Raw genomic sequence first — 44,562 nt, 5'->3', positions numbered from 1 at the left:
GCAAGACGGACGTGGAACCAGTTTTTGGATATCTGAAGGCCAATTTAGGTTTCACTCGCTTCTCCGTCAGGGGAAAACAACGCGTGAAACGGGAGCTCGGCTTCGCCCTCATGGCGGTGAACTTACGGAAGTTCATCGCCATGGGCCTCGGGAGAAGTGCAAAGAAGGGGTCCGGCCACCGAAAATCGGTGACCGGACCCCTCTTTTTATTGAAAAGCTTTAAAACCGGCTAGTTATGTCCCAGCCTCTATTTGTATTTATCGAGCAACGTTTGCGGGATATGGCAATAATCGTCCGGACAGCGTTCTAACCGGTCTTGATGCTCGTCCGCACTCCGTACGTAGTTCGTGAGCGGCAACACCTCGAGCGCAATCCGGTCGACATCACGCCGCCTGTGGATAAACGCACGGGCCGCATCCACATGCCGAAGATCCTCGCTATAGACACCGGTCCGATACTTCTCCCCGACGTCCTCGCCTTGACGATTGACGCTATACGGGTCGATGATCTCAAACAAGTAATCCATCAATTCATCCATCGTAACGACTTCTGGGTCAAACGTTGTTTTAACGCATTCGGCGTAGCCATCATAGTCCCCATCAAGCGTGTTCGTCGTCCCGTTCGCACGTCCAGCTTCCGTTTCAATGACACCAGGTAGCGTCTTGATGAACGCCTGGACGCCCCATAGGCAGCCACCTGCTATGTAGATTGTTTGCATCCGATCATCCCCTTTGAATTTTAGTAAATAAATCCCACAATTCGTAATAAATACGCTACGATAAAAGCAAATCTTTGATCAGTTCACAGATACGGGGGACCTCCTTTGAAAAAACTCATGTTGACCACATTTTGTACGATCACGCTCGTCTCAGGCGTCTACCACACGGCAACAGGAGAATCATTCGTCTCGATGAGCCAATCCGTTTCCGTTGATCAAAATGAGATCGAACGCTATTTGACGACAGAAGTGATGGAGCCAAACTTCGGCGGCGACGTATGGACGACGTATAAAATCCTCGACACGAATACAACGAAAAATGAGGTCTATGTTTGGGCGCTCATTCAAGAGTACATCCAAGAAGGAGACCGTTTTGAACAAGGCACGGGCATGTCGGTCCCACTTGTATTATACCTCGATGACAAAGACGAATCATTCACGATCCAAGGTCATCGGGTGCCTCGTGACGGTTCGTACTATCCGACCGATCTATGGACCATGTTCCCGGTCCACGTCCAAGTCGCGATTTCCCCACATCCGGATGGGACCGTCACCAAATTACATGCGCAAATGAAAGAAAAACTTTCACAAAGTCAGCAAGCGAAACACAGAAAGGGAGATTGAATTGAACATCACGAAACGCTCCATCCTTTTCTCGACCGCAATCCACCTCCTATACTTCGTCGGTACGTTCGGGATTGGCTTCATCCGAACACTCAACTATGAGCCAGACATAATCGCTGAGTCGAACAACGTCAAAACGCTTCAGAGCGAAGTAGCCATCGGCATGACTGGATCGCCATTCATCTACGTCTTCGGTCTCGCCATCGTTCTGGCGCTCGGAATGCTCACGGTTCAACGTATCCGTCAAACTCGTTAAACAGGGAATACATTCGCTACACTCGCTATAGATGCCAATGGAGAACCTTGAGACGCGGATGGCCTTCTTTAACGATTCCGAGAGCAACACGCATGCGTTGCTGAGTGAAGTTCATGCAAAGTAAAGTGAGTAAAAGATGGGTTACCGATATTCGGTGACCTGTCTTTTACTTTCGACTAGTTTTTAGCGACTTACTCAATCGCTCCTTTATCATTTTTTAGTCTGCTTGAATCATTTCAGCCAGTCTCACGACTTGAAGTTCCGTCTTCACTTCATTGATAGATGAGATCGTCCTCTTCGATCGCTCGGCCATTTCTTCGGGGAGATTTTTTAGACGCTCTCTTGAATCTGCAAGCTCTTTTTCAATTTGATCATACTTGTCCTGATCGATTTTGTTCTCGTTCTTTTCTTCTTTCCAAAATTGCAACGTCTCGATGGCTTTCCCGCTCGTGTTTTTGGCCTTTTGATAAGCAGAGATGGTATAGTTCGTTGCTACAATCACATCTGTAGATGATTCTAGGGCCTCCCTCGCTTCAATCGTTGAGGTTCGAACGTCTTCGATTTGATACACGAGTTCCGTATCCAATTCGTGCTCCATCTCTAAAAGTAATGCTGGATCATTCTCAGCTTGATAAGTCTCATACAATTGACTGACCCGTTCACGCGTCTCATCCATCTCTTGTTTGATACTCGATAAGTGATCTAATCGAAATAAAGCGGCGTCCACTTCATTTAACGTGCTGTTGGCAGAACTTAAATAAGAACTCACTTTTCCTAACATCGGACTGCTTATCACATTGTTGACTCCTGCAATAACGAACGTCGCTGAATCGATGTACTCCAACATCTCACGGACAGGTACCACATTTTTCTTTAACCAATCAATTTGTCGAACGAGTTGGGCTAAATCTTTATCGTATTCCTCTAACTCATGAATGATTTGTGGTATTTCTTTTTCAATAGTTGTGACAGACGTTTCCTGCATATCGTCGACGCGCGATTGCATTTCCGCTTGAGCAATAGACCTGTCTGCATCCCTATTTATATTGAAGTGGCTGACAAAGTACCCGACTGTGCCAGATACAATTACAGACGTAGCGATTGTGATTGGTATCAAATATGTTTGATAAAACGATGTTCGTCGGGTCGTTCGTTCTCTTTTCGATTCCATTGTGGAAGGCTCCTCTAATAGTACGATTTTTTATAAAAAATACCATTTTATGATGATTTTTATCTATATTTTAAATTTGAAACTAAATATCAACAATCCTTTTAAGATTGGATTCAATAAAAAAGAGACTAGATTGATGCTCTAGTCGCTGTCTGGAGATAACCTCATAAACAACTTTTACCTCGTATGTGGCTTTCACCAATTAGACGAACCGGTTTACGATGCCAGGTAATGTTACACTTTTAAAAAGACCATCTATGATGTTCTGGTAAACAGTCATCACATAGTAAATTCCCTTTAAAGGTCGCTCCATTCCCTAACTCTAACACCGGATCATTTTTTTCTCTGTCCGTTGTCCAGCGTCCACAAGCCGCACATTGTCCACAGTTCATCGACAGGGGGTCTAATAATACTGTGGAGCAACTCTGCCAATCCACATTCACTTCATTCGTGCCAATTTTGACTGCCTGATCATGGCATAACTCGTTCGTGACCTGATCAATCACTCCGAAATCTTTATGTATTTCCGCCTCCTCTACTTCCATCAAGAAAGCAACATTGATTAAAACGATTCTTTTCAAAAGCTCAATCTCCTTTCAATCCTTAATAAGACTACCATTCGTCAGCGAAGAAGATTCGCCTAAAAAAAACGTCAAAGACTAATGAATGCCTTTGACGCTTCAACCATCTTTTTATGTGGTCATTTGTGGTAAGGTTCATTCCGATTGATCCGATATGACCTACACATCTGCCGAGCTTCTTCAATTACCACGGTAGCTTCGAACCGCTTATTTCTTCTTCCCATAGTTTATGGAGCTCATTTAACACCTTCATCGACAACTCACCTTCTGATGCAGAAATATTGTGTTGCAGTTGTGCAATATTTCGCGCTCCAGGAATGGTGGTGGACACTTCTTCGAAAGAGAGAACATATTGGAGTGCCGCTTGTACCATCGAGCGTTCTTCTCCAAGAATGAGACGAACTTTTTCTACCAATCGAGCTCTTCTCTGAATTTCTTCTTCACTCCACCTGTCCCGAATCCCGCTAAATTTACTATGACGATCATACTTTCCAGTTAGCCAACCTGAATCGAGTGGAATCTTGGCAATGATTCCGACGCCTTGTTGGTATGCCAGCTTGATTGACTCGGCTGGTTCCTGATGAAACATATTGAACATGACCTCAATCACCTGACTGTCGGTATGCTTGATTAATTCGGTCACTTCTTTTCCCGTATCAACCGAAGCCCCATACGCTTTAATTTTCCCTTCAGCTTTTAGCTGTTCTAGTAACTCAAACTGCGGAGATTCACTAGTTAGCGTTGAGAACGGAGGATTATGTAGTAAGAGGCAGTCTAAATAATCGGTCTGTAATCTGCGTAAACTACTTTCGACAGATAAGCGTAACTGCTCTGGTTCAAAGTTCAGCTCTCCATTTGAATGATGGCCGCCCTTACTACTAATGACGACTTGATCTCGTTTTCCTCTAACGGCTTTTCCGATCAACTCTTCACTTTTCCCGGCTCCATAGTTTGGTGCCGTATCAAAAAACGTGCAATCTTCATCCATTGCTTGTTCCACTAAATGGATCGCTTCTTCATCCGTCATCTTGCCCCAGTCTTTTTCATTACCTAACTGCCATGCTCCAAAGCCGATCTCCGATACTTCAATCCCTGAATGTCCCAATGGTCGTTTTTTCATTTTTAACATAATTAAGCGAGAATTCTCCCACCTCTAAGCGTCTCGGGGCGAGGCCCAGCGTAGGTGGGAGATGAATCGCCCGTACATAAACCTTTTGGCCACCCCTGTGACAGATATGACGAACGGAAGTTCGTGATTCCGTCAGATTCCCCATCACCCGTCGCGGGTATCGGAATGAGAAGAGAATCATCCTACTATCTGGTGGAAGGGAGGGGCAGACATGCTGAAGGGCTACAAATACAGGCTCCACCCGACGGCGGCACAGGCCGAGTTCCTCGTCAGGACGATCGGCTGCGCCCGCTTCGTCTACAACAAGCTGCTCGAGGACCGCATCGCCCTCCACGAGGAGGCGAAGGCGAGCGGCGGGCCGAAGCGGAAGCCGCCGACGCCGGCCTCCTACAAGCCCCTGTTCCCGTTCCTCGCCGAGGCGGACAGCCTCGCGCTCGCGAACGCGAAGCTTCACCTCGACGCGGCGTTCGCGAAGTTCTTCGCCGGGACGGCCGGCTTCCCGGTGTTCAAGTCGAGACGGAAATCGCGCGCCTCCTACACGACGAACAACCAGCACGGCACGATCCGCATCGAGGGGGACCGGGTCCGGCTCCCGAAGGTCGGGTTCATCCGCTTCACACAGCACCGAATTTTCGACGGCGAGATCCGCTCGGCGACCGTGTCGATGACGAAGACGGGCAAGTTCTTCGTGTCGCTCCTCGTCGAGCAGCCCGACGAGCCCTGGGTCCCGGCCGAGCACAAGATCGGGATCGACCTCGGCCTCGGGCACTTCGCCGTCATGACGAACGACGCGCTCGTGACGGAGAAGGTCCCGAACCCGCGCAACCTGCGCGAGGCCGAGGAACGGCTGAGACGGGCGCAGCGCTCGCTCTCCCGCAAGAAGCCCGGCAGCCGGAACCGCGAGAAGGCGCGGCTCCTATTGGCCAAAAAGCATGAAAAGGTACGGAACCGCCGACATGACTTCCTCCACAAGCTGTCACGACGCATCGTCGACGAGAACCAAGTCGTCGTCGTCGAGACGCTGAAACCGAGGGAGATGATGCAGGACCGCCGCCTGGCGAGGTCGATCGGGGACGCCGGATGGGGCGAGTTCGTCCGCCAGCTCGCCTACAAATGCAGGTTCCACGGCCGCACACTGATCCAGGCCGACCCGTGGTTCGCCTCGACCCAGGTTTGTTCGGCCTGTGGCGAGAACGGCGGCAAGAAGGACCTGCACGTCCGCGAGTGGACATGCGCCGTATGCGGCACGCACCATGACCGCGACGTCAACGCGAGCCTCAACCTGTTGCGCCTCGCCGACTGAAACACTCCAGGGTAGGGACTGCCCGACGAGCTTGGTCCACAACCGTGGCTGGTCAAAGCACGGTCTTCCCAAGAAGCTCCCACTTCAAGTTGCGAAGCAAATAAGTGGTGAGTAGTTCACCCTTCCAACCTTTCTGTCTAGAAAGAGTTATCATCAAATGAGGGTTTTCAATTTATTATAGTGACTGATCCTTGGTGTTTCAATACACATAATTACTTCAGATAACTCCTAGCGACGGCTACGATGTCTATGAATTCACTCTAGCCTTTCTTCACGCTTAAGACGGTCACAGTTATCAATATGATCGCCATTCCACATAGTTGAACAACGTTGAGTGTTTCACTGAGGAGAAAAAATCCAAAAGAGGACGCAGTGACTGGCTCGACCATGGCAATAACAGAAGCTGAAGTTGGCGACGTTTTCTCCAAACCTACTACGTATAAAAAGAAGGATAAACCCGCACCAAAGATCCCTAATAGAATCATCCAGAACCAGTCTGGTGAGTAAATGACGGATACTGCTTCATTCAAATCTGTGAAGAACAACATGATGAACGTAAACGTAAGAAAAGCGATTGCCAAAATCCCTTGTGGTTCTCCATGCTTTGAAGCATATTTAAAACCAAAAATAAACAACGCATATGATAGTCCAGCGCCTAGGCCCGCTAGAAGTCCAATCGTTGTAACCTGATCAGAGCCGACATTGTAAACTTCCGTCAGCAAGACGACACCAACCATCACGAAAGCGATTGCTATGAATTTGAAGAGAGACGGTTTTTCCAGATGAAATATAAACGAGATAAGGAGAACAAAGATAGGTGCCGTGTACATCAAGGCCGCCGCTACGGCGACGCTTGATTCTGAGATGCTAACAAAGTAAAAAACAAAGTTTCCTACTATCCCAATGCCTGCTACGACGGCCCAAAGGCATAAACGCTTGTTTAACCGGACTGGTCGAAATGCAAACCAAATTAGAAGACATATTAACCCTACAGTTCCTCTGTAAAAAGAAACGACCAAAGGGTCCCAACCTTTATCCATTAAAAAACTGCCAAGTCCACCGGAGATACCCCATAAAATTGCCGATAAAGCCACTAACAACAGGCCCTTATTAAGCATATTATTACCTCCACATTCCTCATTTAATCTATGTGGAGGTAACTATACCTTTTAATCAAAAATTTATAACTTGATTTTGGTGCAGTTTACGACTAAATTCTCATTTATTTATGGTACGGTTCATTCCGATTGATCCGATACGCCCGGTAAATCTGCTCACACAAGACGAGCTTCATCAATTGATGCGGGAACGTCATCTTCGAGAACGAGATCGTATCGTCCGACCGTTTCATGACGTCGTCGGATAAGCCGAGCGACCCACCGATGACGAAGGCGATTTTGCTCTTGCCGTACGTTGCCAACTTGTCGAGCTCACGGGCGAATTCTTCACTCGTCCGCTGCTTGGCATCGATGGCGAGAGCGATGACGTGCGTGTCCGGACTGATTTTCGCCAAAATCCGCTCGCCTTCTTTTTGTTTTACTAGAAACATGTCGGCTTCACTCAAATGTTCGGGCGCTTTCTCGTCCGCAACCTCGATTTCATGCACTTTCGCGTATGCCGACAGACGCTTCGTGTACTCCGCAATTCCTAGTTTCAAATATTTTTCTTTTAATTTGCCGACCGTGATAATTGAAATATTCATCCAATTCTTCCTTTTTCCACAGTTTTTTCGGAGTTATCCATAGGGTTATCCACAGAGTTATCCACAAATCCACATGTTGACAATCATTTTTTGCTTGACACAACATATGTTGCGTCGGCTTCGCAGAACTCACATTTGACTTGTCCACTTGTGGATAGTTCTTCGAGTAACGGGTACTCCCCCGTCTCATCGACAATGATGTCTAAAGCGATTTCAACATGTTCCTTGCATACTTTTTTTTCCACAAATTTTCCTCCTTAAAAAAGAAGCGTCGCCGCTCCTTTACGTTGCTTCTGTTAATGTGGCCTCGGTCGTTTCTGCCTTGCCTCGCCGTGTATATTCGATGACGATGTTATCCCCGACCGCGGCGTCTCGGTACAAAGCGTCACGTAAATCGACGTAACGTTTAATCTCACGGTCGCCGATCTTCGTGATGACGTCCCCGACGCGAAGCCCCGCTTGTTCGGCCGGACTACCGGGTGTGATCGCTTCGACGAACACCCCGTCCTCTTTGTCAAAACTGATGCCGTATTCTTCCCGGACGTTGCCCGGGACGGCGATGACTTCTTGGATCGTGACGCCGAGCTGAGCCCGTGTCACCCGTCCGTCACGCTCGAGCATGTCGATGACCGGTAGCGCCACATTGACCGGGATCGAGAAGCCGACCCCTTCGACGCTCGCTTCGGCGATCTTCATCGAGTTGATGCCGACGAGCTCACCGCGGATGTTGATGAGTGCCCCGCCCGAGTTGCCGGGATTGATGGCGGCGTCGGTCTGGATGACTTCGGCGTTATAGTCCATGAGACCGTCCGCGTTCGTATCGACCGGCACGGTCCGTTCGACACCACTGACGATACCACGCGTGACCGAGTTTGAAAAGACGCCGAGCGGGTTGCCGATCGCCATCACCGTCTCGCCGGCCTGTAGCACCGTCGAATCGCCGAGCACGATCGGATTGACGTCGATATTCTCCGGAAGTTTCACGGAGGCGACCGCCAAGTCGTTGAGCGGGTCTTCTCCTAAAATCGTGGCCGGGGCGACTTGCCCGTCGGCGAAGGCGACGTTGATCTCGTCCGCTTCCTCGATGACATGGAAGTTCGTGACGATGTACGCCGTGTCCCCGTCGACTTTATAAACGACACCAGAGCCCGCACCGGCCTCCCATTGCGAGTCCGAGGTGAAGGCACGCTGGATGTTCGTGATGCTGACGACGGACGTCTTCGCGCCCGTGACGGCGGCCGTGATGTCCGACTCCGTGACGGTGACGGCTTGCTCGGTACGGACCAGCTCGTTTGTAACAAAACGAGAGGTCGGCGAATCCCAGAGCATCATCGCGAAAAAGAATAACGCCGCTCCTAAGAATCCGCCAACCCCTCCGAGTAATAACGGTTTTACATTCAGCCGTGGCTTATGGCGCACGTGTTCCTCTTGCTTCGGACGCCACTCGCTTCGGGATGGATAAGTCGATGGTGAATCGTTCATTGATGCTGCTTCGTGCTCTAAAGGTTCGACGTCTTGAGGTTCATACTCATGGTGTCTCTCTTCGTTCACGACGCGCCCCCCCTTCAGGACAGTGTTACCTGTCTTTTCCCAAGTTCGCTTATAAAGAAACGAGCGGACATGGGATTAATGGGTCGGTGTCATGCAATTTGATGCGTCCAAGATCGACGTCACGCATGCCGAGCGTCTGTGCGACGCTCATCTGCGCGAGTTCTTTCATATTGTTGTCTTTACTGAGGTGGGCCAAAAAGATCCGTTTCGTCCGCTCACCGATGACCTCGCTCATCGCGATGGCAGCGTCTTCGTTCGAGACGTGGCCATAGTCCCCGAGGATGCGCCGTTTGACGCTCCACGGGTACCGTCCCATCTGTAGCATCGAGACATCATGGTTCGACTCAAAGATGAAGTCGTCCGCGCCGCGGATAAGCCCTTTCATCCGGTCCGAGACGTACCCGGTATCGGTGATGTGGGCCAGCCGCTTGCCGTCATGGGCGAACTGATAAAACATCGGGTCGGCCGCATCGTGGCTGACGTTGAACGACTCGATCTCGATGTCCCCGAACTGTTTGACGTCACCGACCTCGAAATGAAACTTCAAGGCCGGGTCGATCTTCCCGATTTTGTCTTCCATCGCTGCCCACGTCTTCGTGTTCGCGTAGATCGGCAAGTTGTACTTCCGGGCGAGGATCCCGACTCCTTTAATATGGTCGGAGTGCTCATGTGTGACGAGCAGTGCGTCGATACCCTCGAACGACTGGCCGATGTCTGTGATGCGTTGCTGCATCGCCTTGCCGGTCAATCCGGCGTCGACGAGCAATTTCGCCCGGTCCGTCTCAATATAGAGCGCGTTACCGGTCGAACCGCTCGCGAGCACACTGTAGCGTAAAGTCACTCGATCACTCCTTTCAGTCTTCTAAATTAAATTCGACCCGCTCGACCGTCCCATCGATGGCGTTGACGAAATACACGTTGTCGTCGATGGCGATCGACCAGAGCGGCGGCATGATGATCAAGCTGCCGGAACTATCGAGCGGTAAGCTATAAAACCCGGTGTTGATGGCGCGCATCTCTTGGTTCGGCTGGAAGTACTTCCGGGCCGCGAGTTGCGAGATCGCCTCGCTCGCCGTCAAGACGAGGTCGTCTTGCGATTTCGACGACAAGTTCGTCAAATGGCGCTGCTTGTAGTCCGTCACTTCGTAGTTTTCATTCAATTGAAGCAATAACAGGGACGGACCGATATATGTCTCCGTGTCCGCCTCGATTTCCGGGTTCGAGAAAATCTTATTGTTTTCATACGTCTGAACGAACGCGAGTTGGCGCGTCTCTTGGTCAAACCGCCAGTAGGCGTACTCTGACCCGAACGGCACGTAATCGGTGACGAATGTCGACGCCGTCGTCCGCAAGTCGTTCTCGTCGAGCGGGACGGCTTGTTTGAGCTCGACTTCAAGCTGCATGTTGTCGAGCGTCGTCGCTAATTGTACTTCACGATTTTTCGTGATCATCGACGCCGACATCTGCTCAGACGAGCCGGTCAAATAACCAATATCCCGTCCCATCCGCGGCAACTTCGATGCGTCGACGTCACGTTGGTCCAAGATTTGGGCGATTGACGTGTTATCGCTCGTCACAACTTCGGTCGCCCACGTTTCCGTCAAGAGCTGGAACAACAAGTAGATGTTCAGCGCGAGGAAGGCGAAGATTAAAATCGTTTTCGCTTTACTCCAATCCACGGTACATCATCCTCTCTGTCCAATCTTCCGGCTTGTCGTAAGGGATCCATCTCCCGGCTTCACGGACGAACCAGTTCGGGGAGAACGTGACGTAACGACTCGCGTCTTCATTGTATTCGATCTCATAACCGAGACGAATCTCAGTCACGTTTTCGAACCGGTCTGCGTTGACGAGCGTATCGATGACGTCTTGCCCGTCTGCAAGCTGTGTCGTCCCGACCGAGATCAACCGGTCGATTTCGAGATGATGACGCGTGATGGACCGGACTTGTGCCCCGTCGTTTTCAACGCGCAGTGTGGATAAGTCGATCGCATCGTTGTTGATAAACGCATCACGTTGGCTAAAGACAGGGTGCCCTTTCACGTGAAACCGAAACACGGTCGTCTCAAAGCCTTTGTTCGCTGGTGTGATCGCATCGAAACGAAGGGACAGACCTTGACTCTCTGATGTCTCATCGACCCAGCCGCCATGAAAGTTGACGAAGTCGACGATCGTATCAAGCCCGATCGCCGACTCGCGCTCGGTGCTATTGCGTGACAAGTTGCGATAGCGGCTCGCGTTCAACGTCGCGTCATACTCGGCGACGCTGATCCCGTTCGTGAGTGCGCCGACCGAACTCGCCGGATCGACTTCTTGAACGTTCGGGTCCCCGGGGAAGAACGTATCGCGCATCCAATCAAGGCGTGCCGAGATTTGGATTTGTGAGACGTCATACGCGAACAGCTCGTTCATCTCAGGCCCGACGACCGGGATATAGTTGACCCGCTCGTCCGTGTACGTGACCCGTTGCATCGCGCGGTTCGAATCTTTTAAGAACAAACTGTTGACGTCCCCTTGTCCGGCTTTAGAGAGCCGGCCTTCCCACAGCGACTGATCGCTCATGATCGCCCGGACTTTCCAGACGTTGTCGTCCATGAAGATGAGCGCCCGTTGCGGTACTTTCCCTGACAAGCTGTAAGACCCGGGCAAAATGTAACTGAGCGTGTCCGCATAGTATGGTTCCGGTAAAATCAGTTCAACTGCCTCGTTGACACCGGCATACAAGCTCGGTACGTTTTTGGCGGCGAGCGGTTTAAACTCGTTCGCCTCGAACGCATCGCGAATGACCCGAGCGATTTGCTTCGGCGTGTTCTTCGTCGCAAAGACAGCGTTGTTCTCGTGGACGACCGTCTGGGTTGGCACGATAATTTGCCTCGCCTGACGTTGCAGCGACTCGTCCACCGTCGCCACTTGGGTCTCGGATTGGACCGATTGATACTTCGGATGGTAATCCCAAAGGATGACCGTTTGGACGATGGACGTGACGATCAAGGTAAGCAAGACGAGCGATTTCATCAGCTCTGGCTTCGCCCAGAAACGTTTTCGTCCCATCAGTCATTCACCTCCACGATCGTATCGAACGGGATGGTGAAGTAAATCGTCGTGCCACGTCCAAACTCGCTCTCAGCCCAAATGTCGCCACCGTGGGCTGAAACGACTTCCTTGGCAATCGACAGACCGAGTCCGGTCCCGCCGATATTTCGCGCTCGGGCCTTGTCGACCCGATAGAACCGTTCAAAGATTTTCTTCAAGTTCGACTTCGGAATCCCGACACCTTCATCTTTGATACCGATGACGAGACGTTTCGCCCGCAGCATCGTCCGGAACGTGATCGTCCCGCCTTCTGGCGAGAACTTGACCGCGTTCGTGATGATGTTGTCGATCACTTGCGTCATCTTATCTTGATCGGCGTGCACGTAGACGCGACGCTTCATGAGCTTCCGGCGGAACTGGATCGTTTCGCCTTTCGTCATCTCATGGCGCTCGATGATATCGTTGAAAAATTGGATGAAGTCAAACTTCACTTTTTGCATCGTATACTCTTTACTGTCCATCTTCGAGAGCTGGAGTAAATCGTTGACGAGACGAATCATCCGTTCGGTCTCGTTTTGAGTCGTCTCAAGGAACCGCGGTGCGAGCTCATCATCTTTGTACGCGCCTTCGGCGAGCACTTCGAGATAGCTCCGCATCGTCGTGAGCGGCGTCCGCAGCTCGTGGCTGACGTTGGCGACGAACTCACGGCGGTCTTGTTCGACTTGCTCTTGCTCGGTCACGTCGTGCAAGACGACGATGAGACCGGTGATCGGACCGCTATGCTTTTGAATTGGTGAGAAGTAGGCGCGGACGAGGAACAGTTCTTCGTCCGTACTGAGATCGATCAATTTCGCCGGCATCGTCCCGTCTTCCGGGATGACGATCTCATCATCAAACTCGAGCAGGCTCTGCAGATTCGCCCCCATCGCCTCTTCTTCGGCGACACCGATCATATCGCGGGCCTGGTCGTTCATGAGGATGACCCGGAGCGAACGATCGGTCGCGACAACACCGTCCGACATGTTCTCTAACACGCTCGTCAAGCGCCGTCGTTCCGCCTCGGTCGTCGCGTTCGCTTCCATCAGTTCATCGGTCAGTTCGTTAAAGGCGTAAGCGAGTTGCCCGACCTCATCGTCGGAATAGACTTTAACTTTCCGCGAGAAGTTCCCTTTTCGCATCTCGACGGCTTGACGACGCATGTCCGCAATCGGACGCGTGATCGTCCGTGACAGCAAAATTCCGAGGATGGACGTGATAATCAAGGCGATGAGCGTACCGGTCGCAAGGATCCTCGTCACTTGCTCCATCTGGTTGTAAATCGATTGCATCGACGCCTCGATATAAATCATCCCGGTCGTCGTCCCATCGACCTCGGATTTGATCGGGACGGCGACGACGCGCATCCGCTCGTTCGAGTCCTCATAGACGAGCGTCTCTTGCGCACCGCTTGTCGCGAACGATTTTTGAATGAATGAACTCGCCGTCCGTTGTCCGACGAGGCTTTGGTTGTTTTGGTTCGAAGTCGCCCGGACGACACTGTTCGTGTCGATAATTTGGACTTCGCGAATATCGTCAGCTAGCGTCGTGCTCTCCGTAAACTCAGACAGCAGTTGATCCAGTACCTGGTTCAACTGCTGATCAGTAGTCGAGTCACCGCCGTTCGATGCGATCCCTTCACTGACGTTGTAGCTCAGAAGGTTGGCCCGATCGACGAGCGACTGCGAGAAGTTGTTGATGTATTGTCGTTCGAGGGAGCGTACGAAGTACACTCCGATGACTTGCATCGCAACAAGGATGAGCAGCGCATAGATGACGACGAGCTTCCACTGGATAGATTTAAAGAAGTTCGTCCGTTTCATCGTTTAGTCTTCTTCTCCCGCTTTTAAATAGTACCCGACACCGCGGCGCGTAATAATATACGTCGGCGTGCTCGGGCTGTCTTCGACCTTCTCCCGCAAACGGCGGACCGTAACGTCGACCGTACGCACGTCTCCGAAGTAGTCGTAACCCCACACCGTCTGAAGCAAATGCTCGCGCGTCATCACTTGGCCGATGTTTTGGGCCAGGTAATGGATGAGCTCGAATTCACGGTGTGTCAGTTCAATCTTCTCTTCACGTTTCGTGACCATGTATGAATCCGGATGAATCGTCAAGTCACCGATCACGATATCGTTCGCGTTGGCGCCTTTCGCTTCGACAGCCGGTGCCGTCGCGTGACGACGCATGTTCGCTTTGACGCGGGCTAAGAGCTCGCGTGAGCTGAACGGCTTCGTGACGTAGTCGTCGGCGCCGAGTTCGAGGCCGAGTACTTTGTCGATCTCCGAGTCTTTCGCCGTCAACATGATGATCGGCATATCATACTTCTTACGCACTTCACGACACACTTCCATGCCGTCTTTGAGCGGGAGCATGATGTCGAGCAAGATCAAATCAGGTTTGACCTCCTCGACTTTCACGAGTGCCTCTTCCCCGTCATAAGCGACGTGGACGACATAGCCCTCTTTTTCAAGTTTAAACTTCAATATATCAGCGATTGGTTGTTCGTCATCTACCACTAAAATCGTACGATCCATTCAGTGAGTCCTCCTCTATCGTTAAACGTACACGTCCTATTGTAACTCTTTTTCAATGGGTTAGAAAGCGTGGTCCATTTCCACGGAAATGAAAAAAGAGCCGCGAGGGCTCTTAGTCTTATGCTTCGTAGATGTCACGCAAGATGACTGTCTGTTCACGCGCCGGTCCGACCGAGAACGTCAACAGTTCGATGCCCGTCAACGCTTCGATGCGCTTGACATAGCGCTGTGCGTTCACCGGCAAGTCTTCGAACTTGCGGACCCCTGTGATGTCTTCCGTCCAGCCCGGGAGCTCTTCAAACACCGGCTCACACTTCTCGAGGACGCGGAAGTTAGGCGGGTACTCATCGAGGAGCTTGCCTTCGTACTCGTACGCCGTACAAATTTTAAGCGTCTCAAGACCTGTCAACACGTCGATCGAGTTGAGGCATAGGTCAGTGATGCCGCTGACACGACGCGAGTGGCGGACGACGACCGAGTCGAACCAACCGACACGGCGCGGACGTCCTGTCGTCGTACCGTACTCCTTACCGACTTCACGGATCATGTGACCGATTTCGTCATCGAGCTGGGTCGGGAACGGGCCGTCTCCGACGCGCGACGTGTACGCTTTACAGACGCCGACGACGTGGTCGATCTTCGAAGGTCCGATTCCGGCACCGCTCGATACCCCGCCTGACGCCGCGTTCGACGATGTGACGAACGGGTACGTCCCGTGATCGATGTCTAACAGCACACCTTGTGCGCCTTCGAATAGGATTTTCTGTTCTTCGTCGAGCGCATCGTTCAACACGACCGATGTATCACACACGTACTTGGCAAACTGTTGGCCGTAAGCATAGTATTCTTCAAAGATATCATCGAACTCGACCGCGTCGACTTCATACATCTTGACGAACATCCGGTTTTTGATTGCGAGGACCGTCTTCAGTTTCTCGGCGAACACTTCCTTGTCGAGCAGGTCAGCGATCCGGATCCCGATCCGTGCCGCTTTGTCCATGTAACAAGGGCCGATCCCTTTGAGTGTCGTCCCGACTTTCGCGTCACCTTTCGCATCTTCTTCAAGCTTGTCTTGAAGCTGGTGATACGGCAAGATGACGTGGGCCCGGTTTGAGATGCGGAGGTTGTCCGTGCTCACGCCGCGCTCATGTAAGTATGCAAGCTCTGTAATGAGTGACTTCGGGTTGACGACCATTCCGTTCCCGATGACACATGTCTTGTCCGAATAGAAGATCCCCGATGGAATCAAGTGAAGTTTATACTTCGTATCATTGAAGACGATCGTATGACCAGCGTTGTCTCCCCCTTGATAACGCGCGACGACGTCGGCTTGTTTAGACAAGAAATCGGTGATCTTCCCTTTTCCTTCATCGCCCCACTGCGTTCCCACTACGACTACTGATGACATAATGAATCCTCCTTGTAGATAAACGTTCTGTTCAAACCATTGGTAAGTGTACACTTGCCACTTCAGAAAGTCAACCTAATACCGAACGATAATTTTATGTATTACCCTTTCGTTCGTTATTGACTCGCATTCAATTACTATTTCCCCGATTCTACAAAAAAACACCACCGATCTCACATCGGTGGTGCGAAGGCTTGCGTCTCCATGTTGACGAACTTGTTGTACTCTTTCCGGAACGAGAGTTTGACCGTCCCGGTCGGACCGTTACGCTGTTTGGCGATAATGATCTCGATCGTGTTGGCATCTTCACTCTCTTTATCGTAATAGTCGTCCCGGTACAAGAAGGCGACGATATCGGCATCTTGCTCGATCGCTCCGGATTCCCGAATATCCGACATCATCGGCCGTTTGTCTTGACGGCTCTCTACGCCACGCGAGAGCTGCGACAAGGCGATGACCGGTACTTGGAGTTCCCGGGCGATCGCTTTGAGCGTACGCGAGATCTCAGAGACTTCTTGTTGCCGGTTCTCGCCCGGCTTGCCGGTCCCGACAATGAGCTGCAAGTAGTCGATCATGATCATGCCGAGACCGTACTCTTGCTTCAAGCGGCGGCATTTGGCCCGAATCTCGTTGACGCGAAGACCTGGTGTATCGTCGATAAAGATACCGGCCTGTGATAACGACGACATCGCGAGCGACAGCCGTCCCCAGTCCTCAGACTCGAGTCGCCCGGTCCGCAGACGCTGCGCGTCGATATTGCCTTCCGCACAGAGCATCCGCATGACGAGTTGTTCGGCACCCATCTCAAGACTAAAGATGGCGACGTTCTCGCCCGTACGGACGGCGACGTTTTGCGAGATATTGAGGGCGAAGGCCGTCTTCCCGACAGAAGGACGGGCGGCCACGATGATGAGGTCGTTACGCTGGAACCCGGCCGTCATCTTGTCGAGGTCACTAAAGCCGGTCGCGATCCCCGTGATCTCACCGCTCGATTGATGCAGCTTCTCGATCGTCGAATAGGCATCCGACAAAACCGAACCGATCGAATGGAAACTCGATTGGCCTTTCCGCTGCGAAACTTTTAAAATGTTTCGCTCGGCATCAGATAGGACCGCATCGACTTCGTCTTGACGCTCGTATCCGTCCGAGACGATATTCGTCGCCGTCCGGATGAGACGCCGGAGCGCCGCCTTTTGATCGACGACGTTCAAATAGTACCCGATGTTCCCGATGGCAGGAACCGCCTCGGCGATTTCGGCCAAGTAGTTCAATCCACCGATCTCATCGAGGATTCCTTGTGATTGGAGCTCCGAACTGAGCGTGACCAAGTCGACGAGTTCCCCGCGGTCGTTGATCTTCAGCATCGCTTCGAAGATCCGTTGATGGCTGACACGATAAAAGTCGTCCGGGTCGACTCGTTCCGAGGCCGTGATCAGCCGGTCAGAATCGAGAATAACTGCCCCAAGGACGGCTTGTTCCGCCTCAACGCTATGTGGCGGAGTATTGACTTGAATCGCATCACTCATTCGTTTCTACCTCGCCTTCAAGCTTCTTGAACATGTACGTTTAACAGTGCCGTGACGTCATGGTGCAACTTCACGGGCACTTTTGTGAAACCGAGCGCTTTGATTGGATGTTCAAGTTCGATTTTACGCTTATCGATCTTGTAGCCCATCCCTTTGAGCGCTTCACCGATCTGTTTGCTCGTTACCGAGCCGAAGACACGGCCGCCTTCGCCTGATTTCGTCTTGACGACGATTGTCTCTTTTTCAAGCTTGTCTTTCAACTGTTGCGCGGCTTTCAGCTCTTCTTCGGCTGCTTCCTCGGCACGGCGTTCTTTCGCTTGAAACGCCTTCAAGTTGCCTGGTGTCGCCTCGACTGCCAAGTTTTGCTTGAAGAGTACGTTTTTTGCGTAAGCATCGGCGACGTTTTTCACGTCCCCTGCCTGTCCTTGACCTTTAACATCTACTTTTAAAATGACTTTCATTCCGATTCCTCTCCCTCGTTTTCATCTGTCGTGTAATGATCGATCGCTTCTTTTAAAAGCTGCTTCGCCTCGTCGCGACCCACGTTCAACTGCGTGGCCGCGTTCGTCAAGTGGCCGCCTCCGTCGAGCATCTCCATGATGACTTGAACGTTGACGTCACCGAGCGAACGGGCACTGATTCCGGTCCGACCGTCTGGCAAGATGGCGATGACGAACGACGCCTTGACGCCTTCCATGTTCAGGAGTTGGTCCGCCGATTGGGCGATCAACACTTGATGATGGGCCTCGTCGTCTGAAGCGACCGCGATTGCCATACCGCCTGCATAAATGTCGGTATTCTCTAGAATATGCGACTGTTCGATATAAGAATCGAGGTCTTGCCGCATGAAATGTTGGACGAGCACGGTGTCCGCTCCTTGAATCCGGAGGAATGAAGCGGCATCAAACGTCCGCGACCCGGTCCGGAGCGTGAACCCTTTCGTATCGACCATGATTCCGGCAAGGAGCGACGTCGCCTCTAAAATCGACAGTTTGCGGGTACCCGCTTGATATTCAATCAACTCTGTCACGAGTTCACACGTCGACGACGCGTAAGGTTCCATGTAGACGAGCACCGGGTCCTCGATAAACTCTTCGCCACGACGATGATGGTCGATGACGACGACTCGTTCGGCCCGGTCTAAAAGATCCCGTGAGATGACGAGTGAGGGACGATGCGTGTCGACGATGACGAGAAGTGTCTGGTCATCGATGAGCGGTTGCGCCTCAAACTCCGTCAAAAAGCGGCTGTACAAGTCTTCATCATTCTCGACTTCATGGACGAGCCGTTGAATCCCGACACTCGTCTCGCCGGCCGGGATGACGACGTACGCCTCACGACCGACAAACTCAGCGAGCTTCATGATTCCAATCGATGCGCCGAGCGAATCCATATCCGGGTTTTTATGTCCCATGATGAGGACACGGCTCGACTCTCGAATCAAATCACGCATCGAGTTCGAGATGACGCGGGCACGTACCCGCGTCCGTTTCTCGGTCGGATTCGTCTTGCCGCCGAAGAAGCGGACTTTTCCGTTATGACGTTTGACGACGACTTGGTCACCGCCGCGTCCGAGCCCTAAATCGAGGCTCGATTGGGACAAGTTGCCGAGTTCGGTCAGCGTCGTCTCGCCGCAGCCGATACCGATCGAGAGCGTGAGCGGAATTTTATGTTCCTTCGTCGCTTCCCGTACCTCATCAAGAATCGAGAAGCGATTGTTCTCGAGTTCCGAGAGCGTTCGTTCGTTCATGACGAGGAAAAACCGGTCGGCAGCCGTCCGCCGCATATAAATGTGATATTTTTGCGCCCACTGGTTCAAGAGAACGGTCACACGGCGGTTGATTTCGCTGCGGACCTGTTCATCGACGGCAGTCGACATCTCATCGTAGTTGTCTAAGTAGAGGACGCCGATCACTGTCTGCGTTTCAGAGTACTTCTGTTCAATCTCCGCCTCGTCCGTCATATCGAACAAGTACAGCGTTTGATATTCCTTATTGTACAGGACACGGTATACACGGTCCCCGACTTCAATCGTCGCCTCGTCCTCTTCCTCCTCGATCAACTCCGTAAAGGCCGAATGAATCGAGTCGATCGAGATGCCCAGTTCCATCTCAAGTTCAAAGATGAGTCGGGACTGTTCATTGAACCAACTGATGCGCCGGGTCTCATCGAATATTAGAATCCCGATCGGCATACTCGTGAGCGCTTCTTTGCCGACATCCTCAATCCGATGTGAGAGCGAGTGGACATAACGTTCCCACGCTTTGCGTTCTCGCCGGATCGTCACTTGCTGATACGTGAAGAAGATCAGCGTGCCCACGAACAGGGTGATTGCCGCCACAATGCTGTAGAACGCCAATCCTAACGAAACGAGCATTCCAATCACATACGGAATCGCGTAACGTGCGTATTGGTTCTTCACTGATGTTATTGCTTCACCACTGTGCATGTGTGCCTCCTAAAATGAGTGCCGAGCACTCATGATGTCTAAATGGTTTCTGCTCTATCATACCATATCTGCCGGTTTCACTTACACTCCTACGTGGAGACAGAAAACAAAAAAACGACTTACCCCAAAGGATAAGCCGTGTGTCAAACATTACTCTGCAACGTATGGAAGCAAAGCCATTTGACGTGAACGCTTGATAGCGACAGTAAGTGGACGTTGGTATTTCGCTGAAGTACCGGTCACACGACGTGGAAGAATTTTCCCACGCTCTGAAACGAAGCGCTTGAGCAATTCTACGTCTTTATAATCGATATGAGTGATGTTGTTCGACGTAAAGAAACATACTTTACGACGACGACGACCTCCTGGACGACGTGCCATGTGAAGACCTCCTTTATTAGTTTAGTTTCGAATCGACGCGATCAAAATGGTAGATCGTCATCCGATAAGTCGATTTTGCCGCCACCCGAGAACGGATCTGCTTCAAAACCTTTGTTTGAAGATTGGTTTGAAGATTGGTTTGAGGACTGAGATGAAGTCGAAGAAGCGGCTGCGCCCCATCCTGATCCACTTGACTCACCACCACCGAAAACATCTCCCGCTGGTGCTGTATCACGTTGCGCTGAGGCACCGCGTGGTTCAAGGAAGCGTACGCTATCTGCTACGACTTCTGCCCGGTAACGACGTTGGCCATCTTGACCCTCGTAACTACTGATTTGAAGGCGACCGTCTACGCCGGCCATGCTGCCTTTTTTCAAATATTGCGCCACGTTCTCTGCTTGTTTGCGCCAAACGACACAATCAATAAAGTCCGCCTCACGCTTCCCATCTTGTCCAGTAAATGGACGATCGCAAGCGAGAGTGAAGCGAGTTACGGCGATTCCGCTCTGCGTATAACGCATTTCTGGATCGCGTGTCAATCGACCAACTAACACAACTCGGTTAATCATCTCAAAGCTCCCCTTTCACAATATGAAGCGTCAAGAATCAACGCTCATCTTTAGTTGTCATTTGACGGACAACGTCATCAGAGATCTTCATGAGACGCTCTGTTTCTTGGATCGCTTTAGGTTCAGCAGTGATGCTAAGAAGAACATAGTATCCTTCGCGCATTTTGTTGATCTCGTAAGCGAAACGACGTTTACCCATATCTGTTGTTTTTTCAACAGTACCTCCGTTTTCAGTGATGACGTTGTTAAAACGTTCAACCAACGCTTTTTTAGCTTCCTCATCAACTGATGGACGGATAATGTAAAGTAGTTCATATTTACGCATTATCTTTCACCTCCTCTTGGACTAGCGGCTCCTACCGGTTGCAGGAGCAAGGAGCAAACAATTGTTTTACTCACGTCATAATATACTATCAAACTTATTCGCATTTTACAATACGTTTCAAGGAAATGTCTTAAACGTTGAAGCGGAACGTGACTACGTCGCCATCTTCGAACACATATTCTTTACCTTCTGAACGCAACTTGCCTTGCTCTTTGACGAGCGTCATGTTGCCGGCAGCCGACAAGTCTTCGTACGAGACGACTTCTGCCCGGATGAATCCGCGCTCAAAATCCGAATGGATGACGCCGGCACACTGAGGAGCCTTCATCCCTTGTTTGAACGTCCAAGCACGGACTTCTTTCTCACCTGCCGTGAAGTATGTGGCGAGACCTAGCGTCGAGTACGCGGCATGGATCAGCTGATCGAGGCCAGACTCTTCAATCCCGAGGTCTTGTAAGAACTCAAGGCGCTCTTCTGGCTCAAGCTCAGAAATTTCTTCCTCGATGCGCGCGCAGATGACGATCACTTTCGCATCTTCCGTCGCGGCGTGTTCACGTACGGCTTGCACGTACTTGTTGTTGTCCGAGTCTGCGACTTCGTCTTCGCTCACGTTCGCGACGTAAAGCATCGGTTTCATCGTCAACAGTTGGAAGTGTTTGACGATCGCGAGTTGGTCTTCCGTCAATTCGGCTACACGGGCCGGGCGCTCTGATTCGAGGACCGCTTGAACGATCTCGAGTGCTTCAAGTTCTTGGGCGGCCCCTTTATCTTTTGACTTCACCATTTTTTGAACGCGCGTGATGCGCTTGTCGACAAGTTCGAGGTCCGCCAAGATGAGCTCGAGGTTGATTGTCGTGATGTCATCGATCGGCGATACTTTACCGGCGACGTGGGTGATGTTGTCATCTTCAAAACAACGGACGACTTGGCAAATCGCGTCCACTTCACGGATGTTGGCTAGGAACTTGTTCCCGAGCCCTTCTCCTTTTGATGCTCCTTTGACGATTCCAGCGATATCTGTAAATTCGAACGCTGTCGGTACCGTCTTCTTCGGTTTGACGAGTTCCGTCAACCGGTCCAAACGCGCGTCCGGTACTTCGACGACTCCGACGTTCGGGTCGATTGTAGCAAACGGATAGTTGGCCGCTTCTACACCTGCTTGCGTGATGGCGTTAAATAATGTCGATTTCCCGACGTTCGGTAACCCGACGATTCCTGCTGTTAATCCCACTTATATTTCCTCCTCATCCGGTGTTTCCCGGGAAATGTTGATCCGTCTGTGGAGTGGGTACGTTCAGTACACCACACCGTCACATCCTTCACAATTATAGATAGTCCTCGATTAAACCGCAACTCACGGTTGCAACATAGAGAAGAACGCCACTTATTCAGCGGCGTTCTCTTGTTTAAGCACTTTTTTCAAACGTTTGTCAAAGTCACGTCGCGGCATTAAGACGCTCGCTCCGCAGCCTTGACATTTGATTCGGATGTCCATCCCGACCCGTGTGACTTGCCAACGGTTCGTCTGACAAGCGTGCGGTTTCTTCATCTCTACAAAATCGTTTAACTCATACGATTTAGCCTGCATTTTCGGGCGCTCCTTTAGTCGAAGTCGTTGGAGGCATCATGACCGTGCGTGGATATGGAATTTCAATCCCGCGCTCATCAAGTCCGGCCTTCAACTCTTTATGCAAAATCCGGCCTGCCGCGAAATGTTGCGTCGGCGGCACTTCGGCCATGAGACGGTACACGACTTCCGACGGTCCAAGCGACTGCACGCCGGCGAGTGTGATCGGTTCGATGAACAGATCGTGATACTTTGCCTCGACCGCTTTCGCGATTTCTTTCAGCGCCTTTTCGACCCCTTCTACCTCTTCCTCATAAGCGACCCCGATATCGACGACAGCGACGCTGTTCTCAAGCGAGTAGTTCGTCACTTGCATGATTTGACCGTTCGGAATGATCGTCACTTGTCCGTTCAATCCTTTAAGTTTCGTCGTCCGGATGCCGACTTCGATGACGGTCCCGTCGACTTGTTGGTTCAAGTTCACATAGTCCCCGTTCTTGTACTGGTTCTCAAAAATAATGAACGCGCCTGTGATGACGTCTTTGACCAAGTTTTGGGCACCGAACGAGATGGCGAGACCGGCTACCCCGGCCGATGCGATCAAACCGGCGATATTGACCCCGAACTGGCCGAGCACGGTCAAAATCATAATGAGCCCGAACACATACCGGATCGTGTTTTGCGCCAATTTCAGCAACGTTTCATTTTGCCGTTGTGCCACGATGTTGTCTTCATGGATTTTACGTAACGTGAACACACGCTGAACCATCGACGTCAAAATTCTTGTCGCGACGTAGAGCGCTACGATGATGAGTACGACCCCAGTCAATTTAATACCGAGGGCAATCCACATCTCGGTATCTTGGAAGTATGCGACGAAACGGTTGACGTTTTCTATCGTCTGGTCGGCTACCGTTGTCAAATCAGTTGTTTCTGTATTCTGTGAAGCCATGTTGTCACCTCTAAAGTCATATATTCTAACCCATCAAACCATAATTGATGACTTTTCTCAAACCCTACATCCGGACGTTATAAGTTTCCTTGTTCCGGGAATGGGTTAATACGATATCCTTCCGCAAATGCAACTAGATCACAAACAGCTTAGAAGAGAGGATGAGATTCATGCCGTTTCGCCTAAAACCTCATAAACCATACTCTTTCTTCATCGAACATACTGAACGGAGTGGATCCAAACTTTTTGCTGACCAGCTTCACGAACAGTTGGCGAGCGAGACACACCGTCCGATCGTTCTCGTCTGCATCGGATCCGACCGTTCGACCGGAGATTCGCTCGGTCCCCTCGTCGGTACGTTTCTCGAGGAAAAAATGGTTCGGAACTTGCACGTCTACGGAACACTCACGAAACCGGTCCACGCATTAAACCTAGTAGAAACGCTCCATGAGATTCAGACACGCTTTCACCGTCCGCTCATCATCGCCATCGATGCCTGCCTCGGCCGCTTATCGAGCGTCGGTTACGTCTTCTTCTCGGAAGGCCCGCTCGCACCGGGCGCTGGCGTTCAAAAAGAACTCCCCTCGGTCGGCGAATACAACATCAAGGCGGTCGTCAACGTGAGCGGCTTCATGGAGATGATGATTCTACAAAACACGCGTCTCCACCTCGTTTACGAACTGGCGCGCTTCGTCACCGCCGGATTCGTCGAATTCGATTCGCGAATCGGAAACATCCACCATGAAGAGGCTGCGTTCACAAGACTTCGTCAATCACGTGACGAATCAAAATCTTGAGGTGACAACAGCGTCAACAAATGTTCCAAGTCTTCCTGCGAAAAATATTTCAACTCGAGGACGCCGCCTTTTCGACGTGACCGAATCGAGACATCCATTTGAAGACGTTCCGCAAGCACGGCCTCGACGGCTTCGACGTCGGCGTCTGAGCGTTTGAGCGTCTTTTTTTCTGTGCGCTCTTTTTGCAAATGGCGCTCGAGCCGGCGGACCGTCCACTGCTCAGCAATGACACGTCGCGCGATTTGTTCCATCGCCGCCTCCGACTTCATGCCGGTGATGGCACGGGCATGACCCATCGTCAGTTCTCCGACCATGACCGCGTGTTGGACCGCGCTCGGCAGTCTCAGGAGCCGGAGGCTGTTCGTCACATGGCTCCGGCTCTTCCCGACACGTGCGGCGAGCTGTTGTTGCGTCAGCCCTAATGTCTGCATGAGTTGCTCATAGGCGAGCGCTTCTTCGATCGCGTTCAAATCAGCCCGTTGGATGTTCTCGATTAGCGCGAGCTCCATGACCCGATCCGAGTCGGCCGTAACGACGAGCGCCGGAATGTCTTCCTTCCCGGCAAGCCGCGCCGCCTGATAGCGCCGCTCCCCAGCAATGATCTCATAATAGCCGCTCGCCTTACGGACGACGATGGGCTGTAAGACACCGTACCGTTCAATCGATTGTCGCAGCTCTTCTAGCTTCTCGGCTTCGAATTGCTTCCTTGGTTGGTTCGGGTTGGGACGGATAAATTTGAGTGCTAACTTTTCCATCGTGACGCCTCCTTGTTCATGAATTATAAAAAAAGCACGAGCTCACTTTTGTGGCCGCGCTTTTGGGATTCGGATTCGAATTTCAACAAACTCTTCTTCATCGACTTCTTCGGTTTGAACTTCGATACCGGTTTTCCCGATCAAATCAATCGAGTCACGGATCGTGTTGATCGCGATTCGAGTGTCTCGGGCAAAACTTTTCGTCCGCCGGCGTTGCTTCTTCGGTTTCCGTTTTTCTTCTTCAATCGGTGTCGTCAAGAACGCGACACGCTGTTCCGTCTCTTTGACATTATAGTCTTCTTCAAGGATCTCCGTGAGTACTTGAATTTGCAGCAACTCTTCTTTGAGCGGCAAGAGCGCCCGGGCATGTCGTTCGTTGATTTGACGGTCACGTAAACATTGTTTGACGTCGTTCGGCAGCTTCAAGAGGCGTAACTTGTTCGCGATTGTCGACTGGCTCTTACCAAGGCTCTTCGCGAGCGCGTCTTGCGTCAACTGTTTCATCGACAACAACCGGTCATACGCTTCCGCTTCTTCAATCGGGCTAAGCTGTTCGCGTTGTAAGTTTTCGATGAGCGCCAAGGCGGCCGTTGTATCGTCATCCATGTCACGGACGATAGCCGGAATGACGGACCATCCTAACGATTTGACCGCACGAAAACGACGCTCCCCAGCGATGATCTCATAGCGGTCCCCTTCCGCCTTACGAACAACGATCGGCTGAAGCAATCCGTGCTCTTCGATCGTGACGGCCAACTCTTCAATCTTAGCCGGTTCAAATACTTTACGCGGTTGATAACGGTTTGGAAGAAGTAATGCTAAAGCGATTTCTTGGACCGTGTCGTTCGGTTTAACTTGCGTCATTTCCGTGACGGCCACTTCTTGACGACTTCCGAACAGTTTAGCAAATGTTTTCTTCAACGTCGGCACCCCTTTATGTAAAAAATAAGCAGATTCCACCACTGGAATCTGCTTTTAGTTTCACGTGAAACAAGAATACTCAGATTAGCGGCTCTTTCGCCGGCGTTCCCGCTTTACGCGGATATTTCCCGGGCGTTTTACGTAATTTATCTACAATTACGATATTACGCTCACTCATCTCTCCTGGCAATAGGAACTGGTGTGTCGCTTTTACTTTCCCACCGAGCACCGCCAAGGCATTCTTCGCGTCCACAAGTTCGTCGGAAACTTTCGCGGCTTTGAGCGCCACGAACGTTCCGCCGACTTTTGCGAGCGGTAGACAGTACTCGGCGAGCACCGTCATCCGCGCGACGGCACGGGCCGTCACGACATCAAATTGCTCACGGAATTTTTTATTTTTCCCGAACTCTTCGGCGCGTCCATGGTGGAACGCGACGCCATCTAGCTCGAGAGCGAGGGCGAGTTCGTTCAAGAACGTGATGCGCTTGTTGAGCGAATCGACAATCGTCACATGTAAGTGCGGGAACAAGATTTTGAGCGGTAAGCTCGGGAATCCTGCCCCGGCGCCGACGTCACATACCGTCTCGACGGCCGTGAAGTCGAAATGAAACGCAGCGCTCAGCGAATCGTAGAAATGCTTCAAATAGACTTCTTCTTTATCCGTGATTGCCGTCAAATTCATCTTCTCGTTCCATTCGACGAGCATCTCGAAATACCGTTCGAACTGGGCGAGTTGTTTCTCGCTCAGTTCGAACCCTTCTGCCTGTAAGGCTTCAATAAATTGGGATTGATTCATCGTTTCACTCCACCGTTGCGTATTGTCCCTGCTCGATATAGACAAGAAGAATCGATACGTCGGCCGGGTTCACCCCGGAAATACGTGACGCTTGTCCAATCGAGAGCGGACGAACTTGTTTCAATTTTTGTTGCGCTTCCGTCGCAAGACCACTGATCGCGTCATAGTCGAGCTTCTCAGGGATGCGCTTCTCTTCCATACGACGCATTTTTTCGACTTGCTCGAGCTGTTTCGAGATGTATCCTTCATATTTCACTTGAATCTCGACTTGTTCAGCCACTTCGAACGGCACTTCGACCGGAGCCGGTGCAAACCGCGTCAGCGTCGCGTACGTCACTTCGGGCCGCTTCAACAAGATGTTGGCATGTGCTGCTTCTTTGAGCGGGTTCGCCCCGACTTCTTCCAAAATCGCATTCACTTCAGCCGACGGTTTGATCACGAGCGACTGGAGCCGCTTCACTTCCGCAGCGATGGCTGTACGTTTGTCTTCAAGATTTGCATGGCGCTCAGCCGACAACAAACCGACTTCGTGTCCGATGTCGCTGAGGCGAAGATCGGCGTTATCGTGGCGAAGGAGCAAGCGATATTCGGCACGTGACGTCAGCAGACGGTAAGGTTCGTTCGTCCCTTTCGTCACTAGGTCGTCGATCAAGACACCGATATACGCTTGCGACCGGTCCAAGATGACCGGGTCTTTCCCGAGCACTTTGCAGGCGGCGTTCATACCGGCCATGATACCTTGCCCGGCTGCCTCCTCGTATCCGCTCGTCCCGTTGATCTGCCCAGCCGTGAATAGACCGCTGACCGTCTTCGTTTCGAGTGTCGGCCAAAGTTGCGTCGGTACGACCGCGTCGTATTCGATCGCGTAACCGGGGCGCATCATCTCTGAGTTCTCAAGACCCGGGATCGTCCGGAGCATCTGGTGCTGGACGTCTTCCGGCATGCTCGTCGAGAAGCCTTGGACGTAGATTTCTTCCGTGTCGCGGCCTTCTGGCTCGAGGAAGATTTGATGACGCGGCTTGTCGTTGAAACGAACGACTTTATCTTCGATCGACGGACAGTAGCGTGGCCCTGTCCCTTTGATCGCGCCCGAATACATCGGCGAACGATGTAAGTTCTCGTCGATCAACTGGTGCGTCCGCTCGCTCGTATACGTGAGCCAGCACGGGATCTGTTCGATCGGATTGAGGTCGGTCGACGTGTAAGAGAAGAGCGACGGGTTCTCGTCCCCCGGCTGAATCTCCGTTTTTGAATAATCGATCGTCTTCCCGTCGATTCGCGGCGGCGTACCCGTCTTGAAACGAACAAGTTCAAGCCCGAGTTCTTCGAGATGCTTCGACAGCTCGACAGAAGGCATTTGGTTGTTCGGACCGCTCTCATAAGACAGTTCTCCGATGATGATCTGTCCGCGCATGAACGTACCGGTCGTGACGATGACCGCGTTCGCCCGATACTCCGAGCCTGTGTTCGTGATGACGCCGCGCACTTGCCCGTCTTCGACGATGAGTCGCTCGACGAGTGCTTGACGAAGCAACAGGTTCGGCTCGTCTTCAAGCACTTTCTTCATGTGATTTTGATATTGGAATTTGTCCGCTTGCGCCCGTAACGCACGCACCGCTGGACCTTTTGATGTGTTGAGCATTTTCATTTGAATATATGTCGCGTCAATCGCTTTCGCCATCTCGCCTCCGAGGGCATCGATTTCACGAACGACGATCCCTTTAGCGGGACCTCCGATCGACGGATTGCAATACATAAACCCGACCATGTCCGGGTTCATCGTGAGCATCGCTGTCTTCGCGCCCATGCGCGCCGACGCAAGTGCCGCTTCGATCCCCGCGTGACCGGCTCCGATGACGATGACGTCAAACTCGCCTGCCGTGTAAGCCATAGTGTTTCCTCCTTCTTATTTCCCAAGACAAAACTGTGAAAACAGTTGATCGATCAAACTTTCCTGGACCGTGTCCCCATTGATTTCCCCGAGCGTATCCCACGCCCGACGTAAATCAATTTGGACCATGTCAATCGGCATGTTCATGCCGGCGCTACCGAGCGCCTCATCGATTTGCTCGATCGTCCGTTTAATGAGTTGAATGTGTCGTGCGTTCGAGATATATGTCATATCTTGCGACTCGACGCCTTTGGCGAAGAACAAGTTCGAAATCGCCTTTTCAAGCGCATCGATCCCTTCTTCCAATAATAGCGATGTAGCCACAATCGGGCGCCCTGCCGCTAATTTCTCTAGCTTAGAAGAATCCATGTTTTGTGGCAAGTCCGTCTTGTTGATGATGATAATCGCATTCATGCCGGCAATCGCCTCGAATAGCGCCTCATCTTCGACCGTCAAGCCCTCATGACCGTTCAAGACGAGCAAGATGAGATCGGCGCCCGCAAGCGCCTTCCGCGATTTTTCAACACCGATCCGTTCGACGATGTCTTCCGTCTCGCGAATCCCGGCCGTATCGATCAGCTTGAGCGGAACGCCTTTGACGTTCACGTACTCTTCGATCGTGTCGCGCGTCGTTCCCGCGATTTCCGTGACGATCGCCTTCGTTTCCTGGACGAGCGTGTTCAACAGCGAGGACTTGCCGACGTTCGGCCGTCCGATGATCGCTGTCGCGAGACCTTCGCGCAAAATCTTTCCTTGGCGAGCCGTTTCGAGCAGTTGTTCGAGCACACGTTTCACTTCGCCCGCCTTCTCTTCAACGATCGCTTGCGTCATCTCTTCAGCATCGTACTCTGGGTAATCGATATTGACCTCGACGGCTGCGATCGTTTCAAGCAACAGTTGACGCAAATCGCGGACGAGCCGCGACAAACGACCTTCCATCTGTGACATCGCCACGGTCATGGCGCGGTCGGTCTTCGCCCGAATCAAATCCATGACCGCTTCCGCTTGTGACAAGTCGATGCGGCCATTCAAAAAGGCGCGCTTCGTGAACTCGCCTGGTTCTGCCAATCGAATGTTCGGTTGTTCGAGGATCAGCTCGAGGACACGATTGACCGCGACGATTCCTCCGTGACAGTTGATTTCGACGACGTCTTCTCGCGTGAACGTCTTCGGCGCCCGCATGACGCTGACCATCACTTCATCGATGACCTCGTCTGTGCCAGGCCGTTTCAGTTTTCCGTAATGAATCGTGTGCGAGTCCACTTCCGTCAAGTCTTTGCCCGCGAACACGTTCGCCGTCGTCTCGACAGCCTTGTCACCGGACAAACGGACGATTCCGATTGCCCCTTCACCCATCGGCGTCGAAATGGCTGTAATCGTGTCAAACTCTAGCATAATCTTCCCCTCCCATACTTCAAACATCTTTATCTATCATATGCATAACGCACCTACTATACACGATATTTAGCTCGAACGAAAGGGTCCGACCTTTACGTTACAAGTTGCTTTTTCAGTTTTTACTTTTGTACAATAGCGGAATATATTTCCAAAGGAGGCACGACGGAATGAGACAACTTGAGGCCATTTCTAAACTGACGGACGTGTTACAGCAAGACGAAGCCGTTCAAGCGATTTTTCTTAAAGGATCGTTTGGACGCGGGGAAGGCGATGAGCATTCGGACGTCGACCTTTATGTCATGGTCGCCCCGGAGAAGGTCGCTGACTTTTTAAGCCGACGGCGCCAGCACTTGTCGGCGTACCGTCCAATCTTGCTCGAAGACGACATCGACATCGTCGCCCCGCAACTGATTGTCGTCTACGATGACTTCTTACATGTCGACTTGTTCACCGTCACGTCGGAGACGTTGAACGGGTACGACGAAATTATGGTGCTGTTCGACCCCAGCAACCGGCTTGAACATCATCCCCGTTCGCTCACCTTGGCTACAGATGACTTATACGGGCACGCCTTCGATGCGATTTGGTTTTTCTTTCAATATACGAAAGCACGCGACCGCGGAAACGACATTTGGGCCGTCGAGATGTTGCGCCAAGGGATGAACCATTTCGCCTACGTCCTTGCAGCCCATTACGAGCCGCATCGTAGCGTCCTCGGGTTGAAAGACGTGGCTGCACGCGCCCGCATTGATTTGCGTGCGTGGTATGAGTCGTTGACCCCGACAAAACATGCCACGGCAGCGCGACTGTACGTCGCTCGCCTAGAGGAGGAACGTCGATTTTTGGAGACGATCGAAGGGTTCGCAACAATCCGACCGTTTCTCATAAATTTGCTGCAACGCGAAAAGAGCCGCCTGTGAAATCAGGCGGCTCTTCATTCATCCATGCTGGCTTCTTGCAGACCGAAGCGTGAAATAGAGTACTAATTCGATGAGACCGACGGCAATTAAAAAGCCGCCGAACAATTGAAACAAGACGAGTAAGCTGTCGAACGGGTTCGCCAGCATGAGTAGCCCGATCCCGATCCACAACAAGCTGCTCAATAGAAAGAACATCCACCGACTCGCAATCGTCTTGCGAAAACCAACGGCTTGAATGAGCCGGATGAGCCCGCCAAACAAGAACAAGAAACCGATGAAGAGCGGCAAGAGGCTGGCTAACGTTTCAGCGAAGAAAAAGACGATCAAGGCAATCAAGATATAGACGATCCCCATAAAGAAGGATGGCGGCAAACCATCTTTTCGTTGGCGAAGACCTTGGAACAACACCCAAAGACCGAGTACAGCAAAATAACCGGCGACGAGATAAACGATGACGTCAAAGAAAAAGCGCGGATTAAATAAAATCAGTAACCCGATCAACAAATAAATACCGGCTTGGACTAACGTCGAACGCTCAAGCCGTTTAATCAGCGTCTCCATTAGGAATGCTCCCTTCTTGATTCAGATGATTGGTCCTTAATCCTATTCCCGCATTTTATCCACAATACTTCTCTTGTCATAAAAAAAGACTGTGGATTATTTATCCACAGCCTCAACGTTTATTTACGTTTTTTCTTTTTGTTCTGTTTTTCTTCTTCTGCGAGTACCGCGCGCTCTGCTTCTTTCGCAGCGATTTTCGCTTCAGCTTGAACTTTCATCTTCTCACGCATCGGCAACATGATCGCCATCGTCACGATGATTGAGATGATGTAACCGACGACCCAGTACATCGAGAGGGCTGCCGGGAGGGTGATCGACATGACGAAGATCATGACCGGGAAGATATAAAGCATCATCTTCAACTGCGGGTTTTGTTCTTGCCCCGCCATTGAGATTTTTTGTTGGGCGTACGTCAAGATCGCAGCAAGGATCGGCAAGATGAACGTCGGATCCGGCGCACCAAGGTCGAACCAAAGGAAACTTGCTTCAAAGATTTCAGGTGTCCGACGAATCGCATCATAGAATGCGAATAAGATCGGCATTTGAATCAAGATTGGCAAACACCCTGCGAGCGGGTTGATTTGGTAGTCTTGATACATCTTCATCATTTCTTCTTGCAGTTTACGCTGTGTCTCTTGGTCTTTCGAGCTATACTTCTCACGAAGCTTGAGCATTTCCGGTTGCAACACTTGCATCGCACCCATACTCTTCGTCTGCTTGATCATGAGCGGTAAGATCAAGAGGCGGACGATGATCGTCGCAACGATGATCGAATACCCGTACTGCCAAGTGCCGCCGATTAAATAAGCCGCTTCTTTTAACAACCATGCTAGTGGCCATACAAAGTATTGAGACCAGAAGCCTTCCGTTTCAGCCGTGATCGGCTCTCCTTGGATTGTCGATGGATCGACACATCCAGCCATCAACAAGATGACACCAGTCATGACGGCCAATAATCCTAATTTCAGGTTTTTGCTCATAATTCCTCCTACGCTTTCTGTATCGATTCTTTTAGTTGCGTCACACGTCTATCGGTCAATCCTAATTAGTTCGCGTTATATATGAAAGAACGAGCTCGGATTGTTATGATCGATCGACTTGTCTCTGTTGCCAAACTTTAGCTCGTTTGAACACATGTTTCAAACTCTCCGTCACTTCATCTTGCGAGAGCGACGTCGCCGGTTTACGAGCGATGATGACATAATTATGCGGAGCTACGTTCGGTTCGAGCAAGCGAAGCGATTCACGCATCAATCGTTTCATTCGGTTTCGTTCCACTGCGTTCCCTAACTTTTTGCTGACAGAAAGTCCAACCCGGAAATGCGCTTGATCCGCCTTTTGCGTGTAGACGACAAACTGACGATTAGCCACGGAGCGTCCTTCGCGAAACACCGCTTGGAACTCTTCATTCTTTTGGAGGCGGTATTCTTTTTTCAAAATTCTCACTCCATCCTTCGCTTCAAAAATCGTCACCTAACATCATATCATATCCCATTCATTTCAACGAGTGAGAATCGATTTTTTCCGTTCGATTCTGTGACGATAAAAAAAGATTGCCCGAGGATCAGTTCCCCGGGCAATCTTTTGATCTTTATTAGACAGTCAAGGCTTTGCGGCCTTTACGACGACGAGCTGCAAGAATGTTGCGGCCGTTTTTAGTCGCCATACGCGAACGGAATCCGTGAACTTTTTTACGCTTACGGTTGTTAGGATTAAAAGTTGGTTTCATGGTTAAAGCACCTCCTCAAGGTTAACGCTCTATTAGCAAGTTATAGTTTCATTTAAGGCAGTCTTTAAGATTATATAAACTGTTCTACCGATTGTCAATGGCATTTCAAGAGGTTTTCGAATCGGGCACGAATAGTTGGCAGCGATGGACTTGATCTCCCCAGCTAGACGGATCAGGCTAGACATCGATAAAATAGGGGACTAAACGAGACGCAACCTTTACATTTGAGCCGTCATTCTTTTACAAATAGCTTGATAAAGCCGTTTTATCCACATATCCACCTAGTTATCCACACTTATATGTGTATAACTCCATCTTTTTCAACAATTGTAACGTGCGGTTTCTTAAAATTCCACTTTCTTCTCTTACAAAAACAATACGATATTTTCCTTCTCCCTCTTTTGTGCATAACTTTTTCATGACGGCTCGTTCACTTTAAGTTTATCCACAACATATCCACAGCTTATCCACACTGTCCACAGCATGTGGATAAGTGCCTGTGGATTGTTTTTTAAATCTGTGGATAAATGTCAAAAACCGTTGCCACGTCTATTTTATTTTGCTAAACTAAATGTGCACAACTCATGGATGATATTTCATCAATTCCGAGATATACACAGCCTGTGGATAACTGTTATCCCCATAGTTAACACCTTGTGGATAACGTTATCCACAGTTTTTGTTTCCTGGGGATAAGCCTAGTTTCTACTATAAGAATAGTGAATGTGTATATCATGTGAATAAGTTTCGCCAATATGTGAGTAAAGGAGGTCTTTCATTGAAAAATGCTCGCGAGATTTGGAGAAATGTTTTATCTCTAATCGACGAAGAAGAACGAACACCAAAAGCTAGCTTTGACATGTGGTTGAAGTCAACGGAAGGAATTTCATTGATGGGAACGACACTCGTCGTATCCGCCCCCGCTAGTTTCATTGTCACTTGGCTCGAACGTCAGTACTTGTCATTACTGCAAGATACGGTTGAGGAAGTGACGAACAATCGACTTGAGATTCATTTTATCGAGGAGTCGCAAGCGCACAAGTATGCTCCTGCAGAGGGATCAAAAGAAGCGATTGCCGCTACAGAAACGAGAGAGCAGCCGGTTCCAGTACGATCAAAAGAGGAAGGGAACCTCGGTCAATTAAACGATAAGTATATCTTTGAAACGTTCGTCATCGGTTCGGGCAACCGGTTTGCCCACGCTGCCTCACTGGCTGTGGCCGAAGCGCCTGCGAGAGCTTACAACCCGCTCTTCATCTATGGGGGAGTCGGACTTGGAAAGACACACTTGATGCATGCGATCGGTCATTACGTGAAAGGGCAGAAGCCAGGCGCACGAATCGCCTACGTTTCGTCGGAAAAGTTTACAAACGAGTTCATTAACTCAATCCGCGACAATAAGACAGAGGAGTTCCGTAACCGTTACCGGAACATCGATGTTCTATTAATAGATGACATTCAGTTCTTGGCCGGGAAAGAACAGACGCAAGAAGAGTTCTTTCACACATTCAATGCGCTCCATAACGATCAAAAACAAATCGTCATCTCGAGCGATCGGCCGCCTAAAGAGATTCCGACGTTAGAAGATCGTCTCCGGTCTCGGTTCGAATGGGGACTGATCACGGATATCACGCCGCCTGACCTCGAGACGCGGATCGCGATTTTGCGGAAGAAAGCGACAGCTGAAGGGCTTGATATCGCCAATGACGTCATGCTCTACATCGCGAATCAAATCGACACGAACATTCGTGAGCTTGAAGGCGCACTTACCCGCGTCGTCGCCTATGCGAAGCTCGTCGCCCGGCCGATTGACCCTGATGTCGCTGCCGAAGCGCTCCACAACATCATGCCGGTGCAAGAGGCGAAGAAGATTGTCATCCGTGACATCCAAGAGATCGTCGGTCATCACTTTAATATCGAGGTCGATGAGCTCAAAGCGAAAAAACGGACGAAGACGCTCGCTTTCCCGAGACAGATCGCGATGTATTTATCACGCGAGATGACCGAGAGCTCACTCCCTAAAATCGGAGAAGAGTTCGGTGGGCGGGATCACACGACAGTTATCCACGCGCATGAGAAGATTAGCACGTTACTCAAGCATGATCCGGAGATGCAAGAGACGATTAAAACATTGAAGAAGGCGTTGTCGTAACCGTCTCATTCCTCCTGTGGATATCCTGTGGATAAACAAGCCGAGTTATCCACACGTTATTCACAGGCAGATTGGCTCAACACCAGTTATTCAAGTGAGTTATCCCCACTATCCACAGCCCTTATTACTATTATGACTTAAATAATACTATTATTATTAAACTATATGACTCATTTCACTTAGGAGGAATTATCCACATGCACTTAACGATTCAGCGCGATGTATTCATGCAAGCCGTACAAGATGTATCAAAAGCTGTTGCTTCTAGAACAACGATCCCAATTTTGACAGGATTAAAACTGGAAGCCCATGCGGATGGATTGACGCTCACAGGAAGTGATACGGAAATTTCGATCGAACGATTGATCCCGGTCGAAGAGGGTGGAATCGAACTCATCCAAATCCAACGTGCCGGTAGCGTCGTCTTGAACGCCCGTTTCCTTGGTGAAATCGTCAAGAAGCTCCCGACGAACGAAGTCACACTCGAAGTCTCACCAAACTTCATGACGCGTATCGAATCAGGTCAAGCGGAGTTCCATCTGAACGGACTCGACCCAGACGAGTATCCACGTCTCCCTGAACTAGCGAGCGACCGCCGGTTCTATCTTCCGGCCGATTTGTTGAAGACGATCATTCGCCAAACAAGCTTTGCCGTCTCGTCGCAAGAGACACGTCCAGTCCTGACAGGTGTGAATTTCTCAGCTGAAAAAGGATTTTTGACATGCGTCGCGACGGATAGCCATCGGTTGGCACTGCGCCGGGCCCGTTTTGAAACAGATGACGATTTGACGTTCCAAAATGTCGTCGTGCCGGGTCGTTCGCTCAATGAGCTCGCAAAATTACTTGACCGTGAAGAGTTGCCGATTGAAATCGTCTTGACGGACCAACAGATTCTATTCCGTCTGAAAAACATTTCGTTCTTTTCACGTCTTCTTGATGGAGCGTACCCAGATACGTCTCGCTTGATCCCAGAAGAATATCGGACTGCAGTTCGTTTGAATGCGAAAGATTTCTTACAGGCGATTGATCGTGCATCGCTGTTGGCACGTTCGGATCGCAACAATGTCATCAAGTTCGTGGCTGAAGAAGCGAACACGGTCGAAGTCTCTTCACACTCGCCTGAAGTCGGGAAAGTGTCCGAGCGGGTCAGCATCTTATCGCTCGAAGGTGAAGAACTCAAAATTTCGTTCAACTCGAAATTTGTCATGGATGCGCTTCGTGCGCTCGATGCGACGGAAATCGAGGTTCAATTCACAGGTTCGATGCGCCCGTTTATTTTGCGTCCGGTCGAACAAGATAGTGTCCTTCAGTTGATTTTGCCAGTCCGCACATCGTAATCAAGATGGAGCGAATCGGGGATGATGAGGTGTTTCACCTTATCATCCCTATTTTTGCCTTATTCGACGTTTTTCGATAAACTAATATGTATGGCGATTTTTTGTGAAAAGTATGAAGGAAAGGAAGTGACGACATGGAAAAAGTGTCGATTACGACCGAGTATGTAACACTCGGACAATTTTTAAAATTAGCTGATATTATTTCAAGCGGAGGCCAAGCGAAATTCTTTTTGGAAGACGTTGAAATCAAAGTGAACGGCGAGGTCGATCAACGCCGCGGCCGTAAACTCCGCGACGGAGACAAGATTGAAGTCGAGGGCTACGGGGACTTCCAAATCGAGGGGAACTAACGTGCACTTATTGTCGATTCGACTGCAAAACTACCGCAACTACGAAGCCCTTGAGCTAAATTTTTCAGAACAGACGAATGTTCTCATCGGTGAGAACGCCCAAGGCAAAACGAATCTGCTCGAATCGATTTACGTACTTGCGCTCGCAAAGTCGCATCGGACGACGCAAGACCGTGAACTGATCGGGTGGGAAGCGGAAACGGCCATCGTCGAGGGTCGGATCCATAAACGTACCGGTGAAACGGTACAGTCGCTGAGCTTTTCTCCGAAAGGGAAAAAAGCGAAACTGAACCACCTCGAGCAACGACGGCTCAGTGACTACGTCGGAGCGTTCAACGTCGTCTTGTTTGCGCCAGAAGATCTTGCGATCGTCAAAGGCAGCCCTCAAGGACGAAGACGTTTTTTAGATATGGAAATCGGACAAGTCAGTCCGATTTACTTACATGACTTGAATCAGTATTTGAAAACACTGAAGCAACGAAATGCATTTTTAAAACAACTGTCGATCAAAGGTGGGGACGAGACATTGCTCGAAGTGCTCACCGACCAACTGATTGAGCTTGCCGTCAAAATCGTCTCCAGGCGCCACCATTTTATCGATCAACTCGAGAAATGGGCCGGACCGATCCATGCAGGAATCACTCGGAACTTAGAAACGTTGACGATTCAATACGTCTCGGACACGTTTCAAAAAGAACGTCACACGAAAGAACAGATGTTTGAAACGTATCGGCAAAAGTTTGATAAAATAAGAGAGAACGAACGAAGAAGAGGTGTGACCTTGTTCGGTCCCCATCGCGACGACTTCGAATTGTACGTCAATGATCGGAACGTCCAAACGTTCGGTTCACAGGGCCAGCAACGCACGGCGGCCTTGTCGTTAAAACTAGCGGAGATTGAACTGATCCACGAAGAGGTCGGGGAGTATCCGCTGCTGTTGTTAGACGACGTCTTATCTGAATTAGATGATCATCGCCAAACCCATCTGCTTGATACGATGGGGCAGAAAGTCCAAACGATTATTACGACGACCAATATCGATGGAATTGCTCACGAAACGATTCAACAAGCCAAGTTGTTTCACGTGAAACAAGGTAAAGTTGAGACGGAATCTGTCTAACGTACGACCAATCCTTATGAACACCAATTCATGTATAGTAGGTGAATGAAACCGATGAGTAACGAAAACGAAAAACAAATGCAAGATTATGGTGCCGATCAGATTCAAGTGCTTGAAGGGTTAGAAGCCGTTCGTAAACGCCCAGGGATGTATATCGGTTCGACGAGTTCACGCGGGCTCCACCACTTAGTGTGGGAAGTCGTCGACAACTCGATTGATGAAGCGCTCGCCGGTCATTGTGAAACGATTACCGTGACGATCGAACCAGGCAACTCTGTCGTTGTCGAAGATGATGGCCGGGGGATTCCGGTCGACATTCAGAAAAAGACAGGACGTCCTGCCGTCGAAGTCATCTTCACCGTTCTCCACGCCGGAGGTAAATTTGGCGGCGGTGGATATAAAGTGTCGGGTGGTTTGCACGGAGTCGGGGCGTCCGTCGTTAACGCCTTGTCGAAGAAACTCGAAGTGTTCGTACGCCGAAACGGTAACGTTTACTATCAATCGTTCAAACGCGGCGCACCTCAAGGTGAGCTCGAGATTGTCGGCACGACAGACACGACCGGTACGACGGTTCGTTTCTTCCCAGATGGAGACATCTTCGACGAAACACTCGAATACGATTTTGATCTTCTCGCAACGCGCTTGCGTGAACTTGCTTTCTTGAACAAAGGACTCCGTATCATCGCAAAAGATGAGCGGGGCGATGAAACGATTGAGCGCAATTATTATTACGAAGGCGGGATCAAGTCTTACGTCGAGCATTTGAACCGTTCGAAGTCTTCGATCCACGAGGAACCGGTTTATGTACACGGTACGAAAGACGGGATCGAAGTAGAGATTGCGCTGCAGTACAACGAAGGGTTCTCTAGCAATATTTACTCGTTCACAAACAATATCCCGACACACGAAGGCGGAACGCACGAGACCGGATTCAAAACGGCACTGACACGGGCGATCAACGATTACGCCAAACGCTTTGGATTGATGAAAGAGGCTGATGGCAGCCTTTCTGGCGACGACGTGCGTGAAGGGATGACCGCGATCGTCTCGGTCAAACACCCGTCACCGCAGTTCGAGGGACAGACGAAGACGAAGCTCGGTAACGCTGACGCCCGTACGGTGACAGATTCACTCTTTAGCGAGACGTTCGAACAGTTCTTGCTTGAGAACCCGTCGGTCGGCCGACTCATCGTCGATAAAGGGCTCATGGCAGCCCGTGCCCGCCTCGCGGCCAAACGCGCCCGTGAAATGACACGTCGTAAAGGCATCCTTGAAGTCAGCTCGTTGCCAGGTAAGCTGGCCGACTGTTCATCGAAGGACGCATCGAAATCTGAACTGTACATCGTCGAGGGTGACTCGGCCGGTGGATCAGCCAAGTCGGGACGCGACCGTCATTTCCAAGCGATTTTGCCAATCCGAGGTAAGATCATCAACGTCGAGAAAGCAAGACTCGATAAAATCTTAGCCAACCAAGAAGTCCGGACAATCATCACGGCACTTGGGACCGGGATCGCCGACGAATTCGATCTCGGCAAGGCGCGTTACCATAAGTTGATCATCATGACCGATGCCGACGTCGATGGTGCCCACATCCGGACACTGTTGCTGACGTTCTTCTATCGTTACATGCGGCCACTTATTGAGAGCGGCTACGTCTACATCGCCCAGCCGCCACTCTACGGTGTAAAACATGGTAAAGAGATTGTTTACGTCCAAAACGACCGCGAACTCCAAGAAGCAATCAAACGACTTCCTGAGAACGCACGCTATAGTGTACAGCGCTACAAGGGTCTCGGTGAGATGGACCCGGAACAACTTTGGAGCACGACGATGAATCCAGAGTCTCGCTCGATGCTTCGTGTCGACCTTCAAGACGCCATCGAGGCAGATGAGGTCTTTGAGACGCTCATGGGCGACAATGTCGAGCCGCGCCGTGACTTTATCCAGTCACACGCACACTACGTGAAAAACCTCGATATTTAAAAAGAAGGGTAGGCAATAACGAATGGCAGAACAAGAAAATATCAAGGATATAAATATTAGCCAAGAGATGCGGACGTCGTTCATGGACTATGCGATGAGCGTCATCGTGTCGCGTGCCCTCCCGGACGTGCGAGACGGTCTCAAGCCGGTTCACCGCCGTATCCTTTATGCGATGAACGAGCTCGGGATTCGTGCCGACAAGCCTCATAAGAAGTCCGCCCGTGTCGTCGGAGACGTCATCGGTAAGTATCACCCACACGGTGATTCAGCCGTTTACGAGACGATGGTCCGGATGGCCCAAGATTTCAGTTATCGCTACGAACTCGTCGACGGCCACGGAAACTTCGGGTCCGTCGATGGAGACTCGGCAGCGGCGATGCGTTATACCGAAGCCCGAATGTCGAAAATCGCGATGGAACTCGTGCGCGATATCGGTAAAAACACAGTCGACTATCAAGCAAACTTTGATGGCGAAGAGAAAGAACCGATTGTTATGCCGGCCCGTTTCCCAAACTTTCTCGTCAACGGTACGAGCGGGATCGCGGTCGGGATGGCGACGAACGTACCGCCACATAACTTGAACGAAGTAATCGATGGCGTACTTGCGCTCACGCACAATCCGGACATCACGATTTCAGAGCTCATGCAGCACATTCCGGGTCCGGACTTTCCGACGTCTGGTGAGATTTTAGGACGCAGCGGTATTCGCCGGGCGTATGAGACCGGTCGTGGATCGATCACGATGCGTGCGAAAGCCGAGATCCAAGTGTTGAAGAACGGTCGTGAACGCATCCTCGTCCACGAAATTCCGTATCAAGTGAACAAGGCACGTCTCGTTGAAAAGATTGCTGACCTAGTTCGCGACAAGAAAATCGAGGGCATCACAGACCTTCGCGACGAGTCGGACCGAAACGGAATGCGCGTCGTCATCGAGGTACGCCGCGATGCGAACGCAAGCGTCATTTTGAACAACTTATATAAACAGACGCCGATGCAAACGACGTTCGGGGTGAACATGCTCGCGCTCGTCGGAGGACGTCCGAAGACGCTCAACTTGAAACAAGCGATCTATTATTACATCGAGCACCAAAAAGAAGTCGTTCGTCGTCGGACGCAGTTCGACCTCGATAAGGCAGAAGCGCGTGCGCATATTCTCGAAGGTCTCCGTGTCGCGCTCGACCACCTCGATGAAGTCATCGCCATCATCCGCAGCACGCGGACCGGTGACGAGGCCCGTGAAAAGTTGATTACCCGCTTCGGGCTATCAACAGAGCAGACGCAAGCCATTCTCGATATGCGTCTCCAACGGTTGACCGGTCTTGAACGCGAGAAGATCGAAGGCGAGTATCGCGAGATCCGTACGTTGATCGAAGAGTTGCGTGCGATTTTAGGGGATGAGGAACTCCTTCTCGAAATCATTCGCAATGAGTTGACTGAAATCAAAGAGCGTTACGGCGACGCACGTCGTACCGTGATCCGTACCGACATCATCGAGCTTGAGGATGAGGACTTGATTCCGGTTCGGGACATGATGATCGCACTGACGAGTGAAGGCTATATCAAATCGATTCCGAGTGACTCGTATCGCACACAACGCCGCGGCGGGCGAGGGAAACAAGGAATGGGCACGAATGACGAAGACTTCGTATTGCGCCTCTTATCTGCTTCAACGCACGATACGATCTTATTCTTCACGAACTTCGGTCGCGTGTTCCGCTTGAAAGGATACGAGATTCCTGAGATGAGCCGAACCGCGAAAGGGATGCCGATTATCAACTTGCTCCAAGTCGATAAGGGCGAGAAGGTCGAAACGATGATTCCAGTCGACTTCACTAGTTATTTGGCGGACAAAGCCATCGTGGAAGACGTTGGCGAAGATTCAGCAGAAGAAGTAGTGGCTGATGAGCAATTGTCGCTCGTGTTTATCACGAAGCATGGACTCGTCAAACGGTCACCGCTTTCTGCCTATGCCCGCATCAACAAAAACGGATTGCGTGCCATCAGCTTGAACGATAGCGATGAGCTCGTTACTGTACGTCTAGCGAAGAGTGACGACGAGATGTTGATCGTGACACACGCCGGGATGTCGATTCGCTTCCCGCTCGAAGGTGAGGTCCGTTCGATGGGCCGTACCGCTCGCGGTGTACGTGCGATTCGATTGAAGAAGGATGATGATCGAGTCGTTTCGATGGAAATTGTACGCCCGACGCAAGACGTGCTCATCATCACGGAAAAAGGATACGGCAAACGCACAGCGATGGAACAATTCCGGACACAAGGTCGAGGCGGTTCTGGAATTATCGGAATCAAGACAGACCGCGGAACTGTCGTCGGGATGCGCGTAGTCGATGAAGATGATGACATCATGCTCATGACCGAGCTCGGTGTCGCGATTCGAATCGATGCCCAAACAATTTCGCAAATGGGGCGTAGCACGCGCGGTGTTAAAGTCATGAATATCGAAGATGGCGACCGCTTGGCGACAATTGCTAAACTGAAAAAAGATGAATTAGAAGATGAATTAGAAGAGGAATCGACAGTTGATGTGGAGAATGGGTTTGTTGATGAAGCACCCGAAGTTGGCCCATCGTCTGAAGAGACTGAGTAAGACGAAAAGGTTGAACGGTGCTTCCGTTCGACCTTTTTTCATACAATCAGGAGGGATGAGCATGCGACTTGCCATTTCAAACGTTCACGTTGGGATGACGCTTTTGACGTCAGTTTCTTCGTTAGAGGCAGGAACGAAACTGACAAACGAACATTTACGCTTGCTCCGTTTTTTAAAGGTGGGAGCCATTGATGTCGCTCCGGTCGAATGTCGCCATCTTACCCGCGACGAGGAAATCGATCTATGTGCAAAAGTGCTCCAATACGAACGGCATTACAATCAATGGGAAGAACGGATTGCCCCCAACCCTTACGAAGCGCTTGAATTCGTCCATCAACTGTTTAAACGTGAATATCCGCTATCAGCCATCGTCACCTTCTTTACAAATCAACCACTTCGAAAAAATCATGTGATTCATCATGCGATTTATCGAGCCTTAGTAGCCAAGACGCTATCGAAATACCGAGGAGACGAACACCGCATTCAATTCGATTATGGCGTGGCTTCTTATTTCGCAGATGCGAGCTACGCTAAAATACGAAAATGGTCCCACATGCGCTATTTCACAAAAATGGAACGAGAGCTGTTGTATCAGCACCCGCTCGTCTCGTTTGCGATGTTACCGCAAGATCAGACACTTAGAGCCAGGGTCGGTAAATTGATTGCCGAACATCATGAACGCTTAGACGGGTCAGGTTTTCCGAATCGGCTAGAAGAACGAGCCCTCCATCCTGCATCACCGTTGTTTATCGTCGCTGATCGGTTCTGCCAATTGACAGCCCCACGTACGTTCAGGTCAGCGTTGACAGCAGAAGAGGCTTATTTTTATATGTGGCAAAATGAGGCATACGATGGGGAAGCGTTGACGCTTTTAGCTACACTGCTCGGCTTTTACGAAGTAGGACGGACTGTCTTACTGAGCAGCGGTGTGCGCGGAACGATTCAAGGTTACACGCCGAGCGTGGAACAACCGGTCGTGATCGCCGAACCAACGCAAGAAACGTACGATTTATCTCAACTTGATGAGGTTCGAATCGTCGCTTTTCAATAACCATCTAGCGTGTTCCTTCTATATAGTGCCGTTGAAAGAATACGCTAGATATTATTCTTTTAAAATATTTTGTTTTTATAGTTGACGAATATAATTACAGGTGATATTATTAATGAGTCGCTAAGAGCGGCAGACGAACTTTGAAAACTGAACGATGAGGCAAAAAAAGTTTTACAAGTTTTGATTGAAGCGCAAGCTTCGTCATTTTCAAGAGCTATATCAAATTCTTTGGAGAGTTTGATCCTGGCTCAGGACGAACGCTGGCGGCGTGCCTAATACATGCAAGTCGAGCGCAGGAAATCGACGGAACCCTTCGGGGGGAAGTCGACGGAATGAGCGGCGGACGGGTGAGTAACACGTAAAGAACCTGCCCTC

General features: G+C 50.7%; 45 protein-coding genes and 1 rRNA gene. 14 read left to right on the top strand and 32 right to left on the bottom strand.

Going from position 1 to position 44,562, the window contains the following annotated elements:
* The coding region (locus BJU60_RS15390; protein WP_254281707.1) for a transposase at positions 1-233 on the top strand (233 nt) is incomplete at its 5' end.
* A 14-nt stretch (positions 234-247) separates the two neighbouring features.
* Here BJU60_RS15390 and BJU60_RS13715 read toward each other — a convergent pair.
* Complete coding sequence (locus BJU60_RS13715) at positions 248-718, bottom strand: peptide-methionine (S)-S-oxide reductase (RefSeq protein ID WP_070329359.1); 471 nt, start codon at positions 716-718, stop codon at positions 248-250.
* Positions 719-835: 117 nt separating this feature from the next.
* Between BJU60_RS13715 and BJU60_RS13710 the strand changes: the two genes are divergently transcribed.
* Together BJU60_RS13710 and BJU60_RS13705 are read left to right on the top strand one after the other, a co-directional pair.
* The gene (locus BJU60_RS13710) at positions 836-1,342 is read left to right on the top strand and encodes a hypothetical protein (RefSeq protein WP_251139030.1); all 507 of its coding nucleotides are present in this window, start codon (positions 836-838) and stop codon (positions 1,340-1,342) included.
* Between the two features lies 1 nt (position 1,343).
* The gene (locus BJU60_RS13705; RefSeq protein ID WP_070329358.1) at positions 1,344-1,598 is read left to right on the top strand and encodes a hypothetical protein; all 255 of its coding nucleotides are present in this window, start codon (positions 1,344-1,346) and stop codon (positions 1,596-1,598) included.
* A gap of 217 nt (positions 1,599-1,815) precedes the next feature.
* Here the strand turns inward: BJU60_RS13705 and BJU60_RS13700 are convergent, their stop codons facing one another.
* The 3 genes from BJU60_RS13700 to BJU60_RS13690 form a co-directional block, all read right to left on the bottom strand.
* Positions 1,816-2,769: a hypothetical protein gene (locus tag BJU60_RS13700; RefSeq protein ID WP_070329357.1), complete on the bottom strand. Its 954-nt coding sequence runs from the start codon at positions 2,767-2,769 to the stop codon at positions 1,816-1,818.
* A gap of 242 nt (positions 2,770-3,011) precedes the next feature.
* Positions 3,012-3,350 carry a hypothetical protein gene (locus BJU60_RS13695; RefSeq protein WP_070329356.1) on the bottom strand — a complete coding sequence of 113 codons (339 nt, stop codon included), beginning with the start codon at positions 3,348-3,350 and terminating at the stop codon, positions 3,012-3,014.
* A 184-nt stretch (positions 3,351-3,534) separates the two neighbouring features.
* A complete protein-coding gene (locus BJU60_RS13690) occupies positions 3,535-4,479 on the bottom strand; it encodes an aldo/keto reductase (RefSeq protein WP_254281706.1) in 945 nt (314 codons plus the stop codon).
* A 211-nt stretch (positions 4,480-4,690) separates the two neighbouring features.
* Between BJU60_RS13690 and BJU60_RS13685 the strand changes: the two genes are divergently transcribed.
* Positions 4,691-5,782, top strand: coding sequence for an RNA-guided endonuclease TnpB family protein (locus tag BJU60_RS13685; protein ID WP_070329355.1), 1,092 nt, complete (start codon positions 4,691-4,693; stop codon positions 5,780-5,782).
* A 260-nt stretch (positions 5,783-6,042) separates the two neighbouring features.
* Here BJU60_RS13685 and BJU60_RS13680 read toward each other — a convergent pair whose 3' ends face one another.
* The 19 genes from BJU60_RS13680 to BJU60_RS13590 form a co-directional block, all read right to left on the bottom strand.
* A complete protein-coding gene (locus BJU60_RS13680; RefSeq protein WP_070329354.1) occupies positions 6,043-6,900 on the bottom strand; it encodes a DMT family transporter in 858 nt (285 codons plus the stop codon).
* A gap of 104 nt (positions 6,901-7,004) precedes the next feature.
* Entirely contained in the window at positions 7,005-7,484 is a 480-nt protein-coding gene (rlmH, locus tag BJU60_RS13675) for a 23S rRNA (pseudouridine(1915)-N(3))-methyltransferase RlmH (protein ID WP_016509065.1), read from the bottom strand.
* Positions 7,485-7,567: 83 nt separating this feature from the next.
* A complete protein-coding gene (locus BJU60_RS13670) occupies positions 7,568-7,729 on the bottom strand; it encodes a CxxH/CxxC protein (RefSeq protein ID WP_070329353.1) in 162 nt (53 codons plus the stop codon).
* A gap of 37 nt (positions 7,730-7,766) precedes the next feature.
* Positions 7,767-9,035, bottom strand: a complete 1,269-nt coding sequence (locus BJU60_RS13665; protein WP_070329352.1) for a S1C family serine protease — start codon at positions 9,033-9,035, stop codon at positions 7,767-7,769.
* A 49-nt stretch (positions 9,036-9,084) separates the two neighbouring features.
* On the bottom strand, positions 9,085-9,876 hold the full coding sequence (locus BJU60_RS13660) for an MBL fold metallo-hydrolase (RefSeq protein WP_070329351.1): 792 nt from the start codon (positions 9,874-9,876) through the stop codon (positions 9,085-9,087).
* Positions 9,877-9,889: 13 nt separating this feature from the next.
* Positions 9,890-10,714, bottom strand: a complete 825-nt coding sequence (locus tag BJU60_RS13655; RefSeq protein WP_070329350.1) for a two-component system regulatory protein YycI — start codon at positions 10,712-10,714, stop codon at positions 9,890-9,892.
* On the bottom strand, positions 10,701-12,086 hold the full coding sequence (gene yycH, locus BJU60_RS13650) for a two-component system activity regulator YycH (RefSeq protein ID WP_070329349.1): 1,386 nt from the start codon (positions 12,084-12,086) through the stop codon (positions 10,701-10,703). Before yycH ends, BJU60_RS13655 begins: the two co-directional genes overlap by 14 nt.
* Positions 12,086-13,927, bottom strand: a complete 1,842-nt coding sequence (gene walK / locus BJU60_RS13645) for a cell wall metabolism sensor histidine kinase WalK (protein ID WP_070329348.1) — start codon at positions 13,925-13,927, stop codon at positions 12,086-12,088. Before walK ends, yycH begins: the two co-directional genes overlap by 1 nt.
* Before the next feature lie 3 nt (positions 13,928-13,930).
* Positions 13,931-14,641 carry a response regulator YycF gene (yycF, locus tag BJU60_RS13640; RefSeq protein WP_070329347.1) on the bottom strand — a complete coding sequence of 237 codons (711 nt, stop codon included), beginning with the start codon at positions 14,639-14,641 and terminating at the stop codon, positions 13,931-13,933.
* Between the two features lie 118 nt (positions 14,642-14,759).
* Positions 14,760-16,049, bottom strand: coding sequence for an adenylosuccinate synthase (locus BJU60_RS13635; RefSeq protein WP_070329346.1), 1,290 nt, complete (start codon positions 16,047-16,049; stop codon positions 14,760-14,762).
* Between the two features lie 173 nt (positions 16,050-16,222).
* A complete protein-coding gene (gene dnaB / locus BJU60_RS13630; protein ID WP_070329345.1) occupies positions 16,223-17,575 on the bottom strand; it encodes a replicative DNA helicase in 1,353 nt (450 codons plus the stop codon).
* Positions 17,576-17,592: 17 nt separating this feature from the next.
* Entirely contained in the window at positions 17,593-18,036 is a 444-nt protein-coding gene (rplI, locus tag BJU60_RS13625) for a 50S ribosomal protein L9 (protein WP_070329344.1), read from the bottom strand.
* Positions 18,033-20,024 (bottom strand): DHH family phosphoesterase, encoded by a 1,992-nt coding sequence (locus BJU60_RS13620; protein WP_070329343.1) that lies wholly within the window; start codon positions 20,022-20,024, stop codon positions 18,033-18,035. Before BJU60_RS13620 ends, rplI begins: the two co-directional genes overlap by 4 nt.
* Positions 20,025-20,174: 150 nt before the next feature.
* Positions 20,175-20,405 (bottom strand): 30S ribosomal protein S18, encoded by a 231-nt coding sequence (gene rpsR / locus BJU60_RS13615; RefSeq protein WP_015880232.1) that lies wholly within the window; start codon positions 20,403-20,405, stop codon positions 20,175-20,177.
* 41 nt (positions 20,406-20,446) lie between these two features.
* Complete coding sequence (gene ssb, locus BJU60_RS13610; protein ID WP_070329342.1) at positions 20,447-20,974, bottom strand: single-stranded DNA-binding protein; 528 nt, start codon at positions 20,972-20,974, stop codon at positions 20,447-20,449.
* A gap of 37 nt (positions 20,975-21,011) precedes the next feature.
* Positions 21,012-21,299, bottom strand: coding sequence for a 30S ribosomal protein S6 (rpsF, locus tag BJU60_RS13605; protein ID WP_016509090.1), 288 nt, complete (start codon positions 21,297-21,299; stop codon positions 21,012-21,014).
* Positions 21,300-21,429: 130 nt separating this feature from the next.
* Positions 21,430-22,530 (bottom strand): redox-regulated ATPase YchF, encoded by a 1,101-nt coding sequence (gene ychF, locus BJU60_RS13600; protein ID WP_070329341.1) that lies wholly within the window; start codon positions 22,528-22,530, stop codon positions 21,430-21,432.
* Between the two features lie 153 nt (positions 22,531-22,683).
* Positions 22,684-22,887, bottom strand: a complete 204-nt coding sequence (locus tag BJU60_RS13595) for a DUF951 domain-containing protein (protein WP_016509068.1) — start codon at positions 22,885-22,887, stop codon at positions 22,684-22,686.
* Entirely contained in the window at positions 22,877-23,818 is a 942-nt protein-coding gene (locus tag BJU60_RS13590; RefSeq protein WP_070329340.1) for a mechanosensitive ion channel family protein, read from the bottom strand. Before BJU60_RS13590 ends, BJU60_RS13595 begins: the two co-directional genes overlap by 11 nt.
* Before the next feature lie 170 nt (positions 23,819-23,988).
* Between BJU60_RS13590 and yyaC the strand changes: the two genes are divergently transcribed.
* Positions 23,989-24,615, top strand: a complete 627-nt coding sequence (yyaC, locus tag BJU60_RS13585) for a spore protease YyaC (protein WP_070329339.1) — start codon at positions 23,989-23,991, stop codon at positions 24,613-24,615.
* Here yyaC and BJU60_RS13580 read toward each other — a convergent pair.
* From BJU60_RS13580 to mnmE, 5 genes are all read right to left on the bottom strand, one after another.
* Positions 24,588-25,370 carry a ParB/RepB/Spo0J family partition protein gene (locus BJU60_RS13580; RefSeq protein ID WP_070329338.1) on the bottom strand — a complete coding sequence of 261 codons (783 nt, stop codon included), beginning with the start codon at positions 25,368-25,370 and terminating at the stop codon, positions 24,588-24,590. The two genes, yyaC and BJU60_RS13580, sit on opposite strands and share 28 nt — an antisense overlap.
* 42 nt (positions 25,371-25,412) lie before the next feature.
* The gene (noc, locus tag BJU60_RS13575) at positions 25,413-26,291 is read right to left on the bottom strand and encodes a nucleoid occlusion protein (RefSeq protein ID WP_070329337.1); all 879 of its coding nucleotides are present in this window, start codon (positions 26,289-26,291) and stop codon (positions 25,413-25,415) included.
* A gap of 79 nt (positions 26,292-26,370) precedes the next feature.
* Positions 26,371-27,087: a 16S rRNA (guanine(527)-N(7))-methyltransferase RsmG gene (rsmG, locus tag BJU60_RS13570; protein ID WP_070329336.1), complete on the bottom strand. Its 717-nt coding sequence runs from the start codon at positions 27,085-27,087 to the stop codon at positions 26,371-26,373.
* A gap of 4 nt (positions 27,088-27,091) precedes the next feature.
* Positions 27,092-28,978: a tRNA uridine-5-carboxymethylaminomethyl(34) synthesis enzyme MnmG gene (mnmG, locus tag BJU60_RS13565; protein WP_016509084.1), complete on the bottom strand. Its 1,887-nt coding sequence runs from the start codon at positions 28,976-28,978 to the stop codon at positions 27,092-27,094.
* Between the two features lie 15 nt (positions 28,979-28,993).
* Positions 28,994-30,373, bottom strand: a complete 1,380-nt coding sequence (gene mnmE / locus BJU60_RS13560) for a tRNA uridine-5-carboxymethylaminomethyl(34) synthesis GTPase MnmE (protein ID WP_070329335.1) — start codon at positions 30,371-30,373, stop codon at positions 28,994-28,996.
* A gap of 170 nt (positions 30,374-30,543) precedes the next feature.
* Here mnmE and BJU60_RS13555 point away from each other — a divergent pair, with 170 nt between their 5' ends.
* Positions 30,544-31,296, top strand: coding sequence for a nucleotidyltransferase domain-containing protein (locus tag BJU60_RS13555; RefSeq protein WP_070329334.1), 753 nt, complete (start codon positions 30,544-30,546; stop codon positions 31,294-31,296).
* A gap of 18 nt (positions 31,297-31,314) precedes the next feature.
* On the opposite strand, the gene BJU60_RS13550 is transcribed toward BJU60_RS13555, so the two are convergent.
* From BJU60_RS13550 to rpmH, 4 genes are all read right to left on the bottom strand, one after another.
* Positions 31,315-31,857, bottom strand: coding sequence for an HdeD family acid-resistance protein (locus tag BJU60_RS13550; RefSeq protein WP_070329333.1), 543 nt, complete (start codon positions 31,855-31,857; stop codon positions 31,315-31,317).
* 119 nt (positions 31,858-31,976) lie between these two features.
* On the bottom strand, positions 31,977-32,837 hold the full coding sequence (gene yidC, locus BJU60_RS13545) for a membrane protein insertase YidC (RefSeq protein WP_070329332.1): 861 nt from the start codon (positions 32,835-32,837) through the stop codon (positions 31,977-31,979).
* A 103-nt stretch (positions 32,838-32,940) separates the two neighbouring features.
* Entirely contained in the window at positions 32,941-33,294 is a 354-nt protein-coding gene (rnpA, locus tag BJU60_RS13540; RefSeq protein WP_070329331.1) for a ribonuclease P protein component, read from the bottom strand.
* Between the two features lie 157 nt (positions 33,295-33,451).
* Positions 33,452-33,586 carry a 50S ribosomal protein L34 gene (rpmH, locus tag BJU60_RS15070; protein WP_083274156.1) on the bottom strand — a complete coding sequence of 45 codons (135 nt, stop codon included), beginning with the start codon at positions 33,584-33,586 and terminating at the stop codon, positions 33,452-33,454.
* A gap of 778 nt (positions 33,587-34,364) precedes the next feature.
* Here rpmH and dnaA point away from each other — a divergent pair.
* The 8 genes from dnaA to BJU60_RS13500 all read left to right on the top strand — a co-directional run.
* A complete protein-coding gene (dnaA, locus tag BJU60_RS13535) occupies positions 34,365-35,738 on the top strand; it encodes a chromosomal replication initiator protein DnaA (protein WP_070329330.1) in 1,374 nt (457 codons plus the stop codon).
* Between the two features lie 197 nt (positions 35,739-35,935).
* Complete coding sequence (gene dnaN / locus BJU60_RS13530) at positions 35,936-37,075, top strand: DNA polymerase III subunit beta (RefSeq protein ID WP_070329329.1); 1,140 nt, start codon at positions 35,936-35,938, stop codon at positions 37,073-37,075.
* A gap of 134 nt (positions 37,076-37,209) precedes the next feature.
* Entirely contained in the window at positions 37,210-37,425 is a 216-nt protein-coding gene (gene yaaA, locus BJU60_RS13525; RefSeq protein WP_070329328.1) for a S4 domain-containing protein YaaA, read from the top strand.
* Between the two features lies 1 nt (position 37,426).
* Entirely contained in the window at positions 37,427-38,545 is a 1,119-nt protein-coding gene (gene recF / locus BJU60_RS13520) for a DNA replication/repair protein RecF (RefSeq protein ID WP_070329327.1), read from the top strand.
* Between the two features lie 54 nt (positions 38,546-38,599).
* Entirely contained in the window at positions 38,600-40,528 is a 1,929-nt protein-coding gene (gene gyrB / locus BJU60_RS13515) for a DNA topoisomerase (ATP-hydrolyzing) subunit B (protein ID WP_070329326.1), read from the top strand.
* Between the two features lie 22 nt (positions 40,529-40,550).
* On the top strand, positions 40,551-43,136 hold the full coding sequence (gyrA, locus tag BJU60_RS13510) for a DNA gyrase subunit A (protein WP_070329325.1): 2,586 nt from the start codon (positions 40,551-40,553) through the stop codon (positions 43,134-43,136).
* A 61-nt stretch (positions 43,137-43,197) separates the two neighbouring features.
* The gene (locus BJU60_RS13505) at positions 43,198-44,187 is read left to right on the top strand and encodes an HD-GYP domain-containing protein (protein ID WP_070329324.1); all 990 of its coding nucleotides are present in this window, start codon (positions 43,198-43,200) and stop codon (positions 44,185-44,187) included.
* Between the two features lie 225 nt (positions 44,188-44,412).
* Positions 44,413-44,562: ribosomal RNA gene (locus tag BJU60_RS13500) — 16S ribosomal RNA — on the top strand; the annotation flags it as partial.

It is taken from the genome of Exiguobacterium aurantiacum, assembly GCF_001766415.1.
GTDB lineage: Bacteria > Bacillota > Bacilli > Exiguobacteriales > Exiguobacteriaceae > Exiguobacterium > Exiguobacterium aurantiacum_A.
The sequence above is the reverse complement of the archived record's forward strand: the minus strand, read 5'-3'. Positions and strand labels throughout refer to the sequence as shown.

Excerpts from the sequence above, each read along its gene's own strand:
- BJU60_RS13715 (WP_070329359.1), bottom strand. The coding sequence starts at position 718 with ATGCAAACAATCTACATAGCAGGTGGCTGCCTATGGGGCGTCCAGGCG.
- BJU60_RS13710 (WP_251139030.1), top strand. The coding sequence starts at position 836 with ATGTTGACCACATTTTGTACGATCACGCTCGTCTCAGGCGTCTACCAC.
- BJU60_RS13700 (WP_070329357.1), bottom strand. The coding sequence starts at position 2,769 with ATGGAATCGAAAAGAGAACGAACGACCCGACGAACATCGTTTTATCAA.
- BJU60_RS13690 (WP_254281706.1), bottom strand. The coding sequence starts at position 4,479 with ATGTTAAAAATGAAAAAACGACCATTGGGACATTCAGGGATTGAAGTA.
- BJU60_RS13685 (WP_070329355.1), top strand. The coding sequence starts at position 4,691 with ATGCTGAAGGGCTACAAATACAGGCTCCACCCGACGGCGGCACAGGCC.
- BJU60_RS13680 (WP_070329354.1), bottom strand. The coding sequence starts at position 6,900 with ATGCTTAATAAGGGCCTGTTGTTAGTGGCTTTATCGGCAATTTTATGG.
- rlmH (WP_016509065.1), bottom strand. The coding sequence starts at position 7,484 with ATGAATATTTCAATTATCACGGTCGGCAAATTAAAAGAAAAATATTTG.
- yycH (WP_070329349.1), bottom strand. The coding sequence starts at position 12,086 with ATGGGACGAAAACGTTTCTGGGCGAAGCCAGAGCTGATGAAATCGCTC.
- walK (WP_070329348.1), bottom strand. The coding sequence starts at position 13,927 with ATGAAACGGACGAACTTCTTTAAATCTATCCAGTGGAAGCTCGTCGTC.
- yycF (WP_070329347.1), bottom strand. The coding sequence starts at position 14,641 with ATGGATCGTACGATTTTAGTGGTAGATGACGAACAACCAATCGCTGAT.
- BJU60_RS13635 (WP_070329346.1), bottom strand. The coding sequence starts at position 16,049 with ATGTCATCAGTAGTCGTAGTGGGAACGCAGTGGGGCGATGAAGGAAAA.
- dnaB (WP_070329345.1), bottom strand. The coding sequence starts at position 17,575 with ATGAGTGATGCGATTCAAGTCAATACTCCGCCACATAGCGTTGAGGCG.
- rplI (WP_070329344.1), bottom strand. The coding sequence starts at position 18,036 with ATGAAAGTCATTTTAAAAGTAGATGTTAAAGGTCAAGGACAGGCAGGG.
- BJU60_RS13620 (WP_070329343.1), bottom strand. The coding sequence starts at position 20,024 with ATGCACAGTGGTGAAGCAATAACATCAGTGAAGAACCAATACGCACGT.
- rpsR (WP_015880232.1), bottom strand. The coding sequence starts at position 20,405 with ATGGCACGTCGTCCAGGAGGTCGTCGTCGTCGTAAAGTATGTTTCTTT.
- ssb (WP_070329342.1), bottom strand. The coding sequence starts at position 20,974 with ATGATTAACCGAGTTGTGTTAGTTGGTCGATTGACACGCGATCCAGAA.
- rpsF (WP_016509090.1), bottom strand. The coding sequence starts at position 21,299 with ATGCGTAAATATGAACTACTTTACATTATCCGTCCATCAGTTGATGAG.
- BJU60_RS13595 (WP_016509068.1), bottom strand. The coding sequence starts at position 22,887 with ATGCAGGCTAAATCGTATGAGTTAAACGATTTTGTAGAGATGAAGAAA.
- BJU60_RS13590 (WP_070329340.1), bottom strand. The coding sequence starts at position 23,818 with ATGGCTTCACAGAATACAGAAACAACTGATTTGACAACGGTAGCCGAC.
- yyaC (WP_070329339.1), top strand. The coding sequence starts at position 23,989 with ATGCCGTTTCGCCTAAAACCTCATAAACCATACTCTTTCTTCATCGAA.
- BJU60_RS13580 (WP_070329338.1), bottom strand. The coding sequence starts at position 25,370 with ATGGAAAAGTTAGCACTCAAATTTATCCGTCCCAACCCGAACCAACCA.
- rsmG (WP_070329336.1), bottom strand. The coding sequence starts at position 27,087 with ATGAATCAATCCCAATTTATTGAAGCCTTACAGGCAGAAGGGTTCGAA.
- mnmG (WP_016509084.1), bottom strand. The coding sequence starts at position 28,978 with ATGGCTTACACGGCAGGCGAGTTTGACGTCATCGTCATCGGAGCCGGT.
- mnmE (WP_070329335.1), bottom strand. The coding sequence starts at position 30,373 with ATGCTAGAGTTTGACACGATTACAGCCATTTCGACGCCGATGGGTGAA.
- BJU60_RS13555 (WP_070329334.1), top strand. The coding sequence starts at position 30,544 with ATGAGACAACTTGAGGCCATTTCTAAACTGACGGACGTGTTACAGCAA.
- BJU60_RS13550 (WP_070329333.1), bottom strand. The coding sequence starts at position 31,857 with ATGGAGACGCTGATTAAACGGCTTGAGCGTTCGACGTTAGTCCAAGCC.
- yidC (WP_070329332.1), bottom strand. The coding sequence starts at position 32,837 with ATGAGCAAAAACCTGAAATTAGGATTATTGGCCGTCATGACTGGTGTC.
- rpmH (WP_083274156.1), bottom strand. The coding sequence starts at position 33,586 with ATGAAACCAACTTTTAATCCTAACAACCGTAAGCGTAAAAAAGTTCAC.
- dnaN (WP_070329329.1), top strand. The coding sequence starts at position 35,936 with ATGCACTTAACGATTCAGCGCGATGTATTCATGCAAGCCGTACAAGAT.
- yaaA (WP_070329328.1), top strand. The coding sequence starts at position 37,210 with ATGGAAAAAGTGTCGATTACGACCGAGTATGTAACACTCGGACAATTT.
- gyrB (WP_070329326.1), top strand. The coding sequence starts at position 38,600 with ATGAGTAACGAAAACGAAAAACAAATGCAAGATTATGGTGCCGATCAG.
- gyrA (WP_070329325.1), top strand. The coding sequence starts at position 40,551 with ATGGCAGAACAAGAAAATATCAAGGATATAAATATTAGCCAAGAGATG.
- BJU60_RS13505 (WP_070329324.1), top strand. The coding sequence starts at position 43,198 with ATGCGACTTGCCATTTCAAACGTTCACGTTGGGATGACGCTTTTGACG.